This window comes from Solwaraspora sp. WMMD937, from assembly GCF_029581175.1.
Lineage (GTDB): Bacteria > Actinomycetota > Actinomycetes > Mycobacteriales > Micromonosporaceae > Micromonospora_E.
Genome location: NZ_CP120738.1, coordinates 3,277,514 through 3,335,184, shown reverse-complemented (window position 1 = coordinate 3,335,184; position 57,671 = coordinate 3,277,514). Strand labels below are relative to the sequence as shown.

Below are 57,671 nucleotides of genomic sequence, written 5' to 3'. Positions count from 1 at the left end.
TACAGGTGGATCTGCTGATCCGGGGGATGTGCACGCTGCGGCCCGGGGTGCCGGGGTTGTCGGACAACATCCGGGTCCGGTCGATCCTCGGCCGGTTCCTGGAGCATTCCCGGGTGTTCCGGTTCGGCAACGACGGCGACGTCGAGTTCTGGATCGGCTCCTCCGACCTGATGCACCGCAACCTGGACCGCCGGGTGGAGGCGCTGGTGCAGGTGACCGACCCGGTGGCCCGCGCCGAGCTGGACCAGCTGATGAGCGACGCGTTCAGCCCGGACTGCGAGTCGTTCGAGCTGCACCCGGACGGCACCTGGAGCCGGCACCGGTCGACCGACGAGCGGCCGCTGGTGCATCTGCAGGAGCGGCTGCTCCGACGATTCATCGGCACCGGCAAATAGCTCCTGCTGTCTCCGGCCGTCGGCGGGCCGGCGGCACCCCGTCGGCAGCGGCGGCCCCGGGCAGGCGGCGCTAGGCTGGCCCGATGGTGGAGGAGGAACGTAAGTACGAGGTCGAGCCGGGTTTCACCGTGCCGGACCTGTCCGGCTGTCTGCCGGACGGTGGCCGGCTGGTGCAGCAGCCGGCGGTGAAGCTGACCGCCACCTACTACGACACCCCGGATCTGCGGCTGGCCCGCGCGGGGGTGTCGCTGCGCCACCGGGTGGGCGACTCGAAGCCGTGGACGGTGAAGCTGCCCGCCGACGCGCCCGGCGTACGGCACGAGATCAGCCGGTCCGGTAAGCGCGGCAAGCCACCGACGGAGCTGGTGTGGCTGGTCACCGCGTACTCGCGGGGGGTGGAGCTGACGCCGGCCGCGACGGTGCGCACGGTACGCACGGTGCTGGAGTTGCGCGACGCCGATGACGCGCTGCTGGTGGAGCTGGCCGACGACGCGGTGTCGGTGTTGGACGGCAAGACGGTCCGGTCGCGGTTCCGCGAAGTGGAGGTCGAGCTGAAGGCCGCCAAGCGGTCGCTGCTGGACCGGGTCGAGGCCGATCTGGTCGCGGCGGGGGCAACCGCCGGCGGGTTCACCCCGAAGCACGTACGGGCGTTGGGTGCGGCCGCCGCCGGTCCGGCGGAGCTGCCGGCGGTCGAGGACCTGCCGGACGGGCCGACCGCCGCCGACGTGGTCACCCGGGCGGTCCGCGACGGCGTCGCCCGGATCCTGGCGCACGACCCGCTGGTGCGGCTGCACGCTCCGGTCGGCGACGACGACACCGCCGTGCACCAGATGCGGGTGGGCTGCAGGCGGCTGCGCAGCGACCTGCGGACCTTCCGGGCGTTGGTGGACCGCGAGTGGGCGGGTGCGCTGCGCGACGAGCTGAAGTGGGTCGCCGGGGTGCTCGGCGGTGCCCGCGACGCCGAGGTGCTGCGGGACCGGTTGCGGCGTACCGCCGGGGCGGACCCGTTGGCGCCGCTGCCGTCGGCGGCGGTCGAGCTGATCGACGCGACGCTCGCCGACCGGCAGGCCACGGCACTGGCCGAGGTGGACGCGGCGCTGCGCTCGGACCGGTACGTTGCCCTGGTGGAGATGCTGGTGCAGGCGGCCCGGGAGCCGCGACTGACCCCGGCGGCGGCCGGCCCGGCGACCGAGGTGCTGCCCCGGCTGGTGGCGAAGCCGTGGCGCCGGCTGGCGTACGGCGGCAGCGGTGTGGACGGTGCCGCCGATCTGACCCTGGACGCCTCCGACGAGCGCTGGCACGCGGTGCGGATCAACGGCAAGAAGGCCCGGTACGCGGTGGACGCGGTGGCACCGGTGATCGGTGGTGGCGCGGCGAAGCTGGCGAAGGCGTTGTCGAAGGTGCAGAACCTGCTCGGTGAGCACCAGGACGCGGCGGTGGCCGCCGAGACCTGGCAGGGGGTGCTGGCCGAGCATCCGGACGACCACGAGTTGGCGGTGACCGTCGGCCGGCTGGTTGAACGGGAGCGGGCCGCGATCCGCGCGGCGCGGGCCGAGTTCGCCGCCGCCTGGGATCGGGCGTCGGCGGGGCAGCGGACGAAGTGGCTGCCGTGACCGAGGTCCGGGCCGCCGGCGGGGTGGTGTGGCGCACCGACGACACCGGGGCGGTGCAGGTGTGTCTGGTGCACCGGCCCCGGCACGACGACTGGTCGCTGCCGAAGGGCAAACTGGAGCCGGCGGAGCATCCGTTGGCGGCGGCGGTCCGGGAGGTCGGTGAGGAGACCGGGATCCGGGCGGTGCCGCAGGTGCGGCTGCCGTCGATCCGTTACACCATGCCGGACGGCAACCTGAAGGTCGTCGACTACTGGTCGATGCGGGCGGTGGAGGCGTCGACCGGGCCGGTGCCGGTGCCGGTCGACGCCGCCGACGAGGTCGACGAGCTGTGCTGGCTGCCGTTGGCGCAGGCGCGGCAGCGGTTGACGTACCGGCACGACGTCGGGGTGTTGCACGGATTCGCGCAGCTGCCGCCGGTGACCGCGACGCTCACCCTGGTGCGGCACGCGCACGCCGGCAGCCGGGACACCTGGCCGGGTCCGGACAGCGCCCGCCCGTTGGACACCGCCGGGCTGCGGCAGGCGCAGGCGTTGGCGGCGTTGCTGGTGCTGACCGGGCCGCGTCGGGTGCTGTCGGCGTCGCCCCGGCGGTGTGTGCAGACGGTCGCCCCGCTGGCGCAGGCGCTGGATCTGCCGGTCGAAGTGGAGTCGGTGTTCGACGAGCCGGCCGCCGGCCAGCAGCCGGACGAGAACGCGTTGGCGGCGGCGGGCCGGCTGACCGAGCTGGCGGCGGCCGGTACGCCGGCTGCGGTGTGCAGTCAGGGCAAGGTGATCCCGGCCGCGTTGACGGTGCTGACCCGGCGGGCGGCGGCGGATCACCGTACCGCGAAGGGCGGCGGCTGGTTGTTGTCGTTCGCCGGGGAGCGGCTGGTCGGCGCGGACCGGCTCTAGCGGCTCTGTCGCATGTACGAAGGCGCCCACCGCCGGTACGCGGTGGGCGCCTTCGCGCTGGTGGTGTCCGGCCGGTGTGACCGGACGGCTCAGCGGGTGGTTTTACGGGCGGTGGACTTGCGCGCCGGGGCCTTCTTCGCCGGCGACTTCTTCGCCGCCGTCGACTTGGCCCCGGTCGACTTGGCCGCCGTCGACTTGGCCGCGGTGGACCGGGTCGCGGTGGACCGGGTCGCGGTGGTCTTCTTGGCCGTGGACTTCTTGGCCGGCGCGGACGCCGCGGACCGGGTGGTCTTGGCGGCGGCGGTCTTCTTCGTCGTGCCGCCGGCCGCCCGCTTCGCCGGTGCCTTGGTGGCGGTCGACTTGGCGGCCGTACCGGTGGCCTTCGCCGCGCCACGGGCGGTGCTCTTGGCCGCCGTGGACTTCGCCGCCGTGGACTTCGCCGCGGTCGACTTCGCCGCGGTGGCCTTCGGCGCCTTGCCGCTGGCCACCATGTCCTTGAAGCCCGCGCCGGGCCGGAAGACCGGCACCGAGGTCTTCTTGACCTTCACCGACTCGCCGGTACGCGGGTTGCGCGCTGTTCGAGCCGCGCGGACGCGCTTCTCGAACACCCCGAAGCCGGTGATACCCACCCGGTCGCCCTTGGTGACCGCCGACTGAACCTCGGCCAAGACGGCGTCGAGCGCCGTCGTCGCCGTCTTGCGGTCTCCCAGGCGAGCAGCGAGCGCATCGATGAGCTCTGCCTTGTTCACGAGTTCCCTCCCGTATGTGCAACTGGACTCAACGAGCCATTCTGCGCGCACGGTATGCCCTGTACCGGCAGGACACAAACATCTGCCGGAAAAAAGTCCTTGTGTCGTAACGGATTCGCCCCCAACCGGTGGCCGGAGCCGACCGGTTGGTATAGCCGGACGGTTGGTGGGCCACCGGATGGGGGCGGAATCGGCGTCGGGAACCCGTTGGGAAGGGGCCGGCTCGGCGGTTGTGCGCTATGCCACGACGGGCTTGAACGACAACCGCCCGCGCTCGTACTCGGTGATGGCCGACTCGTGACGCAGGGTCAGTCCAATGTCATCCAATCCCTCCATCAGCCGCCACCGGCTGAAGTCGTCGATCGGGAACGACCAGCCGGAGGCACCTGCCCTGACCTCCCGGGTGGCCAGGTCGACGGTCACCGCTGCGGCCGGGTCGGCTTCGACCAGCGACCACAATTCCTCAATGGCGGGCATTTCCAACTCGACCGGCAGCAGACCTTCCTTGAGCGCGTTGCCGCGGAAGATGTCGCCGAAGCGGGGGGACAGCACGGCCCGGAAGCCCCAGTCCCGTAGCGCCCACACCGCGTGTTCACGCGATGACCCGGTGCCGAACTCTGGGCCAGCGACGAGAATGGATGCTCCGGAATACGAAGGATTGTTCAGAACGAATCCCGGATCCTCTCGCCAGGCATTGAACAGACCGTCGGCGAAGCCGGTCCGGGTGACCCGCTTGAGGTACACCGCCGGGATGATCTGATCGGTATCTACATTAGATCGGCGCAGCGGGACGGCGGTCCCGGTGTGCACGGTGAACTTGTCCATGTCGTGATCCCGTCTCGTGGTGCGTGTCCAGCGGCGGTCAGTTGAGGTCCGCCGGCGCGGCCAGCCGGCCCACCACGGCGGTGGCGGCGGCCACCGGCGGCGACACCAGGTGGGTACGCCCGCCCCGGCCCTGCCGGCCCTCGAAGTTGCGGTTGGAGGTGGAGGCGGAGCGCTCCCCCGGCTTGAGCGTGTCCGGGTTCATGCCCAGGCACATCGAGCAGCCGGCGAAGCGCCACTCGGCACCGGCGTCGGCGAAGACCTTGTCCAGCCCTTCGTTCTCGGCCGCCTCCCGTACCTTGGCCGACCCGGGCACCACGAGCATCCGTACCCCGTCGGCGACCTTGCGCCCGCGCAGCACGTCGGCGGCGGCCCGCAGGTCCTCAAGCCGGCCGTTGGTGCAGGAGCCGACGAAGACCACGTCGACCGGCACGTCACGCAGCGCGGTGCCCGGCCGCAGGTCCATGTACTCCAGCGCCCGGCGGGCGGCGACCCGCTCCGCGTCGGTGTCGAACTGCTCCGGGTCGGGCACGGCGGCGCTCAGCGCGGCGCCCTGCCCGGGGTTGGTGCCCCAGGTCACGAACGGCGTGATCTCGCTGGCGTCCAGGATCACCTCGGCGTCGAACGTCGCCCCCTCGTCGGTGGCCAGACTGGACCAGTACGCCACGGCGGCGTCCCAGTCGGCGCCCTGCGGCGCGTTCGGCCGGCCCTTGAGGTAGGCGAAGGTGGTCTCGTCCGGCGCCACCATGCCCGCCTTGGCACCCCACTCGATGGACATGTTCGCCACCGTCATCCGACCCTCCATGGAGAGCCGGCGGATCGCCTCGCCCCGGTACTCGACCACGTAGCCGCGACCACCGCCGGTGCCGACCTTGGTGATCAGCGCCAGCACCAGGTCCTTGGCGGTGACCCCCGGGCCGAGTTCGCCGGTGACGGTGACCGCCATCGTCTTCGGCCGGGACTGCGGCAGCGTCTGGGTGGCCAGGACGTGCTCGACCTCGCTGGTGCCGATACCGAAGGCGAGCGCCCCGAACGCGCCGTGGGTCGCGGTGTGCGAGTCGCCACAGACGATCGTCATGCCGGGCTGGGTCAGACCCAGCTGCGGGCCGATGACGTGCACGATGCCCTGGTTGTCGTCGCCCAGGGCGTGCAGCTTGATGCCGAACTCGGCGCAGTTGCGGCGCAGCGTCTCGATCTGGGTGCGCGATGTCGGGTCGCTGATGGTCAGCAGGTCGCCGCGCCGGCTGTTGAACGCCGGGTCGGCGTACCCGGTCGGGGTGTTGTGATCCTCGGTGGCGAGGGTCAGATCGGTCCGGCGCACCGGCCGGCCGGCCATCCGCAGCCCGTCGAAGGCCTGCGGGCTGGTGACCTCGTGCAGCAGGTGCAGGTCGATGTAGAGCAGGTCCGGCTCGCCCGTGGCGGATCGCACCACGTGCGCGTCCCAGACCTTCTCGGCCAGGGTCCTGGGCGATGTCGGCTTCGAAGTGGCTCCCACCATCTGGACATCCTAAATTCTGGGAGGTATGTTTCGGCTTGTGGGACACAGTATGAGCGGTGTCGGCGTTCTCGACAAGGCGGTGGTGATCCTCGCGGCCTGCGTGGACGGCGCCAGCCTGGCCGAACTCGTCGACCGGACCAAACTGCCCCGGGCCACCGCGCACCGGTTGGCGCAGGCCCTGGAGATCCACCGGATGCTGGTCCGGGACACCCAGGGGCGGTGGCGGCCCGGCCCCCGGCTGGGCGAGCTGGCCAACGCCGCGCCCGACGTGCTGCTGACCGCCGCCGAGCCGCTGCTGGCCGCGCTGCGCGACGCCACCGGCGAGAGCGCACAACTGTACCTGCGCCGGGCGGACGAGCGGATCTGCGTCGCCGCCGCCGAGCGGGCCAGTGGCCTGCGCGACACCGTGCCGGTCGGCTCGGTGCTGCCGATGACCGCCGGGTCCGCCGCCCAGATCCTGCTGGCCTGGGAGCCGCCCGAGGCCGTCATGCCGCTGCTGCCCCGCTGCAAGTTCACCGGCCGTACGCTCGCCGAGGTGCGCCGCCGCGGCTGGGCGCAGAGCGTCGCCGAGCGGGAGGCCGGGGTGGCCAGTGTCTCCGCACCGATCCGGGACCGCACCGGCCGGGTGATCGCTTCGGTCAGCGTCTCCGGCCCGATCGAGCGGCTCGGCCGCCGGCCGGGTGAGCGGCACGCCATGGCCGTGGTCCGCGCCGGTCAACGGCTCTCCGGGCTCTGAACCGGGCATTGGCTCCGCGCCCCGCCGTGCTCTGAGCAGGCCCAGTTTTCGGATAACTCGGCGCAGGCCGGGCCAGGTCGGGCATGATGGTCAGCGACGGACGGTGACCCGCCGACGAAAAAGGCGCCCTCGTTGAGGAGGGCGCCTTGAGCGCTGTAGCCCCGACCGGATTCGAACCGGCGCTACCGCCTTGAGAGGGCGGCGTCCTGGGCCGCTAGACGACGGGGCCAGAACTTTCCTGGTGCAAACTACCGTTTCGTACTGCTGTGTCCTGTTGGACACGGTGCCGAACTCTAACAGAGACCAGCACCCCGACGCCATCTGGAGCCTTCCGGCGTCGGTGGCTGGGGTACCAGGACTCGAACCTAGACTAACTGAACCAGAATCAGTCGGGCTGCCAATTACCCCATACCCCATCGGTGCTCGCCGCACCGGGACAGAACTCTACCTGACCCCATGGTGCGCGCCAAATCGGGATACCGCAGCGGTTTGCCTCAGTCCGCCGCGACCACCGGGTTGGCCAGCTCACCGATGCCCTCGATCCGGACCGACACCGTGTCGCCCGCGGTCAGCTCGCTCACCCCGGCCGGCGTCCCGGTCAAGATCACGTCACCGGGCAGCAGCGTCATCACGTGTGACACGTACGACACCAGGGTCGGCACGTCGAAGACCATCTGCTTGGTCCGGCCCAGCTGCCGTACGTCCATCTCGTCCGGCTTCGGACCCACCTCGCAGCGGACCTCCAGGTCGGTGACGTCCAACCCGGTGACGATCCACGGGCCGATCGGGCAGAACGAGTCGAAGCCCTTCGCCCTGGTCCACTGGCCGTCCGACCGTTGCAGGTCCCGGGCGGTGACATCGTTGGCGCAGGTGTAGCCGAAGATCGCCCGCTCGGCGGCGGCCCGGTCGGCGCGCCGGGCACCGGGCGGTCCGATCACCACGGCGAGCTCCGCCTCGTGCTCCACCTGCCGGGACTGGGCGGGCAGCCGGATCGCGTCCCGTGGACCGATCACCGAGGTCGACGGCTTGAGGAACAGCAACGGCTCGGCCGGCACCTCGGCACCGTGTTCGGCGGCGTGGTCGGCGTAGTTGCGCCCGACGCACACCACCTTGCTGGGCAGGATCGGCGACAGCAGCCGGACGTCGGCCAGCGCCCAGCGCTGCGACGTGAAGGTCAGCTTGCCGAACGGGTGGCCGTCGACCTCGGCGACGGTCAACGCCTCGGGGCCGGCTCCCGGCTCCCCCTCGACGACCCCGAACGACATTCCCTTGCCATGGGCGAAACGAGCGATACGCACCCGGTCAATGTATCGTCCCGCGCCTGCACCACCCCGACGGTCACGGCAAAGGGCGACAACGGTCACGACGAGGGCGACAACGGGCGCGACAAGGGGCGGAAATCTAGCACCGGTCACCGGATCAGGTGTGCGGAACCGCGCTTTACCGACTGGACGGCCGGTACCGGCCTACCGTTCGGGTCGGGGGGCGGAATCGAGATGGTTATGTCATGGTGGCGACACGCGCTGCGAGCCTGGCTGTTCGGCGCCGTTCTGGTGGCCGGCGGGGGGATCCTGGCACCGGGCGCGGCACCGGCACGGGCCGAGAGGGCTGCTTCGGCATGGGCCGAGGGGCAGGAGCTGGTCGCGGTGACGATCAACGAGATCGGGCAGAGCGCGGCGACCTACCGGGTCGAGGCGGTCAACCGTACGGTGTCCCCGGTCGACGTCACCCTGCGGATGGCCGTACCGACCACCACCTCGGTGGCCACGGTCGGCGCCGGCGGCCGGGTCGACGCCTCGGAGATCACCTGGCAGTTGAGCCTGCCGGCGAACAGCGGGCAAACGGTCACCGCGTCGTTCCGGCCGGGCGGTGCCGGCACCGCGCAGACCTTCCCGGTCTGCGCGTACGAGCGGGACACCGCGCGGCCGTACGACTGCGCGAGCGCCCGGTGGACCCCGACGGCCGGCATCGAGGCGGCGGACTCGGCCTGGTGGCAGCGCCCGTCGACGCCGCTGATCGGCGGGCTGACGGCACTCGTCGTGGTGGCGATGATCGGGTACGGGTGGCGCCGCCGGCTGCGGGAGCGCCGGGTCGACCGACGCCGGGTCGTCACCCCGGTCGGGCGGCGGGTGCGGTTGCCGGCGGCGGTGCCGGCCGCCCCGAAGCGCCGCTGGCGCCCGGCGACGCCGCTGGTGTTCGGCCTGCTGCTGGCGATGCTGACCGGGCTGGCGGTGGCGGCGGTACGCGTGGCCAGCTACGGCAGCGAGGTGCTGGACCGGGCCAACCAGGCGCCCAGTGGGTGGATCGGTGCGCCACCGGCCGGCGGATTCGGAGTGCTGCTGACCGAGGCCGCCTTCGAGTTCACCGTCTTCCGGATGGCCTGCGCGCCGGCTGACGGGCGGAGGCAGGATCGACGGTGTGTCGCCACAATCGGGCTGCGCAACCGCAGCGACACCGAACAGTTCTGGTACGGGCCACTGCAGCGGGCGTATCTGCCGACCGGTGACTGGGTCGGGGTGGACGAGGCGGCGACCCGGCAGGAGAACGGTGGTCGGGACGTCTTCGCCGAGCCGGTGCCACCCGGGGGTCGGATGCTGGTCCCGCTGGCCTTCACGGTCAGCGGCGAGCTGATCCCGGACCGGTTGGAGCTGCGTAGCGGCGCGTTCTCCGCCGGGGTCGCCGTACGGTGGACCTGACAGCCGGACCGTGGTGGCCCGGCCTGACGGGGTGAACCCGGCAGCCGGGTCAGGACAGCCCGAGCGGGTGCATGCCGACCAGCATCGCGAACCGGTGCCCGCCGGTGGTGGTGCCGTCCCGGGGGACACCGGCCTGCTCGAACCGCCGCATCAGGGCCTGCAACTCGTGACGGAACTCGGCGATCCGGTCCGCGGGGATCTCGGCGACCCCCCGGCTGAGCATCATCCGGACCGGGTCCGGCGCCTCGCTGCTGCCGGAGATGGTGCCGGCGTTGAGTCCGGCCTCGATCTCGTCCTTGATCTGGTCCAGCAGGGTGACCACGACCTCGTGCACCGAGCTGGGTTCCTCGCCGGAGCGACGGTGGAAGGTCAGGTTGAGCTGGCCGGCACCGTACTGTTTCTCGATGATGCCGTTGACCACCCGGGTGTCCCGGATGCGCAGCAGCTGGTGCTGTTCCAGCTGGTTGATGTGGTAGTAGATCTTGGTGGGCGCGACGCCCACGATCTTCGCCAGCTCCTTGGCGGTCCAGGTCCGCTCGGGCTCGGACATCGCGAGCTCCAGCACCCGCATCCGGATGGGGTCGGCGAGCGCCTTGAGGGTAGCCACGTCCTCGATCACCCGGCTGGACATCAGCTCAGTCACCGCAGACCTCCGTTCAACCAACGTTCCACGGTTGATTCTACCCCGACGATTGACTTACGTCCGTCGCTCAGCTTATTTTGAACGTAAGCAAGATCGTATCACCCCCGATCCCACCGACTCACCACGCGGGCCGGCACCACCCCCACCTGCCCGCGTCACCCCACCTGCGCCACCACTTCCTTCGCCACCCCCGCTCCCCTTCCGGAGGTCGACCGTGCCCACCAACCCCTTCTTCGCCGTCGTCGCCGCGATCGCCATCGCCGCCCCGGCCACCCAGGCCGCCGCAGAAGCCCAGCAGCCGGACGAGACACCCAGCCAGAGCATGGTCGTCTTCGAGCTGCCCACCGACGGCACCGGCCTGCGTGACGACGGCTCCAGCGTCAACTTCGCCTGCGCCTTCAGCTGACCCGCAGCTCTCACCAGCACCGGACCCGGAGCGACCGCTCCGGGTCCGGCGACGTTGCACCCCACAGTCGACCGCCGCCCACTCCACCACCCTGGTAGCCCTCGGTAGCCACTCGTCGAGACCTCCGAAAGGCCCCTCATGGCCCAGCCCGACCTCGTGCTCAGCCGCTACCTCGTGTTCAGCCCGACCACCTACCGGCACCCGTCCGGCCGGCAACTGCGCGCCGTGTTCCACACCGGACGGGCCCGTACCCTCCTGCTCGACACCGACACCGTGCGGACCCTCCTGGACGGCCCCGGCCCGGCCGGCCTGCCCGCCGACGAACAGGCCCGGCTCGCCGAACTCGGCCTGCTGGTGCCCGCCGACACCGACGAAACCGCCGCGACGATCGACGCCGGCGCGCAGGCGGCCGACGACACCCGGCACCGGCAGTTCGTGCTGATGCCGACCGGCTACTGCAACATGGGCTGCGACTACTGCGGGCAGGAGCACCGTCGGGACACCCCGGCCACCCGGCCGACCCGGCACCGCGACGCCATCGCCGCCCGGGTCGAACACGCCATGGCCAGCGGCGAGCACGACACCGTGGTGGTGCGGTGGTTCGGCGGCGAACCCCTGATGGGGTACGCCGTACTCCGCTCGCTGTCCGCCCGGTTCGTGGCCGCCGCGGCCCGGCACCGGGTCGGCTACTCGGCGATGCTGGTCACCAACGGTGCCCTGCTCGACGCCCGCAAGCTGCGTACCCTGCATCTGGACTGCCGGATCGACCGGATGGAGATCACAGTCGACGGACCGGCGGAGGTACACGACACCGCCCGGCCGTTGAAGAGTAGACAGAGTTCCTTCCACCGCATCACCGCCGCGCTGCGGACCGTGCTCACCGATCCGGAGCTGGCCGGGCTGCAGGTGACCGTACGGACCAACATCGGCCGGCACAACGCCGACCGGGCCGACGAGTTCGCCGCAGCGATGCGCGACGCCGGCCTCGCCGACCCCCGAATCCGGTTCTACCCGGCGCCGGTCCACTCGTGGGGCAACGACGTCAGCGAGGTACGGCTGCGCCGGCAGCAGGCCGCCGAGACCGAACTGCGCTGGTACGCCGCCTACCTCACCGCCGGACTGCACTGCCGGCTGCTGCCCACCCACCCGGTACGGGTGGTGTGCACCGCCGTCTCCCGGCACAGCGAGGTGATCGCCCCGGACGGGCGGATCTACTCCTGCACCGAGCAGCCGCTGGTGCCCGGCTTCACCGAACAGCATCTGGACACCGTGGACCGGGCACCGGTCGACCGGCTGCGACCGACCGGCCAGTTCGACGACTGGTACACCGGGCTGCGCGCCGGCGAGACCGGCTGCCAGGGCTGCCCGATCCTGCCGGTATGCGGCGGCGCCTGCCCGAAACTGTGGCGGGAGGGCACCGCACCGTGCCCGCCGATGAAAGAGAACCTGGCCGGCCGGATCGACCTGTTCGTCCGCTCATCCGGCCTGCTTCCCGTCTGACCCGCCGTCGCCGGCCCGGTTCGCTGGCGCGATGTCGTCACCTGCCCGGTCGGCCGGCGGGAAGTCCCAGCGCAGCGCCAACTGCGCGGCCTGGAAGTACCGCTCCGCCCGGCCCTGGTCGGTCCGCTGGTTGACCACCCGGATCATCCCCTCGTCCGACAGCACCCGCAGGTGGTAATGCATCAGGCTGAAGGTGATGCCCAACTGGTGGGCCAACTGGCGGGCGGACAGCGCCCGGTCCGGCTCGGTGGTGAGCACCGCGAGCACCCGCAACCGGATCGGATCGGCGACGGCACGCAGCTGATTGACGCCCTCGATCACCCGTACCGCCGGGGTCGGCGGACCGGTACCGCCGGGCGGTCGCGCGGACCCCGGTTGCCGTGGCACACTGGACACAGCCCCCGACGTTCCCTGACGGTCGGGGGCTGCACCGTCTGTGGACCTGACACCATCTGCGGGTCGGGGGCTCACCGCGCACCTCCCGGCAGGCGACCCACCGGCAGCAGGTAGACCAACACGTCGTCGATGCCGTCCAGGCCGAGCAGTTCGTGGGCGACGTCGTCGTAGAAGCCGCCGATCATGCCGAGCGCCAGCCCGCTCGCCGCCGCCACCATCGACAGCGCCTGCGCCAGGTGACCCGCCTCCGCCACCGCGAACCGCAGCGCCCGCATCCCGTAGCGTTCCCGCAGCTCCCCCAGCTGCACGTAGAGGCCGAGCAGGGCCGGCACCTCGGCCAGCTCGATCCCGCCGACGTCGAGGGCGTCCGCCCCGAACCACATCGACGCCGCCTCCAGCTCCGGCACCGACGGGGCCGGGCCGAGCCGCCACAACTGCCGGTCGAGGTCGTCCACGTGGTACGCGCCGGGGGCGACACCGGCGACGTCGCGCACGATCAGCCGCATCCGCGCCGCGTACGCCGCGCCGGCGCTCGGGTACGGGCGGTGGGCGTAGTCGTACAGCTCCCCGTTGGGCAGCGGCACCTGGCTGCGGTGGGTCACCCCGTGCGCGCTCCACACCAGGGTGCCCAGCTGCTCGGCGGTGACCGGCCCGGTCAGCCGCCCCCGACCGGAGACCCGCCGGCGCAGCACATCAGCGAGCGCGGCACGCGGCGGGTCCCCGGCGGGCAGAGGAACCGGCCGGCCGCCGAACCGGAACGGGGTCCCGCTCCGTTCCGGGACGGCCTCGCGCGGCCTCTGCGTCTGCAACATCCCCGGCAGGAACTTGCTCGCCTCGTGGTAGCGGCGGTCGGCGGCCGCCGCGCCGTCGGCGAAGAAGTCCGTGGGCCCGCCCGGCGCCAGCGCGGTCCCGGCGACCAGCCAGCACACCGACCGCTCCTCGTCCGGCAGGATGCCCAGTCGGTTGAACAGCATGTGCAGCTGGGAGCCCCACACCCAGCGCCACCGCTGGTCGGCCGGGCCGGCGCCGGCCGGCCCCTCCAACGCGTCGCGGGCGGCCCGGACGACCTGCGCCCAGTACCCGGCCGGTGACCGCTCCCCCGCCAGGTCCGCCGCGGCGTCGGTACGCTGCGCGTCATCGCGGGCAGCCCCGGCCGCTGTACGCTGCGCGTCGACCCGGGCCACGGTCCGGTCCCACCGGCGGCGCAGCGCGGCGCCCTGGCTGGCCAGCACCCGGGCGGCCTGCCCCTGCACCGCCGCGGCCGGCAGCATCGCCACCTCGTTCTGCCACCGCCAACCGGCGGCGTGGCCGCGCAGCCACCGGGCGGCACCCAACTCGTCCAGGCCCAACGCGGCGGCGGTGGCGGTGGCCAGCTCGGCAGCGACGGACAACCGGGCCGGGCCGGGCGGGACCGCGCCGACGATCCGGGCGGCGATCTCGCTGGACCGGCAGAAGACCTCCTCGGCGACCGGCAGCGCCTGCGGTCCGCCGTACCGGGCGGTCTCCGGCCGGTACGGGATCTCCCGGACGTCGCCGTGGCCGTGCCAGCCGGCGGCCGACCGGGCGGCGCTGCCGCCCAACCGCCGGTAGTAGCTTCCACTGTCCATGGTGAACACCTCGTACGGTGCCTGACCGGCGAGCTCGGCCAGCTCCACCCGCAACCGGTCGCCGACGCCCGGCAGCGGGTCCCGAACTCGGATCCGCAGATGCGGCCCGCCCTCCCAGTAGCGGATGTAGAACCAGTCGGCGATCGCCCCGTCGGCGCGCAGCCGGGCCAGCAGCGGCGCCACGGTCACCGCCAGGAAGGTGTCCAGGTCGGCCGGCGACCAGTAGGCGAAACAGTGCAGTCCCACCCAGGTGCGGGTGGTGGTGGCGGTGATGGTCGGGGCGGTCACGGCGACACCTCCGGGTTGCTCAGGTCGTAGGCGAAGTCACGCACCCGTGACCGGCCGATCAACAACAGGTAGATCAGGTCGTGCCCGGCGGGCAGACCGGCGGCCGCCTCGGCGGCGGCCTCCCGCACCGCGCGTACCGGCCGGCAGAACAGCCCGGCCTCGGCGGCGGCGGTGCCGACGTGCTGGGCGGCGGCACCGGCCGCGTGCAGCAGCCGCCGGTACGCCGCCGGGCCGCCGGTGCGGACGGCGGCCGGCACGTCCGCGCTGACCAGCCAGGCCAGCGGCATGCCGGCGACATCGACCTCGGTACGCGGATAGCTGTACGCCCGCTGCACCTGCCCGGTCGCGTCACCCGGCCGGGTCGGCCGCGGCGCAGCAGCCCCGGGTCGGCCGGTCGCGGCCGGATCGAGGTGGTACCAGCCGGCCGTCCGGCCGGCGACGTTGCCGACCGCGACGGTGTGCCGCAGGCGCACCCCGGTCACCGGAGACCCGGCCGGCGGTCGGTACGCGGCGGCGACCAGCCGCTCGAACGCCTCCGTCGGCATCGGCCGGGGGTCCGCGCCGAACCCGCGTGGGCTGAGCCCGGAGCTGCGTACTGCCCGCAGCCGGTGCCGTGACCAGGTGGGCATGGTCGACGGTCCAAGCGTGACGGTGAGCCACGGCCCACTGGTGGTGGTGGCAGTACCGACGGCATACCGCAGTCCGTGGCCGGCGGCGGCCTCGGCGAGCGCGCCGGCGACGTGACCGGCCTCCAGCGCGGCCAGCGCCTCGGCGAGCCGGCCGTAGCCGGCCGGCATCCGCGTCGGCTGCTCCCGCAGCACCAGCTCGACCGACCCGTCCGGCGCTGCGACGAGCGACTCAGCGGACGTCGGATACAGCAGTTCGCGGACCGGGTCGACGAGCCAGTCGAGGCCATCGTGCCGCAGCAGCACGTCGACCAGGTGCGCCGCCCGGGGCGACGGGTACGCCCGGTGCTCGTTGAAGCCGTTCCACGGCTCGAACCGGCGCGGCGCCAGCGCCGCACCGAGCGTCCGGACCAGCCGGGCACCGGTCGGTCCGGCGACCGCTGCCAGCTCGGCGAACGGCACGGCCGGATCGGTGGGCCGGCGACGGTACGGCGGCGCCGGCGCGGGCCGGACATCCTTGCCGGGGCCGTGCGCGTACACCTCAGCGAGCGTGGCGGTGAGCTGACTGGCGGTGAGCTGACTGGACGACATGGCCGACCTCACGGGAACGGGTGCGGGTAGAGGGGCAGGTCGGAGTAGTCAAGCGGGGACGGCAGCCGGCCCAGCTGGGCCGGGACCCGCAGCAGCCGGTCCAGGTCCCGGGTGCGGTGGTGCACGTGGCCGAACGTCATCGGCAACGTGCCGGGGACGATCACCTTCGCCGAGTGCAGTCCCAGCCGGTCCCGGGTCGCCGGGTCGGTCTGGTCCACCACGATCGTCTCCAGGCCGTGGGTTGCCCACCGCTCGACGGTCTCGCCGAGCAGCACCGCGAGGTCGGTCACCGGGGCCGGTCGGTCCGGCCAGACGTCCCGCCAGTGCGCCGGCGCGTCGCCGGTGAGCAGGAACTCGTACCGCTGCCGGGCCTGCGGCAGGGTGTTCACCGCGACGTGCTCCTCCAGGCCGGTGACCAGCCGGGGGTCGTCGAACATCGCCTGCAGCCGGTCCGGGTCCAGATGGCCGGGTTTGTTGCGGGCCACCTCGGGCAGGCTGAACACGTCGACCACCGCCTCGGCCGCCGCCGACCGCAGCGCCGACCGGGGGTCCGGGTGGGCGCCGGCGGCGAAGAACGCCTGCGGGGCGCCGCTGGTCGGGTCGCGGTGCAGCACCAGGGCCAGCACGGTCGGCACCCCGAGGTCGTTGGTGGCGTCGAAGAACAGCAGGTCGTAGCCGACCGTGTCGAGCCGGTCGACCAGGTGCGGCAGCACCGGGTCGTCGTCGGGGACGGCGACCGGCCGCAGCGGGGTCCGCGCGTACCAGGCCATCAGGAACGCGTCCCGTTCAGCGACCTCGTACATGCCGTACAGCGCGGCCTCGACGGCGCTGTTGCCCAGCCCGCAGCCGTTCGAGCTCTCATAGAGGAACCGGGGGCCGTCGCTGCGGTGCAGTCCCCAGTAGGCGACGTGTTCGGGCACCAGTACCGGGCGGCGGCGGCCCAGCGACCAGCCGTGCACCCAGCGGACCCGGGTCTGCGGCGTGTACGGCACCATCCGGAACGCCGGGTGGTCGTAGTGCGCCGGGTCGTGCAGGCCGAGCCGGACCGGGTCGACCGCCCGGTCCGGGCCGAGGTCGGCGAAGGCCGCTTCGACGGCGGTACGCCGCCGGTGCGGCCGCATCCCGGTGGCCCGTTCGACCGCCTCGAACAGAGCGATCCGCTCCGAGTCGGCGAAGCTGCGGGCCCGGCCGTAGCCGGCCTCGCGGACCGCCGTGTCGCTGGCCAGTTCGCTGGTGCTCAGCGCCATCGGCGACCGTTCGGTACGGATCATGTGGGCGACCGGCCCGTGCCGCCAGTCGAACAGTTCGGCGCGCAACGCGGCCCGGCTGGTCCGCGGGTTGTCGCCGCGCAGCGAGTACGGGTCGCCGGTCGGCGCGGCGGTCAGCGGCACCTCGGCACCGTGCGGGGTGTCCAACGGCACCGGCCGGCAGATCCGGCAGCCCTGCCGGCGGGGCCGGACCCGGTGGCTGCTGACGGTGGCGTGGTCGGTGCGGATCGCCACCACCGTCGCGTCCAACCGGCCCGGGTCGGTCAGCGCGTCGCCGACCGCGCCGGCCACCATCGGCAGCAGGCTCGGCGGGATGACGCCGCCCTGCCGCAGCTGCGGGTCCCGGCTCGGCACGCCCGGCCCGAACACCCGCAGTCGGGCCTGCTCGGCGCAGGCCAGGCAGGTGCCGGCGCGGGGCCGCAGCACCGGACCGACCAGCACCAGGCCGCCGTCGAGGCGCACCGGGACGACCGTCGCGGCGGTCTCCCAGGCCCGGCTGCTCAGCTGCGCGGCAAGTGCCGGTGTCCAGTGGTCCAGCAGGACGACCACGGTCCGACCGCCGGTGCCGTCTGGGGCCGTCACGGCCTCCAGCGCTGTCGCGGCGTCCAGCACCGGGACGGCCGGGTGACCGGCGGCGGCCAGCGCCGCCGCGAGATCGTCAGTCGGGGTCGCAACGGTACGGGTCGACATGGTTCAGGCTCCTCGGCTCGCGGTGGCGGAGTCGGCAGTGCCGGAGTCAGCGGTGCCGGTGGCAGCGGCGTCGGTGGCAGCGGCGTCGGTGGCGCAAACCGTCCACCGGAAGCCCTGCGCCGCGAAACCGGTGACGGCCAGCGCGTGGCCGACCGAGTCGGCATCGGGGCCGGCGTCGTGACCCGCAACGGCGGGACCGGTATCGGCGGTGACCGGCACCACCGGTCGCCCGGTCAGGGTCGCGCCGTCGGCGGTGAGCGCGGCCCGCAGCGCTGCCTGCAACCGCTCCTCGTTGTCGATCACCCCGGCCGGCCAGTACCAACTGTCGTCCGTCCACGGTGCCAGGTGCTGGTCGGCCGGCCGCCAGGTCGGCGCCGCGCCGGTCAGGCTAGCCGGCCCGACCGGCACCTCGACGCCGGCGGCCCGGGCCTGGGCGACGCCGGTGGCGGCCAGCGCCGCCATCGCCACCGCGTCGGCGGCGGTGGCCTCCACCGCCCAGGCCAGCGGCCCGGCGGCGGTGACGATCTCGGCGTGTACCGCACCGGCCGGCAACCGGCGGGCCACCACCCGCGCCGGTACGGCGAACCGCAGGGTGAGCGCCTTCCACCAGCGGCGCGCCGCCGGTTCGCCGGCCCACTCGGCCTCCGGCACCGGGTCCGTGTCGAGCCGGCTGTGTACGGCGTGTACCAGCCGGCGCAGCGCCGCCCCGCTGGCGTGCCGGGCGTCAACGCCGATCGCGGCCGTCTCCGTCCAGCGGGCCGCTGACCCGGCACCGTCCTCGGCACCGGCGTCCCGCGCATCGCCGTCGCCGCGCGGTGCGCCGAGACCGAGGACGGTCTCGGCGTACCGCAGGGTGGCGTCGACCCGGGCGGCGTCGGCGGTGGCCGCGACCCCCAGCGCCGGGCCGGCCAGGGCCAGCATCGCCGGCAGTTGCGGCAGGTCGCCGGGGACCGCCGGCGGCAGTACGCCGAGCTCCGGGTCGCTCAACGCGGCCAGCCGCAGCCCGACCGAGTCGATGTCGGCCGGCCCGCCGAGCGGCACCTGGGCGGCCGGCAGCCACGGGTGGTACGTGGCCCGGACCGGGTCGAGCCGGGCGACCAGGACCGACGGGTAGTACGGCCCGGGTGCGGCCGGTTCGCCGCCGGGCAGGGTGGCCGCCTCCTCGGCCGGGTCGGGCAGACCGGCGACGGCGCAGACGATGCGGTGCGCCGCGGCGGCCCCGATCAGCGCGGCCAGCGCCGGTGCCACCGGCCCGTCCGCCAGCGCCGGGCCGGTCTCGCGGGACAGTCGGGCCGCGACCGCGGCGCCGTGGGTCAGCGCCTGGTCCGGCCGGTCGACCGGGGTCACGTACCCGATCTCCGGCAGGCAGCGGGCCGCGACCGCCGCCTCGCCGGCCCGTACCACGGTGTCCTGGGTGGTCGGGTCGCCGACCGGGTCGACGGCCAGGCCGGCGCCGGTCAGCGTGCGGGCCGCCGACGTCGCCACCGGACCGGTGCCGGCGACGGTGACCGTGGTCGACCGCAGTCGCTGCCAGGCCGCCGCCGGGTCGGCGGCCACCGACTCCAGCCAGCGCGCCAGGTCGGCCGGCGGCAGATCTGGTTCCTCCAAGTCGCCCCAGCCGGCCGGCACCTCGACCAGCATGTCGTGTTCCCGCAGTTGGTCGAGGAGCAGTCGGATGACCCGGTCCGCCTCGGGCCGTCCGGCCGGCTGTGCCAGCCGCTGCGGGGTCAGCCCACCGGCCAGGTGTCGGGCGAGGACCTGCCACACCTTCCACACCCCGCCGCCGCCGCTGACGGTGAAGCTCGACGACCAGCCGCGTACGTGCACCCCGGTGGCGGTCGGGGTGGCGAACACCACCGGCCGCAGCCGTACGACGATCTCCGCCGCCGACGGCACGGCGGGGTGGGCCACAACGCGTTCGGCCACGGCGGGGGCGGTCACGGTGCGGTCGGCGGAACCAGCTTCGGCGGTCGAGGGTCGCGGGCTCATCACGCCACCTCCTGTGCGGTCGCGGCCAGGCTGGTCAGGTAGCCGTTGATCCGTTCCTGCCAGGTGACCCCGGTGATCCGCTCCGCTGCCCGGCTCAGCAGGTAGGCGGCGAGATAGCGCTCGGTCGGCCGGACGTCCAGCAGGCCGAGCAGCAGGTACAGCACGTTGGTGGCGAACCGGTAGGTGACGAACTCCCGCTCGTACGGAACCCGGTCGAAGTCGATCTGCCGCAGCAGCTGGTGGTACTCGCTGTACTCGGTCCGGTCCGGATGCCAGCGGCGCACCGTGTCCGGGTCGCCGATCTGCTCGGCCCGGTCAAGGTAGCTGAACGCCGGCACCCGGGGCAGTTCGCCGCGCTGGTACGCGGCCCCGGTCACCTCGGCGGCGGACACCGTCCACTGTTCCCACCCGCGTTCGGCCGGGTCCAGCCCCGACTCCGGTCCCGGCGCCTGCGCGTCCGTCGGCGCGGCCAGCCGGGCGACCAGTGCGGTCGCCGAGTCGGCCGAGCGCCGCCACTGGGCGTCGAACGCCGCCCGTACCCGGCCGTCCGGGTCGTTGAGCACCAGGAACTCCTCCAGGTGCGACAGGAACGACTGGTGGCCGTTGCCGAGCCCGAGCGGGTAGCGGCTGGCGTGCAGCGCCATCGCGGTCAGGCAGGTCCGCACCCGGGCGGCGGCACCGGCACCGGCGGCGGCCAACCGGTCGGCGGCGGCGGTGACCGCCGGCACCCCGAGGCGCAGCAGCTCGGCGCGGCACTCGACGGCCTCGGCGGAGCCGAACAGGGTGGCCATGGCGGTGTCGTCCACCGGCTCGACGCGGACCGTGTTGTCCGGGTGGATCGGCTGGTACGGCGGCGGCACCAGTTCGATCCGGCCGGCCTGTTCGGCCTGCGCCAGCAGGTCGGCGACGCTGATCTGCTCGGTGCTGGGCCGCTCGGCGAGGTGCCCACGCAGCCGGTGGGCGACGGCGGCGGCGACCACCGCCAGGTCCGCCGGATCGCCCTGGTCGCGGCGGGCCAGCCGGATCCGCAGGTGCGGGCCGTGCAGCCAGTGCCGTTCCAGGTGTACGGCGACCCCCTGGTCGGCGGCCCACCGGGCGGCCGGCAGCACCGCCGAGCGCAGCAGCGGCAGCTTGGTCGGCGAATAGTAGTAGCTGACGATGTCGAGGGCGTCAGTCATGGCCGCCCCACCCCTTCCGATAGGTTTCGGCGACCAGCTCGACGACCCGCCCGTGCGGGCTGCCTGTCCCCGGCACCGGCAGCGCCTCCTCGATGCGCACCGGCCCGTCGTGGCGGCTCAGCAGCCGGGGCAGGTTCCGCAGGTGCAGGGCGTTGTCCAGGTCGACGTACTGCGGCTTGGGCAGCGACAGGTAGCGCTGGTAGTCGTCCGGGCCGCCGCGCACGTCCACCCCGGCGGCGGCGACGAACACCTCGGCGGGCAGGCCGAGCCGGGCCCGCCAGCTGCTCACCGCGTCGAACGGCACGTCGCCGTCGCCGTCCAGGTCGGCGCGCAGCCGCCCGGCGGCGTCGGTCGGCAACGTCCAGGACCGGCGGCTGAGCACCAGGTCGTGGTAGCGCAGCCGGGTCCGGTGCCGGGCACCGGCCAGCTCGCCGGTCGGCGCCAGCAGGCCGGGGCCGACCAGTCCGCTGCTGAGGTCGAAGTGCAACGGTACGGTCCGGTCCGGCATCACGAACGGGACGAGGAACCCGAGGTAGAGCACGTCCAGGTCGGCTCCGGTGTCGTCGCGGACCAGCCGCACCTGATCGGTGACCGGGTCGTGGCGCAGCCCGACCCGGTCGGCGAGCAGGTCGGCCCACCGGCCGTCCTCACCCACCTCGTGGTCGACCAGCAACGGGTGCAGGTTGGCGTTGAATCCGGTGACCGGGCGGAACTGGGCCACCTGGGCGTGCCGCCCGGCGGTGGCCCGGATCTGAGCGGCCAGCTGCGTCTTCGCCTGCGGCGCCACCAGGTCCAGGAACCGGCTGGTGAACCGGCCCCAGCCGGCGTACACGTGGTTGAGCACCAGCAGGTCGTCGCCGTCGCGGCGGGCCGGCTGGACGAAGAACGCGTACGAGGCGGGCCGGGCGCTGACCCAGGCCGGCAGCGCCGCGGCGGCGTCCCGGACGATCTCCTCGGGCAGGCTGAACTCGACCGCGTCGGTCGGCGCCGCCGCCCGGATCCGGGCCAGCAGCCCGGCCCGGGTGTCGGCCAGCTCCCGCAGCGCCGGGGTGACCAGGTCGGCGAACTCGGGGTCGGGGTTGATCGCCCCGGACGGCGAGACCAGGTTGTACGCCCGCCACACCTGACTCATCTCGGTGGAGAAGTCGGCGGCGCGCTCGCAGCGTCCGCCCACGCCGTACCGGGCGACGAAGCGGTCCCGGACCAGCCGACGCAGCGGCAGGTACTGGTCGAACAGCTCGACCAGCCCGGCCAGGCGGGGCAGCCGGTCGGCGGCGGCGCGCCCGTGGCGCCGGCCCAGCCGCACCGGTTCGCGCAGCGCCACGTCCTCAGCCAGTACCGGTGCGTCGTACCAGGGCAACCCCACCGTCTGGTACGCCGACCGCCAGGTGTCGCGCAGCCGGCCCAGGGCGGCGGCCCGGTCGCCGGCCGGGACGGTTCCGAAGCCGCTGGTCTGCTCGTCGATCGCGATGAGCAGGTCGGCCAGCTCGCCCCGGTGCTGCCGGTCCAGCCAGTCGGCGAGGTGCCGTACGGCCTTCGGGTCCTGCGGGTCGACGGGTTCGACGGCGAGCAGCAGCCCGGCGGCGAGCACCTGCCCGACGTAGCGGGTCGCGGCGGCGGTGGTGCGCGGCGGGCCGCCGGGCAGCCGGCGGGCCAGTTCGGCGACCAGGTCGCCGGGGGTGATGCCGGCCGGCCCGGCGGCCCGGGTCCGGTCGAGCAGCAGCCGCAGCGGTCCGGTGCAGGCCAGCGACACCTCCTCCTCCAGCACCGAGATGACCCGGTCGACGCCCTGCACCGGGCGGTCCCGGCGGAACGTCAGCTGGTCACCGGTGACGGTGATCGCGGCGGCCAGCCGGTGCGGCACCGTGTCGCGCAGCCCGGGGTCGGCGATCACCGCGGCGAGCAGCCGGGCCAGCAGGGTCCGGTTGGCCTGGGCGACGGCCACCGGCTGCCCGCCGGCCGAGGACATCGGGTCCCCGACAGCGGCTAGGACCGTGGCGCCGTCAGCCGGTGCGGCACCAGTGGCCGGTGCCGCACCGTCGGCCGGTGCTGACGCCCCGGTCCAGGTGCCCCAGGCGACGTAGGTGAACCAGGACAGCGGGCTGGTCTTCGCGGTGGCCCGCAGCGCGTAGCGCAGCGCGTTGGGTTCGGACTTGCGGGCCCGGCTGTCCGGGTTGGCCCCGCCGGCGGCCGCCCGGTCGATCCCGCGCAGCAGGTCCGCACCGGTGAGGGTGACCGCGCGACGCAGTGGTTCGGCGGCGCAGACCTCGGCGAGCGCGGCACGCTCCGCGCCGAGCGCGCCGGCGGCCAGCTCACCGAGCTCGGCCCGCACCTGCGCGGCCTGGCGCATGACGGCCAGCCAGGCCGGCAGATCGGGCACCCGGTCGAGCAGGCCGCCGAGTTCGGCGACCCGGTCCGGCCGGGGCAGCCGTCCGTTGTGCACGTCGCGGCGCAGCGGCAGCACCGCCTTGCGGTGGAAGTCGGCCGGGTGTCCGTCGGCGCTGGCGTAGAGCGCGTCGGCGAGCCGGGGGGCAAGCTCGGTGATCCGCGACCGCAGTTCGACCAGCCGGCGCAGCGCGGCACGGAACTCGCGGGCACCGTCCGGGGTCGGTGGGTACGGCAGCGCGGCCAGCCGGACCAGCGCGTACGGTGCCAGGGTGGGGTCGGTCGCCGGCCGCCGGTCGGCGGTGGCCGGGACGACGGCGGCCTCGCTCATCCGTACCGCACCCCCTCGTCGCGCCGGAACGCGGCGCGGGCGAGCAGGGCGAACAGCGCCGTCCAGCCCAGCAGTAGGAAAGTGATCCAGCTCGGCCCGATCAGATGGTCGGCCCGGTCGATCAGCGCCAGCACGAAGTACTGGTACTGGTAGGTGGGCACGTAGGGCACCACGGCGTGCAGCGCCGACGGCAGGAAATCGATCGGCACGAACAGCCCACCGAAGAACGCCAGCAGCATGAACAGCAGGTTGGCCAGCATCATCGCCGGCTGCGGGGCGAACCGGTAGCCGATCGCCATGCCGAGCAGGCCGAACGGGACGGCGCCGAGCACCACCGCGCCGAGCCAGACCGGCCAGGCAGCCAGCGGCAGGCGCAGGTCGGTGGTAAACGCGGCGACGACCAGCAGCGGAATCCAGCTGACCACGTTGAAGCCGAGAACGTAGACCAGGCGGCCGGCGAACCGGGTCAGCGGGGACAGCGGCAGCAGCCGCAGCCGCTGCTCCCACGGGTTCTCCCGGTCGGCGGCGACGCCGGCGGCGAGCGAGGCGACCGTGACGTTGAGCGTGGTGTAGAGCAGGAACGGGGTGATCGCGTACTCGCTGCCCAGCCCGAGGTCGGCGAAGCGGTTGGCGTTGACCAGCCCGAACAGCAGGAAGAAGACCAGCGGGAAGCCCAGCGCGGGGGCCCAGTAGGCGGGCATCCGCAGCGTGTCGAGGGCGTGCGCGCGGGCGTGCAGCAGGACGTAGCGCATGTCAGGCCACCTTCTCGGCAACGCGGATCCCGGGCCGGGTGACGGCACCCGGGTCGGTGGACCGGCTGATCGTGCGGATCGCTTCCTCCAGGCCGACCCGTTCGACCCGGATTCCGGTGAACGGCACCTCGGCGCGGACCAGTGCCCGGACGGTGGCGTCCGGGTCGGCGGTGTAGATGTGGGTCCGGTTGCCGACGGTCTCCACCCGGTCAGCGGGGCCGGAGACGGCGATCGGCGGCAGCGCGCCGGTCACCTCGATGTCGACCAGGTGCAACCCGACCTCGGCGACCACCTCGGCCACCGCACCGGTGCGGGCGATCTGCCCGCCGGTGACCACCACGACCTGTTCGGCGAGGTGTTCGGCCTCGGCCATGTCGTGGGTGGTGAGCAGCACCGCGCTGCCGCCGGCGGCGACGGCGGCGATCGCCGTCCACAGTCCGTCGCGGCTGTCGGCGTCCAGGCCGGTGGTCGGCTCGTCGAGGAAGAGTAGTTCGGGGCGACCGACCAGGGCGGTGGCCAGGGCGACCCGGCGGCGCTGGCCGCCGGAGAGGCTGCCGCACCGCTTGGTCAGGAACGGGCCGAGGCCAAGCTGCTCGACCAGGTCGGCGCGGGGCACCGGGTCCGGGTAGTGGGCGGCGACCAGGGCGAGGGTCTCGGCGACGGTGAGCCGCCAGGGCAGGGCGGTGCGCTGCGGGGTGAGGCCGAGGCGGCCCTTGATCCGTACGTCGGCGGGATCCCCGCCGAGCACCTCGACCCGACCCGAGCCGGGGCGGCGCAGGCCAGCGAGAATTTCGATCATGGTGGACTTGCCGGCACCGTTGGGGCCGAGCACGGCGGTGACCCCGGTGGGCACCACGAGGGAGACCGCGTCGAGCGCGACCACTTTGCCGTACGTCTTGGTGACGCTGTCGAGACGGGCGAAGACTTCCACGAGCACTCCTTAGGCATGTGACGGGCGGAGGGGGCGCGGTGCGCCCCCTCCGCCCGATCGAACTGACGTGATTCGCCCGGCCTCGGCTACCGGCAATCCCTGACACTGCCGGTGGTGCCCTCGGTCGGGGCGGTGGTTGGCGTCAGACCGTCGGCTCCAGGGAGTCGGCGCAGGAGGCGCAGCACGAGCTGGCGCCGCAGCAGGAGCTGGAGCTGCAGCTCGACGAGCCGGAGGAGGCACCGGTCTCGGGCAGCGCGGCCGAGTCGCGGATGGAGCTGACCGACAGTTCGTCCAGCTCGAGGTCTTCGACGTCGATGATTTCGTCGGACATGTGATGCACCTTTCGGGAGAGGTTCGCCTCGCGGTCGGCGAGGACGTCGGTGACCGGTGCCGACGGTGGCACCGGTGGATCAGGTGACGTAGCAGCAGGAGCAGGAGGCCCGACCGCCGTCGCCGGCCGAGGACGCTCCGGTCTCGGGCAGTGCCACCGAGTCCCGCATCGCGGTGACGGTGAGTGGCCCGAGGTCCAGCCCGTCCACGTCGATGTCCAGGTCGTAGTCCTGGGTGGCATCCCAGGACGTCGACAGTTCCGCCAACATCGCGCACCTCCTTGTCGGCCCGGGAGCCGTTCGCTGGGCCGCTCCTTGACTTCCACCTGACGTTCTAGCTTGTTGCTTCGCTTGAGATTAGTTGAACGTCTAGGTCCGGTCAACCATTGGAGTTGACTGAATTAGGGCAGCGGTCAGCAGGCGGCCACGATTGGCACAGAAAGTTGATGGTGAGTCGGAAATGTCAGCTCAGCTGATCCGACTGACCAAACCCATCGAATCGGGCGATACACCGCAACAGGCGGCCCCGCAGTACCGCAGCCCGCTCGGCGAAATCCCGCTGCACCGTCGCGTACTCGGCCCGACCCGCCGCGGTCTCGATCCGCACCGGCGGATAGCCCAACTCCCGCAGGTCGTACGGACTGGCCCGCATGTCCAGGTCCCGGATGTCACGGGCCAACTCGAAGCAGTCCACCACCAGTTCACCGGGGACCAGCGGACTCAACCGAAAGGACCACTTGTAGAGATCCATGTTGGCATGCAGGCAGCCCGGTTGTTCGAAGTCGGCCTGGTTGGAGCGCTGCGGGGAAAGCAGGTTCAGCGGCCGGGCCGCTGGCGTAAAGAATCGGTACGCGTCGAAATGGCTGCACCGGATCCGCTGACCGTCGACGAACTCGGCGAGGCCGGCCGGACTCATCCGCAGCGGCCACCGGTGATGGCGCACCTCGTCGGCCGGCTGCCGGTAGACCATCGCCCACTCGTGCAGGCCGAAGCAGCCCAGGTGCGCCGGCCGGGTCGCGGTCCGGGCCAGCAGGTCCCGTACCCAGGTCACGAACTCGCCGCGCCGGGCCAGCAGCCCGGCGGTGTCCACGGTGACCGCCATCCCGTCACCACCCGGGACCGCCCGGTAGTCCCGGCCCCACTGTGCCGGCTCGGTGTCGGCGAGCCGTACCCCCGCCCCCGGATGCCAGCGACGCAGCTGCGCCGGCCGGTACGCGTAGTAGGTGAACAGGAAGTCCGCGACCGGATGCGACTCGCCCCGGCGGCGGCGCTCCAGGTGCCCGCCCACCAGCCGGTCGACGCGCTCGGCGTGCGCGTCGCGGCGCCGGGTCCAGGTGGCCCGGTCGAGCAGGGTGTCGGTCACCACCCGACCAGCGTAGGCCGACCCGGGTAGGCCGACCCGCCAGGTCCGGCCCGGTCAGTCCCCGTCGGCCGGCTCGTCGTCGGCCGGCTCGTCGTCGGCCCGCCCGCCGGCCCGCAGTACCGCGTCCGGCCGGCAGAGCACACTCACCCGGTACGACAGCCCCAGGTTGGACCAGATCTCGCCGCGCAGGGACAGGCAGATCCCGACACCGGGCTCGCCCTCGGGGTGCTCGAAGAAGTCCACCGTCGGTGCGGCGAGCGCGCCGACCAGCCCCTGGGTCTGCCGGGCGGTGGCGGCCACCTGCACCAGCCCGCCGGTCACCTGGATCTCCACGTCGTCCAGGGCGTCGACCGCGTACCAGTGGGTGTCCGGCAGGAACAGCTGCACGTCCACGCCACGGCGGGTGTAGTCGGGGCCGGCCAGGCCGGTGTCGTCCGCCGGGCGGTCACCGAGCCACGCAGTGCCGGCATAGTCGGTACGCAGCCGCTGCGCCTCGGAACGCCACTCGGTGACCAGGGTGTCGAGACGGGGTTGGGCGGCAAGGTGGACAGCTGCTTCGATCACCCCCGGGACCCTAGCACCGTGGCCGGGTCCCGGGGTCCCTCCGGTGCGCAGTCCAGTGCCTGGTCGACAACCAGGTCCAGCGGGGTGGCCACACCCGTGTACCAGGCGGCGTCGAACGAGTCACTGCTCAACGCGCGCCGGGCGGCGGCCAGTGCGGCGTCCCGCCGCTGCTGCACCGCCACCGGCGCGACCAGGCCGAACCGGTACCGCAGCGAGTCGACCGCGGCGAGGATCCGTACCGCCAGGGCCGGATCGTCGTCGACGGTCACCTCGGCCACCGTCTCCAACGAGGTGGACAGGTCCGCCCGGTCCCCCAGCTCGAACCGCCGTTCCAGGGCCGCGACGAACAGCCGCAGCGCGGCCGGCCGGTCCCCGCCGGCCAGCTCGCACTGCCCCAGATGGTGCAGCGCGACCGCCTCGCCGAACAGGTCCCCCAGCCCGGTGGCCAGGTCGAGCGCTTCCCGGGCCACGGCGGCCGCGCCGGCCGGGTCCGGCCGGGCCAGCAGGATCTCGGCCAGACAGGTCAACCCGAGCAGTACGCCGCGACTGTTGCCGGCCTCCCGCTCCAGCGCCAGGCACTGGTTGATGTGCCAGTCGGCGTCGGCGATGTCACCGGCCCGCAGACAGACCTTGGCGAGGTTGCCGAGCGCGATCGCCATGCCGGGCTTCGCCCCGAGCTCGCGCCACACCTCCAGGCCGTACCGGAAGTGTTCGCCGGCCTCGTCGTACCGGCCAGCGAGCATCGCCGCGACGCCGAGGATGTTGCGGGCCTGTGCGACGCCTTCGGCGTCGCCGGCCTGCTCGGTGAGGCGCAGGCACTCCCCGCCGAGTCGGGCGGCGGTGGCGGTGTCGTCCTGGGTGGCGGCCAGTACCGCCGCCGGATAGAGCAGTTGGCGGCGGTGCTCCACGGCCAACTGCGCAGGGGCGGAGAGCAGCCGGTCGAGCCACTGTCGGCCATCACGGATCTGGTTGCCGTTGCGCCAGTACCGCCACAGCCCGAGGCACAGCCGAGTCGCGGTGGCCAGGTCGTCGGTGGCGAGTGCATGCTCCAGCGCGGCCCGCAGGTCCGGGTACTCCTGGTCGAGCTCGTCGGCCCAGCGGCTCTGCTCCGGCCCGGCCATTCCAGCGGCCGCCCGGTCCGCCAGCCCGGCGCAGTACGTCAGATGGTTGCGCAGCTGCCGGGCCCGCTGCCCGGCGGTGCACAGCTGCCGGGCCCGGGCCTGGATGGTGTTCAGCATCGCGTACCGGCGGGTGCCGGACCGCCCGGTCACCACCACCACCAGGCTCTTGCGGACCAGCGCCTCCAATGCTTCGGCGACGTCGTCGACGGCCGAGGAGCCGGCGCCGGCCACCGGCCCTGCCCCGGCCACCGGCCCTGCCCCGGCCACCGGCCCCAGCCCGGCGACGGCGGCCACGGCAGCTGCCGTCGGCTCGGCGGTGAAGACGGCCGCCGCGGTGAAGACGTCTCGGTGCGCCGGCTCCAGCAGGCCGAAACTCCAGTCGACGGTGCCGTGCAGGGTCCGCTGGCGGGCCGGCCGGTCGCGTGGCCCGGGGCCGAGCAGGTCCAGATGCGGGCCGAGCCGGTCCAGCAGCGCCGCCGGGCTCAACTGGTCGGTACGCGCGGCGGCCAGCTCGATCGCCAGCGGCAGGCCGTCCAGCCTCCGGCACAGCTCGGCGACCGCCGGCAGCACGTCTGCGGTCAGCCTGAAGTCTGCGTCGGCCGTCCGGGCGAGCTGGTCGAACAGGGCGATCGCCGGATGCTGCGCCACCGCCCGGGCGGCGGCCGACGCCCCGCGCGGCAGGTTGTCGAGCCGGGGCAGCGGCAGCGGCGGCACCCGGTAGACCTGTTCCCCGTAGATACCCAGCGGCTCCCGGCTGGTGGCCAGCACCCGAACGCGACCGGCGGCGGCCAGCAGCTGACCCAATGGCGGGCCGGCGGCCAGCGCCTGTTCCAGGTTGTCCAGTACCAGCAGCAACTCGCTGTCCGCGATGTGGTCGACCACCGCGTCCAGCACCGCCTGCCCGGCGCGCACCGGCACGTCCAGCGCGGCGGCGACCGCGGTGAGCACCTCCGTCGCGGTGCGGCTGGCGGCCAGCGCCACGAAGCACACCCCGTCGTCGAACCGGGCCGCGAGGCTCGCGGCCACCGACAGCGACAGCCGGGTCTTGCCGATCCCGCCGGCCCCGACGAGAGTGACCAGCCGGCTGGTCGCCAGTAGCGCGTCGATCCGGGTGACGTCGCGGTCCCGGCCGATCAGCGGGGTCAGCGGGGCCGGCAGCCGCACCCGGCGCCGTGGCCGGCCGAGCAGGTCCGGGCTCAATGTCCAATTACCGGTGCCGGAGCCGACCAGACCACGGCGGCTACGCACCCGGTCGAGCTCCCGGTCGGCGGCGGCCGGTAGCCCGCCGGTCTGCCGGACGAACCAGTTCACCAGGGTTCGGCTGGGCTCGCCGCGCAGCGCGGTCCGCAACCAGATCCGGGTCGTCGCCGGCGACCACGGGGTCAGCTCGATCTGCTCCAGCTCCGGCAGGTGCACCCCACCCGGACCGACACCGGGCAGCGGACCGGGACAGGTCACCGTGACCGGTTCGCCGGCACCGACGGGTCCGGGCGGCCGGGCCGGCCGGGCCGTTTCGGTGCTGGCCTGCACCAGCCCGAGCACGGCAGGTAGCAGACTCGGGCGGGACCAGACGCGCAGCAACTGTGGGACCCGGTCGACGGCGGCGAGGTCGGCGATCAGCAGAACCTGGTCGGCGACGGCCGGCAGCGGCAGCGGCTCCGGTTCGGGTGGCACCGTGACCACGGCGAACCCGCGCAACGCGGCCAGCCGGGCGGTCTCGGCGAGAAAACGGGTGTGCCCGGCACCGCGCTGCCCGTGGACCCGGGCCGAGCCACGGCCGGTCACCTGCAGCCGGGTCAGGAACTCGTGGGTACGGCGCAGCGCCTCGTCGCGTTCCCAAAGCCGGGATCCGGTGTCGTCTGCGATCTCCACGTCGTCGGCGACCGCGCTGTCGCGTCCCCGCCGTTTGGCGAGGTAGTTGCGTCGGTCCGCGTGGTCCAGCAGGTGCTCGGCGGTGGTGCCGTCCGCGGGGGCGGTCGCCACCCCGAGACTGACCGTCAGATGCAGCGGCGGGTCGCCGGAGAACTCGGTGTTGCGGATCCGTTCGGTCAGCCGCAGGGCGAGCCGGACCGCCTCGGCGCGCCCGGTCTGCGGCAGGACGACGACGAACTCGTCGCCGCCGTACCGGAAGAGCAGGTCCTGCGGCCGGCAGGTGGCGCGTACCCGCTCGGCGAGCTGGCGGAGCACCCGGTCGCCACGCAGGTGGCCGTAGACGTCGTTGACGGTCTTGAAGAAGTCGACGTCGAACAGGAACACCCCACAGGGGTGCCCCGTCCGGCTCAACTGGCGTTTGAGAAATGGCTCAAGGGATGCGCGCTGACGGGCTCCCGTGACCGGATCGGTCGCCGCCACGTCGTACGTCTCACCGCCCTCGTCACCACCGGCGTACCGGGTCACCGGACCCGCCTGCCGCGACCTGGTGGGCCGACGGGCGTGTCGGCATGGTTAACGGGTGCCCTCTGTGTACGGCACCACCGCATTGGATGCTATCCGTCAGTCACCGGGCAGGGGAGTCCACCGGCCCGACGCACGTCCTGCACGATAGGAGGATGTTCGTTCTCACCCGAGAGGTTTCTGCTACGTAACATGTCCACCGTGGTGCCGGGGACGCGTCCCTATCGGATGGACTCACCGGTAGCCATGATCTTGTTATTCGTCAGGAGGATCGCACCGGTGCCGACGATAAGCGCTGCACGCGAACAGCGCGGATACCGAAAACAAATCGCTGCACTATCGACGGTCGTGGTGCTCGCCGCCACCGTGGCCGGCGGGCCGGCGGCGCGGCCGGCCGGCGCACCGGACGGGGTACCGGCCGGGGGCTTCGCCAGCCTGTGGAACGGCTCCCCCGGCATCGGCCAGGGCACCTCGCTGGCCGACGTGCGCAGCATCGTCGGTGCGAACACCCCGGCGACGGCGGCACTGGACGGCACCGGGATCGGCATTGCGATGATCGACACCGGCGTGGTGCCGGTCCCCGGCCTGCCGGCGAACCGGCTGGTCAACGGCCCGGACCTGTCCTTCGAGTCCCAGGCGACAAATCTGCGCTGGCTCGACACCTACGGGCACGGCACCCACCTCGCCGGCGTACTGATCGGCGACGATCCGAGCAGCGGCGCGCGCGGGCTGGCGCCCAAGGCGAAACTGACCTCGGTCAAGGTCGGTACGGCCAACGGCGCGGTCGACGTCTCACAGGTCATCGCGGCGGTCGACTGGATCGTCGCCAACCGCAACCACGACCCCACCCATCCGATCCGGGTACTGAACCTGGCGTACGGCTCCGCCGGCAACCCGGCCTTCTGGACCGATCCGCTGCACTTCGCCGTCGAACAGGCATGGCACGCCGGGATCGTGGTCGTGGCGGCCGCCGGCAACGACGGCAACGGGTTCGGTCGGCTGGACAACCCGGCGACCAACCCGTACGTCATCACGGTCGGCGCCAGTCTGACCAAGGGCACGCTGACGACCGCCGACGACGAACTCGCGCCGTTCACCAACCTCGCCACGGCCGGCCGGCAACTGGATCTGCTGGCCCCCGGCGAATCGGTGCTGTCGCTGCGCAACCCAGGCTCCAACGTCGACAACCATTATCCCGGCGCCCGGGTCGGCAGCACCCTGTTCCGGGGCACCGGCACCTCGCAGGCCGTCGCGGTCACCTCGGCCGTCGCCGCGCTGCTGCTGCAGGCCAAGCCGTGGCTCACCGCCGACGAGGTCAAACAGGTGCTGGTGGAGAGCGGCACCTTCCTGCCCACCGGCGGGGGCGCGAACCTCGGCCTGCGCAGCATCAACCTGAACGCGGCACTGACCCACACCCCGGTGTGGCAGCCGCAGCAGTGGACCAGGTCCGACGGCCACGGCCCGATCGACGCGTCCCGGGGCACCAGCAGAGTGGTCCGCAACAACGTGACGCTGCAGGGCGAGCAGAGCATCTTCGGACCGTTCAGCAGCCCGGCCTGGGCCAGCCAGTCCGCGGCCCGGACCGCCTGGACCGGCGGCGTCTGGCTGGGTCATCGGATGGCCGCGGACGGCTGGACCGGCACCTCCTGGGCCAGTCGCACCTGGGGTGGCGCGGTCTGGACCTCGCCGTCCTGGGACGGCTCCGGGTCATGGGTGGACCCCGCCTGGTCGAGCCACTTCTGGTCCACCGGATCGTGGACGCCTGGCGACTGGGGCTCGCACTTCTGGTCCACCGACAGCTGGGCCAACGCCTGCTGGTGCTGATCGGGCCGAGTAGCTGACCGGCCGCGTACCGGGTCAGTCAGGATCGCCGCGGCGCAGACGCTTCGTCTGCGCCCGGCGTTTCTTGTCGCTGATCCGCCGTTCCTTCGCCGCCCGGGACGGCCGGGTCGGCCGACGCGGCGGCGCCGGCGGCGCGATCGCCTCCCGCAGCAGCGCGGACAACCGGTCCCGGGCCGCGGCCCGGTTCGCCAACTGGTTGCGGTGCTCGCTGGCGGTGACCGTCAACACCCCGCCGACCAACCGACTGGCCAGCCGCTGCACCGCCCGCTGACGCAGCCACGGCGGCAACGCGGTCGAGCCGGCGACGTCGAACGACAGCTCGACCCGCGAGTCCGCCGTGTTGACGCCCTGGCCGCCGGGTCCCGACGAACGGGAGAACCGCTCGGTCAACTCGCCCGCCGGAATCACCACCGAGTCGGTGACCCGCATCTCGCCTGCCGCCATCATCCGACAGTACCGCCGCCGTCGGCGCCGACCACCTGGGCGGTGGTCAGCCGCCCCGCCGGATGATCTCGTCGGCCGTCTGCTCGGCCCGGTGAATCGGGATGGCGAAGCCGATGCCGATCGACCCGACACCCTCCAACGTGGCGATTGCGGTGTTCACCCCGATCACCTCGCCGTCGACGTTGACCAGCGGCCCGCCCGAGTTGCCGGGGTTGATCGACGCGTCGGTCTGCACCGCGGTCTGCCGCCCGCCGTTGCCGAGCATCACCTCACGGTCCAGGGCGCTGACGATCCCGGCGGTGACCGTGCCGGACAGGCCGAGCGGGGAGCCGACCGCCAGGACCGACTCTCCGACCTGGGTGGCGCCGGGCTGGGCCAGAGCCAGCGGACGAAGACCGGCGGACGACGGCACCCGCAGCACCGCGATGTCGCTGCCCGGGTCCCGGCCGACCACCTCGGCGACGAGCCGCCTACCGTCCTGGGCGACGACGCTGACCTGGTGGCCGTTGAGCGGAGTCCCCGGTTCGCTGTCGCCGTCCAGGATGTGGTCGTTGGTGATGATGTGATGCTGATCGTCGATCGCGAAGCCGGACCCACCGGAGATCATGCTGCCCCGTTCGACCTGGACCGACACCACACCGGGCAGCACCTTGGCCGCCGCCGCCACCAGGTCCGGCGACACCCCGGGGGTGGTCGACGGCGACGGCAGCGTCGCCGGCTGTCCCGCGTCGCCGCCCCAGCCGGCGACCGCCGCGCCGGCCAACCCGCCGGACGCCGCCGACAGGGTGAGCACCGCGGCGACGGTCAGCAGCCGGCGACGCCACCGTCGCGGCGGGGTCGGTTCCGGCGGTACGCCGGAGCCGTCCAGCCCCGGCCAACGGTCCGCGTCCGGCGAGACGAACCACGGGCCCCGCGGCTCACCCAACCCGGTAGGCACAGTCATCGGCTCCTCCTCCACAGGTCCAGGTCGGCTCTGGCGCGGGGGTGACGCGGGTCGGGCTCGGGTCGAAGGTGGCGCGGGTCAGGGCAGCCGGGAGAACCACAACAGCGAGGTCCCGGCGGCGGCCACGGCGAGCAGCAGCCCGAATCCGATGAACCGGGCCGACACGTCGGCCAGCTCCAGCCGGTAGCCGACCGAGGTGCCGATGTCGGCGTAGACCGCGCTCAACTGGCTGCTGCTGGCCGCCTCGTGGTAGGCGCCGCCGGTCAACTCGGCCACCGCTTCGAGGTTCTCGCCGTCCACCGGCACCCGCAGCGGCCGGCCGCCGCCGTAGTCGATGTATCCGGCGGCGGTCCCGACCGAAATGGTGTCGATCGGGATCCCGGCCTCCACCGCCTCGGCCGCCGCCGACTCCGGCGACCGCCCGGAGGTGTTCGCCCCGTCGGACAGCAGCACGATCCGGGCCGGCGGGACCTCCTCGGCGGCCTGCGCGTCCAGCGACCGGATCGCCTCCAACGACGTCTTGATCGCCTCACCTATGGCGGTGCCCTGGGCCCCGGTGATCCCCTCAGCGAGCCGGTCGATGCCGGCGCCCAGCGCCTCCCGGTCGGTGCCCGGCCCGACCAGCACCGAGGCGTTGCCGGCAAACGCCACCAGACCGACGTTGAACTGCACCGGCAGATCGCCGACGAACTCGTGCGCCGACCGTTTGGCCGCGCTTAGCCGGTCCGGTCGTACGTCGTTGGCCAGCATGGAGGTGGACACGTCCACCGCCACCATCACCGTGGCCCGTTCCCGGGGCACCCGGACCTCGTCCATCGGCCGGGCGAACCCGGCCACCAGCAGCGCCAGCATCGCCAGGAACAGGCCGGCCGGCAGATGCCGGCGCCAGGCCGGACGCTGCGGTGCCACCCGGTCCAGCAGCCGCAGGTTGGTGAACCTGACCGCGTACCGGGCACCGCGCCGGTGCATCAGCAGGTAACCGCCGGCCAGCGCGGCAACCACGGCGAGCAGCCACAGCCGCTCCGGGGACTGCCAGGTCATCAGAGTCCTCCTGCCGGTACCGGGGCGCAACTGGCCGGTGGGCAGCCGGCCAGTTGCCGTTGGCGGTGCACGTGCCGGACGATGTCGGCCACCCAGTCCCGGTCGGTACGCAGCGCCAGATGGGCCGCGCCGGCCCGGCGGATCGCCCCGGCCACCTGGTCACGCTGTTCGGCGGCGGCCTCGGCGTACCGTCGCCGCAGGTCCCGGCTGGCGGTGCTGATCTCCCGGCGGCGGCCGGTCTCCGGGTCCTCGACGGTGATCACCCCGACGTCGGGCAGGTCGAGTTCCCGGGGGTCGGTGACCTCGATCGCCAGCACCTGGTGCCCGGCGGCGAGCCGGCGCAGCGGCCGTTCCCAGTCCGGCCGGTCGGCCGGGTCGTCCGGCAGTCCGTCGAGGAAGTCGGAGACCACCACCGCCAGCCCGCGCCGGGTGGCCGCCCGCCGGAGCCCGTCGATCCCGTCGGCCAGCGGCGGCGGCGCGTCCCGGCCGGACCGGTCGGCCGGTACGCGGGGCGCCGCGAGCAGCGCACGGAGCAGGTGCAGCAGATGGTCCCGGCCGGTCCGGGCCGGGAACCGGCGGATGCCGCCCGCCCCGATCAGCTGCGCCCCGACCGCGTTGCCGGTGCCGGCGGTCAGGAAGCCGATCGCGGCGACCGCCGCCACCGCCAGTTCCCGCTTCTCCAGCTCACCGGTGCCGAAGTCCATGCTGGCCGTCCCGTCGACCAGCAGCCAGCAGGTCAGCTCCCGGTCGGCGTCGACCTCGCGGACGTGCGGCACGGTGGTCCGGGCGGTGACCGCCCAGTCCATCCGACGTACCTCGTCCTCACCGGGCCGGTACTCCCGGCTGCCGGCGGGTTCGCTGCCGGCGCCGGGCAGCAGACCCAGGTACTGGCCGTGCAGCAGGCCGTCGAGCCGCCGGGTCACGGTCAGCTCCAGCCGGCGCAGCGTCGCCGGTGGGGTCAGCTCCGGCAGGGTGGCCGGGCCGAGTGGGCCGTCGCCGGTCACGCGACAGCCGCCAGTCCGGGGCGCTGGTCGTGGGCCGGCGCGATCCGCGGCGGCGGGACCACCTGGATCAGCCGGCGGACGATCGACCCGGCGTCGACGCCGTCCGCGACCGCGTCGAAGGAGAGCACCAGCCGGTGGGCGAGCACGTCGGTGGCGAGTTCCCGGACATCCTCGGGCAGCACGTAGTCGCGGCCGCGCAGCAGTGCCAGGCCCCGGGCGGCGGCGACCAGGCCGAGGGTGGCGCGCGGGCTGGCACCGTACGCCAGCAGCCCGGTCAGCTCCGGCAGCCCGAACAGTTGCGGGCGGCGGGTGGCCAGCACCAGCCGGACGATGTACTCGGCGAGCGCGTGGTGGACGAACACCTCCCGGGCCTGCTGCTGCATCGCGCACAGGGTGGCCGCGTCCAGCACCTGGCGGGGCTGCGGGCGGTCCACCCCCATCCGGTAGAGGATGCCGAGCTCCTCCTCGTCGGTCGGGTAGTCGACCACGACCTTCATCAGGAACCGGTCCCGTTGCGCCTCCGGAAGCTGATAGACCCCCTCGGACTCGATCGGGTTCTGCGTGGCCAGCACCAGGAACGGGTCCGGCACCGGGTAGCTGCGGCCGCCGATCGAGACCTGCCGCTCGGCCATCGCCTCGAGCAGCGCCGACTGCACCTTGGCCGGCGCCCGGTTGATCTCGTCGGCGAGCACCAGGTTCGCCATCACCGGTCCGAGCTCGATGTCGAACGACTCGGTCGACGCCCGGTAGATCCGGGTGCCGACGATGTCGGACGGCACCAGGTCGGGCGTGAACTGGATGCGGGAGAAGCTGCCGCCGACGGCGACCGCGAGGGTCTGCGCCGCGAGGGTCTTGGCGATCCCCGGTACGCCCTCCAGCAGACAGTGTCCGTTGGCGAGCAACGCGGTGAGCAGCCGCTCGACCAACCGGTCCTGCCCGACGATCACCCGTTTGACCTCGAACAGCGCCTGCTCCAGCGCGGCCGCGGCAGGAGCGGCGTCGGCTGGCTGTTCCGTACTGACTTGTGGCTCGGTCGTCGTCATCGCACCGTCCTTGACGCTGGTCGCCAATCGCCGGTCGGCCCCGACGGTGCGGGGCCACTGCGGCGCCGGCGCAGGGGTGCCCCGGATCGGGCCGTTCTAACGCCGGGATCCGTCGCCGACCGGGTGATTGACCGGCCGGGGTGGTACGACCGACACCGAACCGGGTTGGCAGGTCCGACATCGGACACACCGGATACCGTTCCGGCGTGACCGCGCCGCAGACCAGCCCCACCCCGCAGCCCCCGGCCAGCACCAGGCGCCGCCCGGCCGGTTGGCTGGTGTGGCCGGTGGTGCTGCCGGGGCTGCTCTGGGCGGTGCTGCGGCTGGCCGGCTGGGAGTACGGCCCGCTGGTGCAGCTGCTCGCGTTCACCCCGTACGTGGCGGCGTGGACGGTTGTCCCGCTGGCGGTGGCGGTCTGGTCCCGGCGGTGGTGGGCCAGCGGTGCCGCGCTGCTGGCGGTGGTGTCGTTGGCCGTCGCGGTGCTGCCCCGGGCGGTGCCGGACGGCGGCCGGGCCGCGACCGCCGCCGACGGGGTCACGGTCCGGGTCGCCACGGCGAACCTGCTGGCCGGAGCCGCTGACCTGACGGTGCTGATGGAGTTGCTGCGCCGGGAGCGGGTGGACGTGCTGGCGATGCAGGAGTTCACTCCGGCGGTTGAGGCCGAGCTGGACCGGCTCGGCGTCGGCGACCTGTTGCCGTACCGCCGGGCCGATCCGGAGGTGGGAACCACCGGGTCGGCGGTCTACGCGCGCTGGCCGGTCACCGACGACGGGGTGCGGCGTAACGTGGGCGGCTTCGCCCAGTCGTACGGCACGGTCCGCCCGCCGGGCAGCGGGCCGGTGCGGGTCGAGTCGGCGCACCCGATGGCGCCGTTCGCGCTGCACACCCTGTCGTCGTGGCGGGCCGACCTGGCCGGGCAGCCCCGCCCCGACCCGCAGGGCCCGCCGCGAATCCTTGCCGGCGACTTCAACGCCACCCTGGACCACGCGGCGCTGCGCCGGCTGATCGCGGCGGGCTACGTCGACGCCGCCGACGCGACCGGCGACGGGCTGGTCGGCACCTGGGGGCCGTACAGCGGTAGCCCGATCCCGCCGGTGACGCTGGACCGGGTGCTGGTGGACGACCGGATCGGGGTGCGGTCGGTGACCGTGCACCGGGTGCCCGGCAGCGACCACCGGATGGTCGTCGCCGGGCTGGTGCTGCCGGCCGCTTGACCTGGACCGCCCGCCCGGGGCCAGGGCAGGTCACCGGTGGCCCCGGGCCGGCAGGTCAGACGCCGGTGGTGGTCCGGCTGCGGGCCAGTCCGTAGGTGAGCGCGTCGACCAGGGCGTGCCAGCTGGCCTCGACCACGTTCTCGTGCACCCCGACGGTGGTCCAGTCCCGGGCGTTGCCGTCGACCGTCTCCACCAGCACCCGGGTGATCGCCCCGGTGCCCTGGCTGCCTTCCAGGATCCGCACCTTGTAGTCGGCCAACCGGAAGTCGGCCAGATCCGGGTAGTGGCTGCGCAGCGCCACCCGCAACGCCTCGTCGAGGGCGTTGACCGGGCCGTTGCCCTCGGCGGTGGCGATCACCCGCTCGCCGCGTACCCGGACCTTGACGGTGGCCTCGGAGACCACCGCGCCGTCCTCGCGGTGCTCCACGAGCACCCGGTAGGACTCCAGGGCGAACGGCCGGGTGGTGACGGCACCGGTGTCGGCCGCCAACTCGGAGCGGACCAGCAGCTCGAACGAGGCGTCGGCGGCTTCGAAGGACCAGCCGCCGGCCTCCAGCTCCTTGACCCGCTTGGTGACCCGCGACAGCGCGTCCGGATGGCCGGCCAGGTCGACACCGAGTTCGCGGCTCTTCAACTCGATGCTGGCCCGGCCGGCCATCTCGGTCACCAGGATCCGCATGTCGTTGCCGACGACCGACGGGTCGACGTGGTTGTACAGCAACGGATCCACTTTGATCGCACTCGCGTGCAGCCCCGCCTTGTGGGCGAAGGCGGCGGCCCCGACGTAGGCCTGGTGGGTGTCGGGGGCGATGTTGGCGATCTCGGCGATGGCGTGCGAGACGCGCACCATCTGTTCCAGGCAGCCGTCCGGTAGGACCGGCAGCCCGAGCTTGAGTTGCAGGTTGGCGACGACGGCGAACAGGTCGGCGTTGCCGGGGCGTTCGCCGTAGCCGTTGGCGGTGCCCTGGAAGTGCCGGACGCCGGCCTCGACGGCGGCGATGGTGTTGGCCACCGCGCAGGAGGTGTCGTTCTGGCAGTGGATGCCGAGCCGGTCGGCGCTCAGCCCGGTCCGGTCGACCAGGTCGGCGATCGCCGCGCCGATCTGCGACGGCAGCATCCCGCCGTTGGTGTCGCACATCACCACGATCTCGGCGCCGGCGGCGGCCGCCGCGCTGACCACCGAGGCGGTGTACGCCGGGTCGTGCCGGAAGCCGTCGAAGAAGTGCTCGCAGTCGAGGAAGACCCGCCGGCCCTCGGCGACGAAGTGCGCGACCGTGTCGGTGACCATCGCCAGGTTCTCCGCGCCGGTGGTGCGCAACGCCCGCTCGACGTGCCGGATGTCGGACTTGGCGACCAGGCAGACCGCTGGCGTCTCGGCGTCCAGCAGGGCCCGGACCTGCGGGTCGTCGGCGACCTTGACGCCGGCCTTGCGGGTGGCACCGAACGCGACGAGTACGGCGTGCCGCAGGTCGAGTTCGGTGCGGGCTCTGCGGAAGAACTCGGTGTCCTTCGGCATCGCACCGGGCCAGCCGCCCTCGATGAAGCCGACGCCGAAGTCGTCCAGCAGCCGCGCGACGGCGAGTTTGTCGACCACCGAGTAGCTGATGCCCTCACGCTGCGCACCGTCGCGCAGAGTCGTGTCATAGACCTGGAAAGTCATCTCGATCCTTTCGACGGACGTCCCGTACCACCCGCTGCTCGCGCCGGGCCGTCCTCACCCGCTCGTCCGGCCGACCTCGTAAGGCCAAGAAAAAGACCCCCCGCGGATGCGGGAGGTCTGCGCGCTCGGCGGACGGTTGCCGGGCGCGCTAGCTGCCAATAATGAGTACGAGGCGAGTCACGCAGGGTACTTTGCCACTGACCGCGCCCGGACCGGTAGTCGAATCCACATCGCGGGAAAGTGGGACCGTCCGCGGTCAGGTGTACCGATCGAGCGCCATGGGTATTCCTGGGACGACGACGCAGTCAGTTCCGCCGAGCGAAGGAGTGACCTCCGATGGACAGGCTCGATCCGCAACACACCGCGCTGACGGGGCCGGCCGGTGGTCAGGGTGACGTCGTGGGCGGCGCCCCGGCCGGCACGTTCGACCCGTGGCGCTACCGCGACGACGCGGGGGTCGACGGCGCCAACCTGGCCGGCTACCACGTCGAGGCGACCGACGGCGGCATCGGCAAGATCGACTCCGCCACCGAAGAGGTGGACGGCAGCCATCTGGTGGTCGACACTGGGCCGTGGATCTTCGGCCGGAAGGTGATGCTGCCGGCCGGGGTGGTCAACCACGTCGACCACGACGAGCAGAAGGTCTACGTCGACCGCGACAAGAGCCAGATCAAGGACGCCCCCGAGTACGACGAGACCAGCTCGACGGATCCGGCGTACCGCGACAAGCTGAGCGCCTACTACGGCGGTGCCACCGGCACCCCGGTCCCGCCGATGGCGCCGGGCCGGATCATCTGACCCGGCGACGACCCACCCGGTGCGGGTGGCCGGTGCCACGTGGCACCGGCCACCCGCACCGTTTACCGGTGTCGGTCGGGCTGGCTACCGTTGGATCCATGACTGCCGCCGCCACCCGCTCGTTGGCCTTCGCGACCATGTTCAACTTCCGCGACATCGGGGGCTACCCGGGGCTCGACGGCCGTACGGTCCGCTGGCAGCGGATCTACCGTGCCGACTCGCCGCACCGGCTCGACGCCGACGACGCGGCGGCGTTCGACGCGCTCGGCGTACGGACCGTGATCGACCTGCGCCGGCCGCACGAGGTCGAGACGTACGGACGGATCCCGCCGGCGGACGGCTTCGAGTACCACAACATCCACCTACGGCACCAGGACTGGGGCGAGATTCCCTACCAGCCGGAGCAGGGTGCCGCCCGCTACCTGGCCGACCGCTACCACGATCTGACCGAACAGGCCGCAGACGGTTTCGTCGCGGCGATCTCACTGCTGGCCGAGGCGCGCACCGCACCGGCGGTGGTGCACTGCATGGCCGGCAAGGACCGCACCGGGCTGGTCTGCGCGATGACGCTGTCCCTGCTCGGGGTCCGGGATTCGGTGATCGCCGAGGACTACGCGTTGAGCAACGCCGGCAGCGAACGGCTGCTCGCCTGGCTGCGTACCCAGGCCGGCAACGACCATCTGGTGCCGGTGCCGTTCTTCTCCTGCCCGGCCGAGGCGATGCAGACGTTCCTCACCGAGCTGCGGCAGCGGCACGGCTCGGTCGAGGGGTACCTGCGCACCGCCGGGCTGTCCGCAGACCGGATCACCGAGCTGCGCGCCCATCTGTTGACGCAGTGACCTGGGCCGAGTCGACGCGGTGGCCCGGGCCGGGCCCGGGTCACCGCGTCACGGCACTGGTCAGAACACCCGGTGCACCCAGCCGTCCGGGTCGGCGCCCCGGCCCCGCTGCAGGTCCACCAGGCTCTGCCGCAGCGCCATGGTGACCTCCCCGGGCCCACCGTCGGCGACAGTGAACTCGCCGTCGGCCGAGCGAACCCGGCCGATCGGCGTGATCACTGCGGCGGTGCCGCAGGCGAACGCCTCACGCAGCCTGCCGCTGGCCGCGTCGGCCTGCCACTGGGCCAGGCTGACCGGCTGTTCCACGACCTGGTGACCGGCCCGGCGGGCCAGGGTGATCACCGACTCCCGGGTGATGCCCGGCAGGATCGCGCCGGTCAGCGGCGGGGTCACCAGCGAACCGTCGTCGTAGACGAAGAAGACGTTCATACCGCCAAGTTCGTCGACGTACTGCCGTTGCACCGCGTCGAGGAAGACGACCTGGTCGCAGCCGTGCTCGATCGCCTCCGCCTGGGCCACCAGTGAGGCGGCATAGTTACCCCCGCACTTCGCGGCTCCGGTGCCACCCGGTGCGGCCCGGGTGTAGACCGACGACGCCCAGACCGTCACCGGTTTGACTCCACCGGAGAAGTAGGAGCCGACTGGTGAGGCGATCACCGCGTAGAGGTATTCGCGGGCCGGCCGGACACCGAGGAAGACCTCACTGGCGAACATGAACGGTCGCAGGTAGAGGCTGCCGTCGTCGCCGGCCGGAATCCACTGTCGATCAATGGTGATCAGGTGCCGCAACGAGTCGAGGAAGACCTGTTCCGGCAGGGCTGGCATGGCCATCCGGGCACCGGAGGCGATGAATCTCGCCGCGTTGGCGTCCGGCCGGAACAGAGTCACTCCCCCATCCGCCGCGTGGTAGGCCTTCAGTCCTTCGAAGATCTCCTGGGCGTAGTGCAGCACCGCGGTCGCCGGATCCATCGGGATCGGCGCCCGTGGCTCCACCCGGGCGTCGTACCAGCCCTTGCCCTCGGCGTACCGGACGGTGACCATGTGGTCGGTGAAGATCTGACCGAACCCGGGATTGGCCAGCAGCGCGGCGCGTTCCGCGTCGGCTACCGGGCGTGGATTCGGACGGATCTCGAATTCGAGTTTGTCACCGCCGATCATCGGGCTGACCTCCATGGCGAGAAAGCGACGAAGCTGTGTGTCATGCAACTTACCCCGAACGTTCGTTCAGCGGGAACCGGCGCGGCGGCCGGTAAGTCCGCCACCTGGTGATTGGCCGTCGGCAGGGGTGCCCACGGCGAAGGTACGGTCGGTACGCCAACCGCACCGGGCAGACGAACCGACCTGCGCAGCTCTGCGTAGTCGACGGTGTACCGGACTGACGGCTTGGCGGTGACGGGTGCGGACCCGGGCCCGCCGACACGCGTGGTGTAGGCGGACGCTGGTCGACGTGGTCGGCGCGCGGTGCGGCCCCCGGCAAGGGTCGATCGGCGCGGTACCCGGGTCGACCGGTTGGGCCTCAGCCCACGGCGTGGGCGGCCAGCCGATCGCCGATCTCGGCGGTCCGCAGCGCGGCTCCCGGAGCGCGGGAGGCCAGCTCAGCCGCGACCGCCCTGGCTACTCGCTCGGCCGATTCGGGGTGGCCGAGGTGGTCGAGCAGCAGCGACGCGGAGAGCACGGCGGCCACCGGGTCCGCGACACCCTTGCCAGCGATGTCCGGCGCGGAGCCGTGTACCGGTTCGAACATCGACGGGTAGCGGCGTTCCGGGTTGATGCAGCCGCTGGCCGCCAGTCCGATGCCGCCGGTCACGGCAGCGGCGATGTCGGTCAGGATGTCACCGAACAGGTTGTCGGTGACCACCACGTCGTACCGCTGGGGCTGGGTGACCATGAACATGGCCGCGGCGTCGACGTGCTGGTACTCGGTCTCGATGTCCGGGAAGTCGGCCTTGACGGCGGCGAAGGTCCGCGACCACAGCGACCCGGCGTGGGTCAGCACGTTGGTCTTGTGCACCAGGGTGACCTTGCGCCGCTCCCGGCGCGCGGCGCGGGTGAAGGCGTCCCGGATCACCCGCTCAACCCCGTGCCGGGTGTTGAGGCTCTCCTCGGTGGCGACCTCGGCGGGGGTGTCGCGGTGCATCGTGCCGCCGGCGCCGGTGTAGAGGCCCTCAGTGCCCTCGCGGACCACGACGAAGTCGATCTCGCCCGGCTTGACGCCGCCGAGCGGACTCGCCGTGCCGGGCCAGAGCCGGGACGGACGCAGGTTGACGTACTGGTCGAAGGCGAACCGCAGCTTGAGCAGCAGGCCACGCTCCAGTACTCCGGGCGGGACGCTGGGGTCGCCGACCGCGCCGAGCAGGATGGCGTCGTGGTCGGCGAGTTCGTCCAGTACCGAGTCGGGCAGCACCTCGCCGGTGCGGTGGTAGCGGGCGGCGCCGAGGTCGTACTCGGTCGCCTCGACGCCGGGCAGCACCGCGTCGATGACCTTCCGGGCCTGCGCGGTCACCTCGGATCCGATGCCGTCGCCGGCCACGACCGCGATCCGCGCCATCGCCACGTCAACTCCCTCGTCTGCTCCGTCGACCGCCTAGCGAACGTTAAGCGATCATCCCGGAAATCGGTACGTCGGTCCCAGGATACGGACGTTACTCGCTGGCTGCGGCGCCCGCGCCGCCCAGGGAGCACACAGCCGGGCTTAACACCATACTTACCTCGGACGGCTACTGTAGGTGAAGACCGGATCCGGGCACCGGCGAAGGAGAATTGACGATGCTGGCGTACCGCGCCGCCCAGCCGGAACCGCCCGATCTGCGGATCGGTCCGACGCCGGGAGCCGGCGCCCCGACCGGGTCGTCCGGCACCGCCGCGCCGGCCGACGACAACCGCCCGGCCGGCCAGCTGGTCGCCCGGCACACCGTCGCCACGTCCACCACCGAGTACCAGCTCGTTCTGGTAGGCAGCGAACGGATCGGCCGGCGTGGGCTGAGCGAGGCGATCGGCGACGCGGTCGCGGAGCTGCGCGCGATCGACGTGACGTACAGTCCGCTGCGGCCGAACAGTTTGGTCTCGCTGCTGCGCCGGGGTGAGGTCGCAGCCGAGGTCTACCCGCCGCTGGCCGACATCGTGCACCGGTGCGAGGCGATGCGGATGGCCACCGAGGGCTGGTTCGACCCGTGGGCGGTGCCCGGTGGGTTCGACCCGGCCGGCATGATCAAGGGCTGGGCGATCGAGCGGGCCGCTGGTCGGTTGCGCGCCGCCGGGATCACCGACTACGCCGTGGTCAGCGGCGGTGATTTGGTGGTACGCGGACGCGCCCCGCACGGCGGACCGTGGCGGATCGCCCTGCAGCGGCCGCTGTCCGCAGACACCGGCGACGGCCCGGCCGGCGCAACGCCGGGCAGCCAGCCGACCACCGTGACCATGGTGGACGGAGCGATCGGGACCAGTGGACTGACCGCCGGCAGCCGAAAGGTCGTCGACCCGCACACCGGGGCCGTGGTGGAGCGGGACAGCGCCGCCATGGTGATCGGCGCAGACCTCGCGGTGGCCGACGGATACGCGACCGCGCTGTTCGCCGCCGGACCCGCCGGCCGCGCCTGGTTTCCCACAGTGGACGGCTACAACGTGCTGGACCTGGTCGGCGAAAGAAGATCGACCCTTGGCGCGGCCCACCCCCGTGATCTCGGCAAATGACCACGGGAGCGGGCCGGCGACACGTGCGCTCAGCTCGCGCACCGGGGGTGCAGTCACCCGGGAGACCACGGCCCGGCCGGAACGTCACCCGAAGACGCGACCGGCGCCGGAGCAACTCCTGAGCAACCGCACCGCCACGCTATCGATTCCGCACAACCGGGCGCAAGGTTCCAATTCCTCTGACATTGCTTGTCGGCCACGGCACTGGGTGGAATGATCCCCCGGATGGATGGCACGCTGTGCGGCGTGACATTCGATCTAGTCGTATGGGCGTTGGACGATCAGTCCACCTCGGCGGACGTACACGCCGCACACGAACTGTGCCGGCAGGGTGAGCACGCCGACGGTGCGACCGACCGCCGGATCACGTCCTTCCACGCCGCGCTGACCGCCAGTTACCCGGATCAAGGTGCCGCTTCCACCACAGAAGACTGCCCCTGGGCAAAGGTCCCATTACATACCGCAACCGACCACGTCGAGATGAACCTGCGTCAGACCTGCGCCGACGAGGTGCTGCTCACCATCGAACGGCTGGCTCAGGAACACGATCTGCTGCTGCTCGACCCGCAGGACGGCTCGGTCTATCCGCCGCCGGCCAGCGCGTCGACCCGCTGAGCGGGCGGCGGTTCGGGGACGCGGGTCCCCGAACCGCCGAAGTCGGACGACACGTCCGGCGGGTCACTCCTCGCGCAGATCCACCGCGCTGGCCGCGGTCGCCCCGATCGAGCTGGCGGCATTGTGCAGCGACTCCGCGCCGACGGCGGAGTCGACGGTGAGGGTCATCAGCGCCTCGCCACCGGCGGACCGCCGAGCCACCTGCATGGCGGCGATGTTGACACTGGACTCGCCGAGGATCGAGCCGATCGTCCCGACCACGCCCGGCCGGTCGGCGTACCGGAAGAAGAGCAGGATGCCCTCGGCGGACAGCTCGAGGTCGAAGCCGTCGACCTCGGTCAGCCGGACCACGTCCCGCCCGGCGGACTGCACCACGGTGCCGGAGACACTTGCCGTACCGCCGTCGGGCAGCACGCCCCGGACGGTGACCAGGTTGGGCTGGTCGGCGGTGTCCGGGTGGGTGACCAGCTCCACCTCGACGCCCCGGTCGGCGGCCAGGTGCGGCGCGTTGACGTAGGTGACCTGTTCCTCGACCACCGAGCTGAACAGCCCCTTGGTGGCGGCCAGCTTGAGCACCGACACCTCGTTGCCGACGACCTCACCGCGGACCTCGACGGTGACGCTGGCCGCGACCACCCCGGCCACCGCGGTGAACACCTTGCCCAGCTTCTCGGCCAGCGGCAGCAGCGGCCGGACGTCCTCGGCGACCACCCCGCCGGCCTGCACGTTCACCGCGTCGGGGACGAACTCGCCCTGCAGCGCGAGCTTGACGCTGCGGGCCACGGCGAGACCCGCCTTGTCCTGCGCCTCGGCGGTCGAGGCGCCCAGGTGCGGGGTGGCGACCACGTTGTCGAAGGCGAACAGCGGCGAGGAGGTGCACGGCTCCTTCGCGTACACGTCGACGCCGGCACCACCGACCCGGCCCTCGGCCAACGCGTCGGCCAGCGCCTGCTCGTCGACGAGGCCGCCCCGGGCGGCGTTGACGATCCGGACCCCGGGCTTGACGATCGCCAGCTCCTTCTCGCCGATCAGGCCGAGCGTCTCCGGGGTCTTCGGCAGGTGGATCGAGATGAAGTCGCTCTCCCGGAGCAGCTCCTCCAGCCCGACCAGGCGAACCCCGAGCTGGGCCGCGCGGGCCGGCTGGATGTACGGGTCGTACGCGATCAGCCGGGTGCCGAACGCGGCGATCCGCTGCGCGAACAGCACGCCGATGCGGCCGAGCCCGACCACGCCGACGGTCTTGCCCTGCAGCTCCACGCCGGTGTACTTGGACCGCTTCCACTCACCGGCCTTGAGCGCGGCGCTGGCGCTGGCCGTGTTGCGGGCCACCGCGAGCAGCAGGGCGATCGCCTGCTCGGCCGCGGAGACGATGTTGGAGGTGGGTGCGTTCACCACCATGACGCCTCGGGCGGTGGCGGCCGGAACCTCGACGTTGTCCAGGCCGACGCCGGCGCGGGCGACCACCTTCAGCTGGGGCGCGGCGGCCAACGCCTCGGCGTCGATCTGGGTGGCGCTGCGCACGATCACCGCGTGGGCGTCGGCGAGCGCGGCGAGCAGGGCGGGACGGTCCGTGCCGTCGACGTGGCGGACATCGAAGTCATGAGCGAGTACGTCGATTGCGGCGGGCGCGAGCTCTTCAGCGATCAGTACGACAGGATTCATTGGTCCTCAAAGTCGTCCGGGACGGGTATCTGCGGCGGTGGGGCGCCGCTCTGCGCCCTACGCTCCCCCGCCCGGGTGTCGCGCCGGCACGGAGGCGGCCTACCCGCGATCGTAGGCGCAGCCGTGGACGGCGCGGCTCGGGGCCGGGGGTGAGGGCCCTCACAAATCAGACCTAACACCCGCCCCCGGCCAACCGACGCCGTACTCCGACCGCCGCCGGACCGTCAGCCGGCTGCCGCCGGACTGACCGGATGACGGGGGATCCGGCTGCGGACAATGCCGCCGTCACCGATCTGCCGGAACGTGCCGGCCTCCGCCTCCAGGGTGTCGTAGAGCAGGTCGAAGGCGAGCGAACCGACCGGCGGATAGACCCGTTCGCGGGGCGGCTCGGCACCCGGCGACAACGCCCCCTGGTCGGTCATGAACTCGAGGATCGCCTCGCGGACCGCCGGCAGGCACACCGGGGAGTGGTACAGCACGTTGAGCGCCTGCATCCGCATGCCCTGGACGTGCTCCTCGCCCTTGTTGTCGTGGAAGTGCGGGTTGCGGGTCTCCACCTGCAGCACCGGCACCGAATGCGCCATCACCTCGGGGCTGTCGGTGTCCAGAATGCCACCGAAGCGTTCGAACAGGTCGACGTACTCGTACGGCTCGACCGCGAAGCCGCCGGCCAGCCGCAGCCGTAGGCCGAGGTCGAGGCTGAGAGCGTGCTCGCCGGCGTTGCCGGTGGCGATCACCTCGGTGCCGAAACCGGAGTACTCGGCGATCAGCCGGTTCAGGAACCCGTTGGTGATCTCCGAACTGCGGCCCCGGCGGCTGAAGAACAGTCGGCCGTCGCGCAGCTTGGGCTTGGAGTGCCAGGAAATCCGGACCATCGAATACGGGCTGTCGGCCAGGTGCAGGCCAGCGGCGTACACCTTGCAGTATTCGTGGACCGCGCCGGGGACGTAGTTGTCGGCGTCCACGTAGCCGACGTACCGGCGCCCGGTGAGCGCGGCGACCGCCATGCCGATCAGCATGGCCTCGCCCTTGCCGGTGCGGATCAGCCCGCTCTCGTCGATCAGCTCCGACATGCCAGCGGCTTTCATCGCCGCGGCCAGCCCTGGATCCCGTTGGTGCACGGTGATCGCCGGCCGGTCCGCCGACCGGCAGAACTGCTCGACGGTATGGGCCTCGATTTCATAACGGTCCACCGGCTGCCGACCGCTGTTCGAGACGAGCACGATCAGACAGTCGTGCGGAATACCGGAGAGCACTCCTTCGATCACCCTGCGTGTTTCATTCATGCAGGGTATGACCACCACCATGTCCCGCTCGACGGCCCGGATATCCTCCTGGGAGACCAGCCCACGACCACGGTCACCGGCGACATCCCCCGAGTCCAGCTCGATGACACGCTGAAGCTCATGGATGCGAACGGCCCCGAAGCGCTCCGTGCGGTGCGATTGCTCCAGACGCATGCGGGGCACATTACCCGAGGCGGCCATTAACTACCTGTAACCGTAGGTCAATTATCGGCGTCGGAAACCAACTACCCGGAACCGACCCGAAGCCGCAATCTTCCGGTAACGAAACTCGCCCCGAGATAGGCACAGAGCCCATCACCGATCACCGTCGGTGATGGGCTCTGTCCGGCGTCAGGCGGTCTCGGTGATCGGCCGGTCGACCCAGCTCATCATGCCGCGCAGCTTCCGCCCGGTCTCCTCGATCGGGTGCGCGGCGCCCTCGGCCCGCCACTTGGCGAAGTTCGGCCGGCCCGCGTCGTCCTCGGCGATCCACTCCCGGGCGAACTCCCCGGACTGCACCTCGGCGAGGATCTTGCGCATCTCCTCCTTGACCCGGGCGTCGACCACCCGTGGGCCACGGGAGTAGTCGCCGTACTCGGCGGTGTCCGACACGCTGTAGCGCATCCGGGCGATGCCGCCCTCGTACATCAGGTCCACGATCAGCTTGAGCTCGTGCAGGCACTCGAAGTAGGCGATCTCCGGCGCGTAGCCGGCCTCGGTCAGCACCTCGAACCCGGTCTGCACCAGCGCCGACGCGCCACCGCAGAGCACCGCCTGCTCACCGAACAGGTCGGTCTCGGTCTCCTCCTTGAAGGTGGTCTTGATCACGCCGGCCCGGGTGCCGCCGATCGCCTTGGCGTACGCCAGGGCGAGACCGAAGGCAGCACCGCTGGCGTCCTGCTCGACCGCGACCAGGCAGGGCACGCCCTTGCCGTCGACGTACTGCCGACGGACCAGGTGCCCGGGGCCCTTCGGCGCCACCATCGCCACGTCCACGTCGGCCGGCGGGGTGATGAACCCGTACCGGATGTTCAGCCCGTGACCGAAGAAGAGCGCCTTGCCGGCGGTCAGGTTCGGCGCGATCGCCTCGGCGTAGAGCGAGCGCTGCGCGGTGTCCGGCGCCAGCACCATGATCACGTCGGCCCAGGCCGACGCCTCGGCCGGACCGAGCACCCGCAGCCCCTGCTCCTGCGCCTTGGCCCGGCTCTTGGAACCCTCCGGCAGGCCGATCACGACGTCGACACCCGAGTCGCGCAGCGACAACGCGTGGGCGTGGCCCTGGCTGCCGTACCCCAGCACGGCGACCTTCCGCCCCTGGATGACGGTCAGGTCGGCGTCGTCGTCGTAGAACACCTCAGCGGTCATGACTTCCCTCTCGTGTGCCCGGCCACGGTGGCCGGCTTCTCCTCGGGCGGCAGCTGCCTGCCGCAGGTCATCAGGGCCGGCAGCCGAGGCCGCCGGCCGGCGGTCAGGCGGCGCGCAGCGCCGGCCCGGTGGTGATCGACCGGGAGCCGCGCCCGATCGCGACCAGACCGGACTGCACCATCTCCTTGATGCCGAACGGTTCGAGATCGCGCAGCAACGCGTCCAGCTTGTCGGACGTGCCGGTGGCCTCGACGGTGAGGGTGTCCGGTGCGACGTCCACCACCCGGGCGCGGAACAGGTTCACCGTCTCCAGCACCTGCGAGCGCATCGCGCGGTCCGCGCGGACCTTGACCAGCAGCAACTGGCGGGCGACCGACACCGCCGGGTCGAGTTCCACGATCTTCAGTACGTTGACCAGCTTGTTCAGCTGCTTGGTCACCTGCTCCAGCGGCGACGAGTCGGCGTCGACGACGATGGTGACCCGGGAGACCTCGGGGTTCTCCGTTTCGCCGACCGCGAGTGAGTCGATGTTGAACCCGCGCCGGGAGAACAGGCCGGACACCCGGGCCAGCACCCCGGGCTTGTTCTCCACCAGCACGGAGAGCGTGTGCTTGGTCATTTCTTCCTCGTCATCATCGGATTGGCCGGGTCGTGACAGGTCGTCCTCGTCACAGGTCGTCCTCGTCGAAGGTGGGCCGGACGTCCCGGGCGAACATGATCTCATCGTTGCTGGTGCCGGCGGCGACCATCGGCCAGACCATGGCGTCCTTGCCGACCACGAAGTCGATCACGACCGGAACGTCGTTGATCTCCATTGCGGCGGCAATGGTCTTGTCCACGTCCGCGGCGTTCTCACAGCGCAGCCCGACACAGCCGAGCGCCTCGGCCAGCTTGACGAAATCCGGGATGCGGTGCTTGTGGGTGCCCAGGTCGGTGTTGGAGTAGCGCTCGCCGTAGAACAGCGTCTGCCACTGCCGGACCATGCCCAGGTTGCCGTTGTTGATCAGCGCCACCTTGACCGGGATGCCCTCCAGGGCACAGGTGGCCAGCTCCTGGTTGGTCATCTGGAAGCAGCCGTCGCCGTCGACCGCCCAGACCACGACATCCGGCCGGCCGACCTTGGCGCCCATCGCGGCCGGGACCGCGTACCCCATGGTGCCCAGGCCGCCGGAGTTGAGCCAGGTGTTCGGCTTCTCGTAGGAGATGAACTGGGAGGCCCACATCTGGTGCTGGCCGACGCCGGCGACGTAGATGGCGTCCGGTCCGGCCAGCTTGCCGAGCCGCTCGATCACGTACTGCGGGGACAGCGTGCCGTCGTCCGGCTCGTCGTAGCCCAGCGGGTAGCGTTGCCGCAGGTCGTCCAGCTGCGCCCACCAGTCGGTGCGGTCGCCGGCCGGGCCGGCGGACCGCGCCGCCGGGCGGCCGGTGGGGGGAACGGCCCGCTCCGCCGCCGGGTACGCCTCGATCAGCTCGTCGATGACGTGCCGCGCGTCGCCGACGATCGGCACGTCGGCGGTACGGTTCTTGCCGATCTCGGCCGGGTCGATGTCGGCGTGCACCACCGCCGCGCCCGGGGCGAAGGAATCCAGCTTGCCGGTCACCCGGTCGTCGAACCGGGCACCGAGAGCCACGATCAGGTCCGCCTTCTGCAGTGCGTACACCGCCGCGACGGTGCCGTGCATGCCGGGCATGCCCAGGTGCTGCGGGTGCGAGTCGGGGAACGCGCCCCGGGCCATCAGGGTGGTGACCACCGGGATGCCGGTCAGTTCGGCGAGCCGGCGCAGCCCCTCGGTGGCCTGTGCCTTGAGCACGCCGCCGCCGACGTAGAGCACCGGGCGGCGGGCACCGGCCATCAGCCGGGCTGCCTCGCGGATCTGCTTGCCGTGCGGGTGCAGGGTGGGCCGGTAGCCGGGCAGGTCCAGCGTCGGCGGCCAGGCGAAGGTGGTCTGCGCCTGCAGCACGTCCTTGGGAATGTCGACCAGCACCGGGCCGGGCCGGCCGGTGGCCGCCAGGTGGAACGCCTCGGCCAGCACCCGGGGGATCTCCTCGCCCGACTGCACCAGGTAGTTGTGCTTGGTGATCGGCAGGGTGATGCCCTGGATGTCGGCTTCCTGGAAGGCGTCGGTGCCGATCGACGGGCGGGCCACCTGGCCGGTGATGGCCACGATCGGCACCGAGTCCATGTACGCGTCGGCGATCGGCGTGACCAGGTTGGTGGCACCCGGACCGGATGTCGCCATGCACACCCCGACCCGACCGGTGGCCTGGGCGTAGCCGGTCGCGGCGTGCCCGGCGCCCTGCTCGTGGCGGACCAGGATGTGCCGCACCGTCGAGTCGTACAGCGGGTCGTAGGCCGGCAGGATCGCCCCGCCGGGGATGCCGAACACCACGTCGACGCCGAGTGCTTCCAGGGACCGGACCAGGCAACCCGCGCCGGAGACCGGCACCGGCGGGGCCGGCGGCGGGGTCACGGCGTTGGCGAGGGTGGCCGGGGTCGGCGCGGCCGCCGCTGCCGAGTGCGCGCGGTGGGCGAGGGTCTCGGGCGTGGGTCTCGTCATGACGATTCAGGCCTTCAGCTCAGTGGTCTCGTGACATGGGTCTCGGCGGCGTATCCGGCAGATGGGACCGATCGGCCGGAACCGGCAGGGATTTGGCAATAAAAACGGCCCTCGTGCAGATGCACGGGGCCAGCGCACTCTCGATCGGAGAGTGCGCTCAGGTAAGTACTCGAGACGACAGAGTCAGCGACATGGGGTCAAGCCTGACGCATCTCACGCGATGAGTCAACTGATCTCACATCCTGGGCGGGTAGCGGCGGCGCACCGGCGCTGGCCTGCCGATCTTCGCTGGAGCGGCGGCGACCGCCGATTCCATGCCGGTTACCGGACGACGTCGCCGCCGACAGCATCGCCTCCAGATGCTCGGCCGGCACCCCCCACCCGAACAGCGCGCCCTGCCCGAACCGGCAACCCGCCTCCACCACGACGGCGAGCTCCGCCTGGTTGGTCACGCCCTCGGCGATGACCTCCAGACCCAGCTGGTGCCCGAGCCGCATCACCACGTCGACCATCGGCGCGAACGCCCGCCGACCCGGCAACGGCGGCGCGACCGGCCCCTGCTCGGCCACCAGACTGTGGTCGATCTTGAGAATGTCGATCGGCAGGTTCCGCAGCTGGCCGAGCGACGAATAGCCGGCACCGAAATCGTCCAGGGCGATCCGTACCCCGGTGGCGCGCAGCGCCTTCAGCCGGCGGATCAGCTCCGCGAGGTCCCGGGCGACGGCATGCTCGGTGACCTCCAGCACCAGGCGTTGCGACGGCACCCGGTGCCGTCGCAACGCCTCGTCGACCTGCAGCACGTACTCCGGGGCGTGCAGCTCGTGCGGTGACACGTTGACCGACACCCAGACGTCGTGCCCCTCGGCCAGCCAGCGGGACAGCTGCCGGCACGCCTCGTCGAGCACCCAGGCACCCAGCCGGCTGATCATCCCGCACTCCTCGGCCAACGGGATGAACTCGTCCGGTGGCACCTTGCCCAGCTCCGGATGGTGCCACCGGATCAACGCCTCGGCCCCGACCGGCCGTACCGACGGCACCGCCACCACCGGCTGGAAAGCCAGCCGCAGCTCGCCGCGGTCGATAGCGCCACGCATCTCGTGCTCCAGCCGGACCCGGCGACGCTGGGCCTGGTCGTAGGAGACGTCGTAGCGTTCCACCCGGTTCTTGCCCCGCTGCTTCGCCGAGCGCAGCGCCAGGTCCGCGTTGCGCAACAGCGTCGGTACGTCCTGCGCGGTCGAACAGCAGGCCATCCCGATACTCGCCGACACGTAGATCGGCCCCTTGTCATGCGGGTACGGCTCGTCGAGGGCGCGCAGGATCCGAACCGCGACGCGGTGCGCCTGCTCCGGGTCGGACGACGACAGCAGTACGGCGAACTCGTCGCCGCCCAGTCGGGCGGCCAAGCCCGCTCCGGCCAGCTCGGCGGCCAGCCGCCGGCCCACCTCGATCAGCACCGCATCGCCGACGTCGTGGCCCCGCATGTCGTTGACGGTCTTGAAACCGTCCAGGTCCAAGGTGAGCAGCCCGCCTTGACGTTGATCGGCGACACAGTCGTACAGCTCACGCAGCAGCGCCCGCCGGTTGGCCAGCCCGGTCAACGGGTCGGTGTGCGCCAGGTTACGGAAGTGGGCCTCACTGGACGCCAGCCGGGCGGCGTACCGACGCACGTCGAGCAGGGCCAGATACTGCCGGCCGACCAGGATGAAGCCCTCCAGGCTGCCGACCGCCACCGCGACGGTGGTGAACTCGCCGCCGCTGGCCACGTGGTAGAACCCGGCGGCGGCCATCACCACCATCGGGAGGAACACGTAACCGGCCCCGCGCGGCACCAGGCCGGCCGGCGCGCTGCCGCCGCACCCCGGCCGTCCCCCACCGAGCCAGACCAGCACCAGCCCGACCGGCAACCCGACGGCACCGGCCAGGACGAGCCCCACACCGTACTGGCAGATGCCCGCCGCCGCACCGATGCCGCTGAGCCCGATCAGCACGGTGCCCGCGCCGCCGAGCAGCGGACCGGCCGGATGCCGGCCGCTGTGCAGCGCGGTCATCACCGCCACGCCGGTGATCGCGGCGACCGTCGCGGTGGCCAGCAGGATCGCCGGGCAGGCGGTCGGGGTCGCCGCGCCCAGCAGCCGGGTCGGTGGGGCGACCAGCACCCAGCCGGTGAACCACAGCGCCGCACCGACCGCCAGGCAGTCGAGCAGGTGACGCGCGGTCGGCGCGGACCGCCCGGCGGTGCCCGGCAGCCGCAGCAGCCCCCAGATCAGCAGCAGCCCGCCGAGCGCGCAGCCGACCGCGACGACCGTGGCGAGCAGACTCCGCTGCGACTGCTGCCGATCCCACTCGGCGGCCATCGCGACGGCACCAGCCAGCCCGGCGAGCACACTCAAGGTGGTCATCCCGGCGCCGACCGCGAGCAACCGGTGGGCCCGGTCCGACGATCCGTCCCGGCGGCGGGCCACGACGAACAACCATCCCGCGCCGAGCGCAGCCGCCAGCCCACCCGCCAACGCGAGCGCCTGCATGCCCGAGGGGAGGTGCACGGCACAACTCTGCCGGATCGGCGCCGGCCCGTGGTGCCGGGGTGCGGATTTGCCGGCAGGAAACATCCCGACACGTGAAACGCGACACGGCTGGGACCGCCGGCCCGGCAACCGTGGTGTAACACTTGTCGAATGCCTGAGCTGCGGTCGAGGACCTCCACCCACGGTCGGACGATGGCCGGCGCCCGGGCCCTGTGGCGGGCCACCGGGATGACCGACGACGACTTCGGCAAGCCGATCGTCGCCATCGCCAACAGCTTCACCCAGTTCGTGCCCGGTCACGTACACCTGAAGGATCTCGGTGGGCTGGTCGCCGACGCGGTCGCCGACGCCGGCGGGGTGGGCCGCGAGTTCAACACGATCGCCGTCGACGACGGCATCGCCATGGGCCACGGCGGCATGCTCTACTCGCTGCCCAGCCGGGAGCTGATCGCCGACGCCGTCGAGTACATGGTCAACGCGCACTGCGCCGACGCGCTGGTCTGCATCTCGAACTGCGACAAGATCACCCCGGGGATGCTGCTCGCCGCGCTGCGGCTGAACATCCCGACCGTGTTCGTCTCCGGCGGCCCGATGGAGGCCGGCAAGACCGTCGCCGTCGAGGGCGTCGTGCACGCCAAGCTCGACCTGATCGACGCCATGATCGCCGCGTCGAACGACAACGTGACCGACGCCCAGCTCGACACCATCGAGCGGTCCGCCTGCCCGACCTGCGGCTCCTGCTCCGGCATGTTCACCGCCAACTCGATGAACTGCCTCACCGAGGCGGTCGGGCTGGCGCTGCCGGGCAACGGCTCGGTGCTGGCCACCCACGCCGCCCGCAAATCGCTGTTCGTCGAGGCCGGCCGGACCGTCGTGGAGATCGCCAAACGGTGGTACGACGGCGACGACGCCTCGGTGCTGCCCCGCTCCGTCGCCAGCCGGGCCGCCTTCGAGAACGCGGTGGCCCTGGATGTGGCGATGGGCGGCTCCACCAACACGGTGCTGCACCTGCTGGCCGCCGCTCGCGAGGCCGAGCTGGACTTCGGCGTCGCCGACATCGACGACATCTCCCGCCGGGTGCCCTGCCTGGCCAAGGTCGCCCCGAACACCCCGAAGTACCACATGGAGGACGTGCACCGGGCCGGCGGCATCCCGGCGATCCTCGGCGAGCTGGACCGGGCCGGCGCGCTGCGCCGCGACGTGCACGCGGTGCACTCGCCGTCGCTGAACCGGTGGCTGGCCGACTGGGACATCCGGGGCGGCAACGCCACCGACGAGGCGGTCGAGCTGTTCCACGCCGCCCCCGGCGGGGTGCGTACCACCGAGCCGTTCTCCACCACCAACCGCTGGTCAAGCCTGGACACCGACGCGGCGCAGGGCTGCATCCGCGACGTGGCGCACGCGTACTCCGCCGACGGCGGCCTGGCGATCCTGCACGGCAACCTGGCCCCGCAGGGCGCGGTGGTCAAGACCGCCGGGGTGCCCGACGACTGCCTGACCTTCCGCGGCCCGGCCAAGGTGTACGAGTCGCAGGAGGACACCGTCTCGGCGATCCTGGCCGGCGAGGTGGTCGCCGGTGACGTGGTGGTGGTCCGCTACGAAGGCCCCAAGGGTGGGCCGGGCATGCAGGAGATGCTCTACCCGACCTCGTTTCTGAAGGGGCGCGGCCTCGGCCGGGCCTGCGCGCTGATCACCGACGGCCGGTTCTCCGGCGGCACCTCCGGGCTGTCCATCGGGCACGCCTCCCCCGAGGCCGCCTCCGGTGGGCTGATCGCCCTGGTCGAGCCGGGCGACGAGATCGTCATCGACATCCCGGCCCGGCGGCTGGAGCTGAACGTGCCCGACGAGGTGCTGCAGGCCCGCCGGATCGCCCAGGAGAAGCGGGACCGCCCGTACACCCCGGTCGACCGGCAGCGGCCGGTGTCGGCGGCGCTGCGGGCGTACGCCTCGATGGCCACCTCGGCCAGCGACGGCGCGTACCGCCTCGTCCCGGAGTGACCCGCCGCCACCCGCAGTGACCCACCGCCGCTTCGGCGACGTCTGCGCAGCTCACACCCGTTCGTCGAACATCTGTGCGATGATGGCGCGGTGGCGGGTGAGGCCAGCATCCTGCACGCCGACCTGGACGCGTTCTACGCCTCGGTCGAGCAGCGCGACGACCCCCGGCTGCGCGACCGGCCGGTGATCGTCGGCGCCGGCGTGGTGCTGGCCGCCAGCTACCAGGCAAAGGCGCGCGGTGTACGCACCGCGATGCCCGCCCGGCGGGCCCGGCTGATCTGCCCGGAGGCGGTGGTCGTGCCGCCCCGGATGGCGGCCTACACGGCGGCCAGTCGGGCGGTGTTCGAGGTGTTCCGGCAGACCACGCCGCTGGTCGAGCCGCTCTCCATCGAC

48 protein-coding genes and 2 tRNA genes (2 of these 50 running past the window's edge) are annotated in these 57,671 nt (G+C 72.6%); 15 read left to right on the top strand and 35 right to left on the bottom strand.

Annotated features, from left to right (window positions below; all coding sequences use genetic code 11):
• The 3 genes from O7621_RS14550 to O7621_RS14540 all read left to right on the top strand — a co-directional run.
• Positions 1-395: the final stretch of an RNA degradosome polyphosphate kinase gene (locus O7621_RS14550; protein ID WP_282234597.1), read on the top strand. 1,753 nt of this gene lie to the left of the window's left edge; 395 of the gene's 2,148 nt are visible here — the last part of the coding sequence; its start codon lies off the left edge, out of view; the stop codon is at positions 393-395.
• Positions 396-478: 83 nt separating this feature from the next.
• Positions 479-2,008, top strand: a complete 1,530-nt coding sequence (locus tag O7621_RS14545) for a CYTH and CHAD domain-containing protein (RefSeq protein ID WP_282229779.1) — start codon at positions 479-481, stop codon at positions 2,006-2,008.
• Positions 1,996-2,898: an NUDIX hydrolase gene (locus O7621_RS14540; protein ID WP_282229778.1), complete on the top strand. Its 903-nt coding sequence runs from the start codon at positions 1,996-1,998 to the stop codon at positions 2,896-2,898. Before O7621_RS14545 ends, O7621_RS14540 begins: the two co-directional genes overlap by 13 nt.
• An 89-nt stretch (positions 2,899-2,987) precedes the next feature.
• Here the strand turns inward: O7621_RS14540 and O7621_RS14535 are convergent, their stop codons facing one another.
• The 3 genes from O7621_RS14535 to leuC form a co-directional block, all read right to left on the bottom strand.
• Complete coding sequence (locus O7621_RS14535) at positions 2,988-3,647, bottom strand: HU family DNA-binding protein (protein ID WP_282229777.1); 660 nt, start codon at positions 3,645-3,647, stop codon at positions 2,988-2,990.
• Between the two features lie 237 nt (positions 3,648-3,884).
• A complete protein-coding gene (gene leuD, locus O7621_RS14530; RefSeq protein WP_282229776.1) occupies positions 3,885-4,472 on the bottom strand; it encodes a 3-isopropylmalate dehydratase small subunit in 588 nt (195 codons plus the stop codon).
• 37 nt (positions 4,473-4,509) lie between these two features.
• Positions 4,510-5,967 carry a 3-isopropylmalate dehydratase large subunit gene (leuC, locus tag O7621_RS14525; protein WP_282229775.1) on the bottom strand — a complete coding sequence of 486 codons (1,458 nt, stop codon included), beginning with the start codon at positions 5,965-5,967 and terminating at the stop codon, positions 4,510-4,512.
• Between the two features lie 49 nt (positions 5,968-6,016).
• On the opposite strand from leuC, the gene O7621_RS14520 reads away from it, so the two are divergent.
• Positions 6,017-6,703 (top strand): IclR family transcriptional regulator, encoded by a 687-nt coding sequence (locus O7621_RS14520; protein WP_123600449.1) that lies wholly within the window; start codon positions 6,017-6,019, stop codon positions 6,701-6,703.
• A gap of 156 nt (positions 6,704-6,859) precedes the next feature.
• On the opposite strand, the gene O7621_RS14515 is transcribed toward O7621_RS14520, so the two are convergent.
• The 3 genes from O7621_RS14515 to O7621_RS14505 all read right to left on the bottom strand — a co-directional run bounded on the left by O7621_RS14515 (position 6,860) and on the right by O7621_RS14505 (position 8,001).
• Positions 6,860-6,932, bottom strand: a tRNA-Glu gene (locus O7621_RS14515).
• A 112-nt stretch (positions 6,933-7,044) separates the two neighbouring features.
• Positions 7,045-7,119: transfer RNA gene (locus tag O7621_RS14510), tRNA-Gln, on the bottom strand.
• A 78-nt stretch (positions 7,120-7,197) separates the two neighbouring features.
• On the bottom strand, positions 7,198-8,001 hold the full coding sequence (locus O7621_RS14505; protein WP_123600448.1) for a fumarylacetoacetate hydrolase family protein: 804 nt from the start codon (positions 7,999-8,001) through the stop codon (positions 7,198-7,200).
• Positions 8,002-8,199: 198 nt separating this feature from the next.
• Between O7621_RS14505 and O7621_RS14500 the strand changes: the two genes are divergently transcribed.
• Positions 8,200-9,399 (top strand): hypothetical protein, encoded by a 1,200-nt coding sequence (locus O7621_RS14500; RefSeq protein ID WP_282229774.1) that lies wholly within the window; start codon positions 8,200-8,202, stop codon positions 9,397-9,399.
• 49 nt (positions 9,400-9,448) lie between these two features.
• Here the strand turns inward: O7621_RS14500 and O7621_RS14495 are convergent, their stop codons facing one another.
• Positions 9,449-10,042, bottom strand: coding sequence for a transcriptional regulator (locus O7621_RS14495; protein WP_282229773.1), 594 nt, complete (start codon positions 10,040-10,042; stop codon positions 9,449-9,451).
• Positions 10,043-10,256: 214 nt separating this feature from the next.
• Between O7621_RS14495 and O7621_RS14490 the strand changes: the two genes are divergently transcribed.
• Both O7621_RS14490 and O7621_RS14485 read left to right on the top strand, forming a co-directional pair.
• On the top strand, positions 10,257-10,448 hold the full coding sequence (locus O7621_RS14490; protein WP_282229772.1) for a hypothetical protein: 192 nt from the start codon (positions 10,257-10,259) through the stop codon (positions 10,446-10,448).
• A 138-nt stretch (positions 10,449-10,586) separates the two neighbouring features.
• Entirely contained in the window at positions 10,587-11,948 is a 1,362-nt protein-coding gene (locus tag O7621_RS14485; protein ID WP_282229771.1) for a radical SAM protein, read from the top strand.
• On the opposite strand, the gene O7621_RS14480 is transcribed toward O7621_RS14485, so the two are convergent.
• From O7621_RS14480 to O7621_RS14415, 14 genes are all read right to left on the bottom strand, one after another.
• Positions 11,925-12,344: a winged helix-turn-helix domain-containing protein gene (locus O7621_RS14480; protein ID WP_282229770.1), complete on the bottom strand. Its 420-nt coding sequence runs from the start codon at positions 12,342-12,344 to the stop codon at positions 11,925-11,927. The genes O7621_RS14485 and O7621_RS14480 overlap by 24 nt on opposite strands.
• 71 nt (positions 12,345-12,415) lie before the next feature.
• Positions 12,416-14,239 carry a thiopeptide-type bacteriocin biosynthesis protein gene (locus O7621_RS14475; RefSeq protein WP_282229769.1) on the bottom strand — a complete coding sequence of 608 codons (1,824 nt, stop codon included), beginning with the start codon at positions 14,237-14,239 and terminating at the stop codon, positions 12,416-12,418.
• A complete protein-coding gene (locus O7621_RS14470) occupies positions 14,236-15,456 on the bottom strand; it encodes a nitroreductase family protein (RefSeq protein WP_282229768.1) in 1,221 nt (406 codons plus the stop codon). The genes O7621_RS14475 and O7621_RS14470 overlap by 4 nt, the downstream gene beginning before the upstream one ends.
• Before the next feature lie 8 nt (positions 15,457-15,464).
• A complete protein-coding gene (locus O7621_RS14465; protein WP_282229767.1) occupies positions 15,465-17,414 on the bottom strand; it encodes a TOMM precursor leader peptide-binding protein in 1,950 nt (649 codons plus the stop codon).
• 3 nt (positions 17,415-17,417) lie between these two features.
• Complete coding sequence (locus tag O7621_RS14460; RefSeq protein WP_282229766.1) at positions 17,418-19,403, bottom strand: hypothetical protein; 1,986 nt, start codon at positions 19,401-19,403, stop codon at positions 17,418-17,420.
• Positions 19,403-20,581, bottom strand: coding sequence for a lantibiotic dehydratase C-terminal domain-containing protein (locus tag O7621_RS14455; protein WP_282229764.1), 1,179 nt, complete (start codon positions 20,579-20,581; stop codon positions 19,403-19,405). Before O7621_RS14455 ends, O7621_RS14460 begins: the two co-directional genes overlap by 1 nt.
• Positions 20,574-23,297: a lantibiotic dehydratase gene (locus tag O7621_RS14450; protein WP_282229763.1), complete on the bottom strand. Its 2,724-nt coding sequence runs from the start codon at positions 23,295-23,297 to the stop codon at positions 20,574-20,576. The genes O7621_RS14455 and O7621_RS14450 overlap by 8 nt, the downstream gene beginning before the upstream one ends.
• A complete protein-coding gene (locus O7621_RS14445; protein ID WP_282229762.1) occupies positions 23,294-24,049 on the bottom strand; it encodes an ABC transporter permease in 756 nt (251 codons plus the stop codon). The genes O7621_RS14450 and O7621_RS14445 overlap by 4 nt, the downstream gene beginning before the upstream one ends.
• A gap of 1 nt (position 24,050) precedes the next feature.
• Positions 24,051-24,980: an ABC transporter ATP-binding protein gene (locus O7621_RS14440; RefSeq protein WP_282229761.1), complete on the bottom strand. Its 930-nt coding sequence runs from the start codon at positions 24,978-24,980 to the stop codon at positions 24,051-24,053.
• 142 nt (positions 24,981-25,122) lie between these two features.
• Positions 25,123-25,311, bottom strand: a complete 189-nt coding sequence (locus O7621_RS14435; RefSeq protein ID WP_282229760.1) for a thiazolylpeptide-type bacteriocin — start codon at positions 25,309-25,311, stop codon at positions 25,123-25,125.
• Between the two features lie 79 nt (positions 25,312-25,390).
• Positions 25,391-25,579: a thiazolylpeptide-type bacteriocin gene (locus O7621_RS14430; RefSeq protein ID WP_278167721.1), complete on the bottom strand. Its 189-nt coding sequence runs from the start codon at positions 25,577-25,579 to the stop codon at positions 25,391-25,393.
• 193 nt (positions 25,580-25,772) lie between these two features.
• Positions 25,773-26,675 carry a 3-methyladenine DNA glycosylase gene (locus O7621_RS14425; protein ID WP_282229759.1) on the bottom strand — a complete coding sequence of 301 codons (903 nt, stop codon included), beginning with the start codon at positions 26,673-26,675 and terminating at the stop codon, positions 25,773-25,775.
• Positions 26,676-26,726: 51 nt separating this feature from the next.
• A complete protein-coding gene (locus tag O7621_RS14420; RefSeq protein WP_282229758.1) occupies positions 26,727-27,236 on the bottom strand; it encodes a hypothetical protein in 510 nt (169 codons plus the stop codon).
• A complete protein-coding gene (locus O7621_RS14415; RefSeq protein WP_282229757.1) occupies positions 27,233-30,754 on the bottom strand; it encodes a diguanylate cyclase in 3,522 nt (1,173 codons plus the stop codon). Before O7621_RS14415 ends, O7621_RS14420 begins: the two co-directional genes overlap by 4 nt.
• Before the next feature lie 345 nt (positions 30,755-31,099).
• Here O7621_RS14415 and O7621_RS14410 point away from each other — a divergent pair, with 345 nt between their 5' ends.
• Positions 31,100-32,575 carry a S8 family serine peptidase gene (locus O7621_RS14410; protein ID WP_282229756.1) on the top strand — a complete coding sequence of 492 codons (1,476 nt, stop codon included), beginning with the start codon at positions 31,100-31,102 and terminating at the stop codon, positions 32,573-32,575.
• A gap of 33 nt (positions 32,576-32,608) precedes the next feature.
• On the opposite strand, the gene arfB is transcribed toward O7621_RS14410, so the two are convergent.
• The 5 genes from arfB to O7621_RS14385 form a co-directional block, all read right to left on the bottom strand.
• Positions 32,609-33,037 carry an alternative ribosome rescue aminoacyl-tRNA hydrolase ArfB gene (gene arfB, locus O7621_RS14405; RefSeq protein ID WP_282229755.1) on the bottom strand — a complete coding sequence of 143 codons (429 nt, stop codon included), beginning with the start codon at positions 33,035-33,037 and terminating at the stop codon, positions 32,609-32,611.
• A 46-nt stretch (positions 33,038-33,083) separates the two neighbouring features.
• Positions 33,084-33,980, bottom strand: coding sequence for a trypsin-like peptidase domain-containing protein (locus O7621_RS14400; protein WP_282229754.1), 897 nt, complete (start codon positions 33,978-33,980; stop codon positions 33,084-33,086).
• Positions 33,981-34,058: 78 nt separating this feature from the next.
• The gene (locus O7621_RS14395; RefSeq protein ID WP_282229753.1) at positions 34,059-35,021 is read right to left on the bottom strand and encodes a VWA domain-containing protein; all 963 of its coding nucleotides are present in this window, start codon (positions 35,019-35,021) and stop codon (positions 34,059-34,061) included.
• On the bottom strand, positions 35,021-36,025 hold the full coding sequence (locus tag O7621_RS14390; protein WP_282229752.1) for a DUF58 domain-containing protein: 1,005 nt from the start codon (positions 36,023-36,025) through the stop codon (positions 35,021-35,023). Before O7621_RS14390 ends, O7621_RS14395 begins: the two co-directional genes overlap by 1 nt.
• Positions 36,022-37,068, bottom strand: coding sequence for a MoxR family ATPase (locus tag O7621_RS14385; protein ID WP_348775241.1), 1,047 nt, complete (start codon positions 37,066-37,068; stop codon positions 36,022-36,024). Before O7621_RS14385 ends, O7621_RS14390 begins: the two co-directional genes overlap by 4 nt.
• Positions 37,069-37,274: 206 nt before the next feature.
• Here O7621_RS14385 and O7621_RS14380 point away from each other — a divergent pair, with 206 nt between their 5' ends.
• Positions 37,275-38,282, top strand: coding sequence for an endonuclease/exonuclease/phosphatase family protein (locus O7621_RS14380; protein WP_282234417.1), 1,008 nt, complete (start codon positions 37,275-37,277; stop codon positions 38,280-38,282).
• Between the two features lie 55 nt (positions 38,283-38,337).
• Here O7621_RS14380 and cimA read toward each other — a convergent pair whose 3' ends face one another.
• Positions 38,338-39,942 (bottom strand): citramalate synthase, encoded by a 1,605-nt coding sequence (gene cimA / locus O7621_RS14375; RefSeq protein WP_282234416.1) that lies wholly within the window; start codon positions 39,940-39,942, stop codon positions 38,338-38,340.
• Between the two features lie 336 nt (positions 39,943-40,278).
• Between cimA and O7621_RS14370 the strand changes: the two genes are divergently transcribed.
• Entirely contained in the window at positions 40,279-40,740 is a 462-nt protein-coding gene (locus O7621_RS14370) for a PRC-barrel domain containing protein (RefSeq protein WP_282234415.1), read from the top strand.
• 98 nt (positions 40,741-40,838) lie between these two features.
• On the top strand, positions 40,839-41,579 hold the full coding sequence (locus O7621_RS14365) for a tyrosine-protein phosphatase (protein ID WP_282234414.1): 741 nt from the start codon (positions 40,839-40,841) through the stop codon (positions 41,577-41,579).
• A gap of 60 nt (positions 41,580-41,639) precedes the next feature.
• Here the strand turns inward: O7621_RS14365 and O7621_RS14360 are convergent, their stop codons facing one another.
• Both O7621_RS14360 and O7621_RS14355 read right to left on the bottom strand, forming a co-directional pair.
• The gene (locus O7621_RS14360; protein WP_282234413.1) at positions 41,640-42,737 is read right to left on the bottom strand and encodes a branched-chain amino acid aminotransferase; all 1,098 of its coding nucleotides are present in this window, start codon (positions 42,735-42,737) and stop codon (positions 41,640-41,642) included.
• A gap of 358 nt (positions 42,738-43,095) precedes the next feature.
• Positions 43,096-44,127 (bottom strand): 3-isopropylmalate dehydrogenase, encoded by a 1,032-nt coding sequence (locus O7621_RS14355; protein ID WP_282234596.1) that lies wholly within the window; start codon positions 44,125-44,127, stop codon positions 43,096-43,098.
• Positions 44,128-44,345: 218 nt separating this feature from the next.
• On the opposite strand from O7621_RS14355, the gene O7621_RS14350 reads away from it, so the two are divergent.
• Positions 44,346-45,269, top strand: coding sequence for an FAD:protein FMN transferase (locus O7621_RS14350; RefSeq protein ID WP_282234412.1), 924 nt, complete (start codon positions 44,346-44,348; stop codon positions 45,267-45,269).
• Between the two features lie 246 nt (positions 45,270-45,515).
• Positions 45,516-45,884, top strand: coding sequence for a hypothetical protein (locus O7621_RS14345; protein ID WP_278167706.1), 369 nt, complete (start codon positions 45,516-45,518; stop codon positions 45,882-45,884).
• A gap of 63 nt (positions 45,885-45,947) precedes the next feature.
• On the opposite strand, the gene serA is transcribed toward O7621_RS14345, so the two are convergent.
• The 6 genes from serA to O7621_RS14315 all read right to left on the bottom strand — a co-directional run bounded on the left by serA (position 45,948) and on the right by O7621_RS14315 (position 55,154).
• Positions 45,948-47,546: a phosphoglycerate dehydrogenase gene (gene serA, locus O7621_RS14340; RefSeq protein ID WP_282234411.1), complete on the bottom strand. Its 1,599-nt coding sequence runs from the start codon at positions 47,544-47,546 to the stop codon at positions 45,948-45,950.
• A gap of 224 nt (positions 47,547-47,770) precedes the next feature.
• Positions 47,771-49,006, bottom strand: coding sequence for a mannosyl-3-phosphoglycerate synthase (mpgS, locus tag O7621_RS14335; RefSeq protein ID WP_282234410.1), 1,236 nt, complete (start codon positions 49,004-49,006; stop codon positions 47,771-47,773).
• Between the two features lie 177 nt (positions 49,007-49,183).
• On the bottom strand, positions 49,184-50,197 hold the full coding sequence (gene ilvC, locus O7621_RS14330) for a ketol-acid reductoisomerase (protein ID WP_282234409.1): 1,014 nt from the start codon (positions 50,195-50,197) through the stop codon (positions 49,184-49,186).
• A gap of 103 nt (positions 50,198-50,300) precedes the next feature.
• Positions 50,301-50,816 (bottom strand): acetolactate synthase small subunit, encoded by a 516-nt coding sequence (gene ilvN / locus O7621_RS14325; protein ID WP_282234408.1) that lies wholly within the window; start codon positions 50,814-50,816, stop codon positions 50,301-50,303.
• Positions 50,817-50,865: 49 nt separating this feature from the next.
• A complete protein-coding gene (locus O7621_RS14320; protein ID WP_282234407.1) occupies positions 50,866-52,755 on the bottom strand; it encodes an acetolactate synthase large subunit in 1,890 nt (629 codons plus the stop codon).
• 197 nt (positions 52,756-52,952) lie between these two features.
• Positions 52,953-55,154 (bottom strand): bifunctional diguanylate cyclase/phosphodiesterase, encoded by a 2,202-nt coding sequence (locus O7621_RS14315; protein WP_282234595.1) that lies wholly within the window; start codon positions 55,152-55,154, stop codon positions 52,953-52,955.
• Positions 55,155-55,430: 276 nt separating this feature from the next.
• Here O7621_RS14315 and ilvD point away from each other — a divergent pair, with 276 nt between their 5' ends.
• A complete protein-coding gene (ilvD, locus tag O7621_RS14310; RefSeq protein WP_282234406.1) occupies positions 55,431-57,278 on the top strand; it encodes a dihydroxy-acid dehydratase in 1,848 nt (615 codons plus the stop codon).
• Positions 57,279-57,368: 90 nt separating this feature from the next.
• Positions 57,369-57,671 carry the beginning of a DNA polymerase IV gene (dinB, locus tag O7621_RS14305; RefSeq protein WP_282234405.1) on the top strand. Its footprint extends 924 nt past the window's final position, so only the first 303 of its 1,227 coding nucleotides appear in the window; its start codon is at positions 57,369-57,371; its stop codon lies off the right edge, out of view.

What these genes read in the sequence shown, in the direction of transcription:
- O7621_RS14545 (WP_282229779.1), top strand. Translation starts at nt 479, where the DNA reads ATGGTGGAGGAGGAACGTAAGTACGAGGTCGAGCCGGGTTTCACCGTG.
- leuD (WP_282229776.1), bottom strand. Translation starts at nt 4,472, where the DNA reads ATGGACAAGTTCACCGTGCACACCGGGACCGCCGTCCCGCTGCGCCGA.
- leuC (WP_282229775.1), bottom strand. Translation starts at nt 5,967, where the DNA reads ATGGTGGGAGCCACTTCGAAGCCGACATCGCCCAGGACCCTGGCCGAG.
- O7621_RS14520 (WP_123600449.1), top strand. Translation starts at nt 6,017, where the DNA reads ATGAGCGGTGTCGGCGTTCTCGACAAGGCGGTGGTGATCCTCGCGGCC.
- O7621_RS14500 (WP_282229774.1), top strand. Translation starts at nt 8,200, where the DNA reads ATGGTTATGTCATGGTGGCGACACGCGCTGCGAGCCTGGCTGTTCGGC.
- O7621_RS14485 (WP_282229771.1), top strand. Translation starts at nt 10,587, where the DNA reads ATGGCCCAGCCCGACCTCGTGCTCAGCCGCTACCTCGTGTTCAGCCCG.
- O7621_RS14470 (WP_282229768.1), bottom strand. Translation starts at nt 15,456, where the DNA reads ATGTCGTCCAGTCAGCTCACCGCCAGTCAGCTCACCGCCACGCTCGCT.
- O7621_RS14465 (WP_282229767.1), bottom strand. Translation starts at nt 17,414, where the DNA reads ATGTCGACCCGTACCGTTGCGACCCCGACTGACGATCTCGCGGCGGCG.
- O7621_RS14460 (WP_282229766.1), bottom strand. Translation starts at nt 19,403, where the DNA reads ATGAGCCCGCGACCCTCGACCGCCGAAGCTGGTTCCGCCGACCGCACC.
- O7621_RS14455 (WP_282229764.1), bottom strand. Translation starts at nt 20,581, where the DNA reads ATGACTGACGCCCTCGACATCGTCAGCTACTACTATTCGCCGACCAAG.
- O7621_RS14450 (WP_282229763.1), bottom strand. Translation starts at nt 23,297, where the DNA reads ATGAGCGAGGCCGCCGTCGTCCCGGCCACCGCCGACCGGCGGCCGGCG.
- O7621_RS14445 (WP_282229762.1), bottom strand. Translation starts at nt 24,049, where the DNA reads ATGCGCTACGTCCTGCTGCACGCCCGCGCGCACGCCCTCGACACGCTG.
- O7621_RS14435 (WP_282229760.1), bottom strand. Translation starts at nt 25,311, where the DNA reads ATGTCCGACGAAATCATCGACGTCGAAGACCTCGAGCTGGACGAACTG.
- O7621_RS14430 (WP_278167721.1), bottom strand. Translation starts at nt 25,579, where the DNA reads ATGTTGGCGGAACTGTCGACGTCCTGGGATGCCACCCAGGACTACGAC.
- arfB (WP_282229755.1), bottom strand. Translation starts at nt 33,037, where the DNA reads ATGGCGGCAGGCGAGATGCGGGTCACCGACTCGGTGGTGATTCCGGCG.
- O7621_RS14400 (WP_282229754.1), bottom strand. Translation starts at nt 33,980, where the DNA reads ATGACTGTGCCTACCGGGTTGGGTGAGCCGCGGGGCCCGTGGTTCGTC.
- O7621_RS14395 (WP_282229753.1), bottom strand. Translation starts at nt 35,021, where the DNA reads ATGACCTGGCAGTCCCCGGAGCGGCTGTGGCTGCTCGCCGTGGTTGCC.
- O7621_RS14385 (WP_348775241.1), bottom strand. Translation starts at nt 37,068, where the DNA reads ATGACGACGACCGAGCCACAAGTCAGTACGGAACAGCCAGCCGACGCC.
- cimA (WP_282234416.1), bottom strand. Translation starts at nt 39,942, where the DNA reads ATGACTTTCCAGGTCTATGACACGACTCTGCGCGACGGTGCGCAGCGT.
- O7621_RS14370 (WP_282234415.1), top strand. Translation starts at nt 40,279, where the DNA reads ATGGACAGGCTCGATCCGCAACACACCGCGCTGACGGGGCCGGCCGGT.
- O7621_RS14365 (WP_282234414.1), top strand. Translation starts at nt 40,839, where the DNA reads ATGACTGCCGCCGCCACCCGCTCGTTGGCCTTCGCGACCATGTTCAAC.
- O7621_RS14360 (WP_282234413.1), bottom strand. Translation starts at nt 42,737, where the DNA reads ATGATCGGCGGTGACAAACTCGAATTCGAGATCCGTCCGAATCCACGC.
- O7621_RS14355 (WP_282234596.1), bottom strand. Translation starts at nt 44,127, where the DNA reads ATGGCGCGGATCGCGGTCGTGGCCGGCGACGGCATCGGATCCGAGGTG.
- O7621_RS14350 (WP_282234412.1), top strand. Translation starts at nt 44,346, where the DNA reads ATGCTGGCGTACCGCGCCGCCCAGCCGGAACCGCCCGATCTGCGGATC.
- serA (WP_282234411.1), bottom strand. Translation starts at nt 47,546, where the DNA reads ATGAATCCTGTCGTACTGATCGCTGAAGAGCTCGCGCCCGCCGCAATC.
- mpgS (WP_282234410.1), bottom strand. Translation starts at nt 49,006, where the DNA reads ATGCGTCTGGAGCAATCGCACCGCACGGAGCGCTTCGGGGCCGTTCGC.
- ilvC (WP_282234409.1), bottom strand. Translation starts at nt 50,197, where the DNA reads ATGACCGCTGAGGTGTTCTACGACGACGACGCCGACCTGACCGTCATC.
- ilvN (WP_282234408.1), bottom strand. Translation starts at nt 50,816, where the DNA reads ATGACCAAGCACACGCTCTCCGTGCTGGTGGAGAACAAGCCCGGGGTG.
- O7621_RS14320 (WP_282234407.1), bottom strand. Translation starts at nt 52,755, where the DNA reads ATGACGAGACCCACGCCCGAGACCCTCGCCCACCGCGCGCACTCGGCA.
- O7621_RS14315 (WP_282234595.1), bottom strand. Translation starts at nt 55,154, where the DNA reads ATGACCACCTTGAGTGTGCTCGCCGGGCTGGCTGGTGCCGTCGCGATG.
- ilvD (WP_282234406.1), top strand. Translation starts at nt 55,431, where the DNA reads ATGCCTGAGCTGCGGTCGAGGACCTCCACCCACGGTCGGACGATGGCC.